This is a genomic window from Desulfoluna sp., assembly GCF_030145185.1.
In the GTDB taxonomy this organism is placed as follows: Bacteria; Desulfobacterota; Desulfobacteria; order Desulfobacterales; family Desulfolunaceae; genus Desulfoluna.
The window spans coordinates 1-50,766 of the sequence record NZ_JAQYWB010000045.1; the positions used below are offsets into that span (position 1 = coordinate 1).

45 protein-coding genes and 2 pseudogenes are annotated in these 50,766 nt (G+C 52.5%); 17 read left to right on the forward strand and 30 right to left on the reverse strand.

Annotated elements, in window-relative coordinates; all coding sequences use genetic code 11:
• The 4 genes and pseudogenes from eno to Q1Q75_RS14805 form a co-directional block, all read right to left on the reverse strand.
• Window positions 1-508: pseudogene (gene eno, locus Q1Q75_RS14790) on the reverse strand (phosphopyruvate hydratase); the annotation flags it as partial.
• A 330-nt stretch (window positions 509-838) separates the two neighbouring features.
• A complete protein-coding gene (locus Q1Q75_RS14795) occupies window positions 839-1,513 on the reverse strand; it encodes a CoA pyrophosphatase (protein WP_300672190.1) in 675 nt (224 codons plus the stop codon).
• Window positions 1,514-1,954: 441 nt separating this feature from the next.
• The gene (purB, locus tag Q1Q75_RS14800) at window positions 1,955-3,322 is read right to left on the reverse strand and encodes an adenylosuccinate lyase (RefSeq protein ID WP_300672192.1); all 1,368 of its coding nucleotides are present in this window, start codon (window positions 3,320-3,322) and stop codon (window positions 1,955-1,957) included.
• A 223-nt stretch (window positions 3,323-3,545) separates the two neighbouring features.
• Window positions 3,546-3,869, reverse strand: coding sequence for a hypothetical protein (locus tag Q1Q75_RS14805; protein WP_300672194.1), 324 nt, complete (start codon window positions 3,867-3,869; stop codon window positions 3,546-3,548).
• A 298-nt stretch (window positions 3,870-4,167) separates the two neighbouring features.
• On the opposite strand from Q1Q75_RS14805, the gene Q1Q75_RS14810 reads away from it, so the two are divergent.
• Window positions 4,168-4,944, forward strand: a complete 777-nt coding sequence (locus Q1Q75_RS14810) for an ABC transporter substrate-binding protein (RefSeq protein ID WP_300672196.1) — start codon at window positions 4,168-4,170, stop codon at window positions 4,942-4,944.
• 219 nt (window positions 4,945-5,163) lie between these two features.
• On the forward strand, window positions 5,164-6,570 hold the full coding sequence (locus Q1Q75_RS14815; RefSeq protein WP_300672200.1) for an ABC transporter substrate-binding protein: 1,407 nt from the start codon (window positions 5,164-5,166) through the stop codon (window positions 6,568-6,570).
• Between the two features lie 129 nt (window positions 6,571-6,699).
• On the opposite strand, the gene Q1Q75_RS14820 is transcribed toward Q1Q75_RS14815, so the two are convergent.
• From Q1Q75_RS14820 to Q1Q75_RS14840, 5 genes are all read right to left on the reverse strand, one after another.
• Window positions 6,700-7,104: a response regulator gene (locus Q1Q75_RS14820; protein WP_300672202.1), complete on the reverse strand. Its 405-nt coding sequence runs from the start codon at window positions 7,102-7,104 to the stop codon at window positions 6,700-6,702.
• A 177-nt stretch (window positions 7,105-7,281) separates the two neighbouring features.
• Complete coding sequence (locus tag Q1Q75_RS14825; protein ID WP_300672204.1) at window positions 7,282-7,926, reverse strand: histidinol phosphate phosphatase domain-containing protein; 645 nt, start codon at window positions 7,924-7,926, stop codon at window positions 7,282-7,284.
• Window positions 7,927-8,064: 138 nt separating this feature from the next.
• A complete protein-coding gene (locus Q1Q75_RS14830; protein WP_300672206.1) occupies window positions 8,065-8,562 on the reverse strand; it encodes a bifunctional nuclease family protein in 498 nt (165 codons plus the stop codon).
• A gap of 119 nt (window positions 8,563-8,681) precedes the next feature.
• Window positions 8,682-10,019, reverse strand: coding sequence for a tRNA (N6-isopentenyl adenosine(37)-C2)-methylthiotransferase MiaB (miaB, locus tag Q1Q75_RS14835; RefSeq protein ID WP_300672208.1), 1,338 nt, complete (start codon window positions 10,017-10,019; stop codon window positions 8,682-8,684).
• 147 nt (window positions 10,020-10,166) lie between these two features.
• The gene (locus Q1Q75_RS14840) at window positions 10,167-10,421 is read right to left on the reverse strand and encodes a DUF4911 domain-containing protein (RefSeq protein ID WP_300672210.1); all 255 of its coding nucleotides are present in this window, start codon (window positions 10,419-10,421) and stop codon (window positions 10,167-10,169) included.
• A gap of 242 nt (window positions 10,422-10,663) precedes the next feature.
• On the opposite strand from Q1Q75_RS14840, the gene recJ reads away from it, so the two are divergent.
• Window positions 10,664-12,385, forward strand: a complete 1,722-nt coding sequence (gene recJ / locus Q1Q75_RS14845; RefSeq protein ID WP_300672211.1) for a single-stranded-DNA-specific exonuclease RecJ — start codon at window positions 10,664-10,666, stop codon at window positions 12,383-12,385.
• A gap of 150 nt (window positions 12,386-12,535) precedes the next feature.
• On the opposite strand, the gene Q1Q75_RS14850 is transcribed toward recJ, so the two are convergent.
• Window positions 12,536-12,682 carry a hypothetical protein gene (locus tag Q1Q75_RS14850; RefSeq protein ID WP_300672212.1) on the reverse strand — a complete coding sequence of 49 codons (147 nt, stop codon included), beginning with the start codon at window positions 12,680-12,682 and terminating at the stop codon, window positions 12,536-12,538.
• Window positions 12,683-12,852: 170 nt separating this feature from the next.
• On the opposite strand from Q1Q75_RS14850, the gene Q1Q75_RS14855 reads away from it, so the two are divergent.
• Entirely contained in the window at window positions 12,853-13,281 is a 429-nt protein-coding gene (locus Q1Q75_RS14855; protein WP_300672213.1) for a hypothetical protein, read from the forward strand.
• A gap of 207 nt (window positions 13,282-13,488) precedes the next feature.
• Here the strand turns inward: Q1Q75_RS14855 and Q1Q75_RS14860 are convergent, their stop codons facing one another.
• The 9 genes from Q1Q75_RS14860 to Q1Q75_RS14900 all read right to left on the reverse strand — a co-directional run bounded on the left by Q1Q75_RS14860 (window position 13,489) and on the right by Q1Q75_RS14900 (window position 22,631).
• Window positions 13,489-14,796 (reverse strand): lysine 2,3-aminomutase, encoded by a 1,308-nt coding sequence (locus Q1Q75_RS14860; RefSeq protein WP_300672214.1) that lies wholly within the window; start codon window positions 14,794-14,796, stop codon window positions 13,489-13,491.
• Between the two features lie 570 nt (window positions 14,797-15,366).
• Complete coding sequence (gene rlmD / locus Q1Q75_RS14865; RefSeq protein WP_300672215.1) at window positions 15,367-16,761, reverse strand: 23S rRNA (uracil(1939)-C(5))-methyltransferase RlmD; 1,395 nt, start codon at window positions 16,759-16,761, stop codon at window positions 15,367-15,369.
• Window positions 16,762-16,992: 231 nt separating this feature from the next.
• The gene (thiD, locus tag Q1Q75_RS14870; protein ID WP_300672216.1) at window positions 16,993-17,799 is read right to left on the reverse strand and encodes a bifunctional hydroxymethylpyrimidine kinase/phosphomethylpyrimidine kinase; all 807 of its coding nucleotides are present in this window, start codon (window positions 17,797-17,799) and stop codon (window positions 16,993-16,995) included.
• Window positions 17,796-18,185, reverse strand: a complete 390-nt coding sequence (locus Q1Q75_RS14875; protein WP_300672217.1) for a hypothetical protein — start codon at window positions 18,183-18,185, stop codon at window positions 17,796-17,798. Before Q1Q75_RS14875 ends, thiD begins: the two co-directional genes overlap by 4 nt.
• Before the next feature lie 87 nt (window positions 18,186-18,272).
• Window positions 18,273-19,124, reverse strand: a complete 852-nt coding sequence (gene hisG, locus Q1Q75_RS14880) for an ATP phosphoribosyltransferase (RefSeq protein ID WP_300672218.1) — start codon at window positions 19,122-19,124, stop codon at window positions 18,273-18,275.
• 119 nt (window positions 19,125-19,243) lie between these two features.
• On the reverse strand, window positions 19,244-19,534 hold the full coding sequence (locus Q1Q75_RS14885; protein ID WP_366945226.1) for a phosphoribosyl-ATP diphosphatase: 291 nt from the start codon (window positions 19,532-19,534) through the stop codon (window positions 19,244-19,246).
• A gap of 551 nt (window positions 19,535-20,085) precedes the next feature.
• On the reverse strand, window positions 20,086-20,610 hold the full coding sequence (locus Q1Q75_RS14890; RefSeq protein ID WP_300672221.1) for a 3-isopropylmalate dehydratase small subunit: 525 nt from the start codon (window positions 20,608-20,610) through the stop codon (window positions 20,086-20,088).
• Between the two features lie 3 nt (window positions 20,611-20,613).
• Window positions 20,614-21,906 (reverse strand): 3-isopropylmalate dehydratase large subunit, encoded by a 1,293-nt coding sequence (locus Q1Q75_RS14895; protein ID WP_300672222.1) that lies wholly within the window; start codon window positions 21,904-21,906, stop codon window positions 20,614-20,616.
• Between the two features lie 140 nt (window positions 21,907-22,046).
• Window positions 22,047-22,631, reverse strand: a complete 585-nt coding sequence (locus tag Q1Q75_RS14900) for a helix-turn-helix domain-containing protein (RefSeq protein WP_300672224.1) — start codon at window positions 22,629-22,631, stop codon at window positions 22,047-22,049.
• 220 nt (window positions 22,632-22,851) lie between these two features.
• Here Q1Q75_RS14900 and Q1Q75_RS14905 point away from each other — a divergent pair, with 220 nt between their 5' ends.
• Complete coding sequence (locus tag Q1Q75_RS14905) at window positions 22,852-23,469, forward strand: FmdE family protein (protein ID WP_300672226.1); 618 nt, start codon at window positions 22,852-22,854, stop codon at window positions 23,467-23,469.
• 207 nt (window positions 23,470-23,676) lie between these two features.
• Entirely contained in the window at window positions 23,677-24,528 is an 852-nt protein-coding gene (locus Q1Q75_RS14910; protein ID WP_300672228.1) for a hypothetical protein, read from the forward strand.
• Between the two features lie 59 nt (window positions 24,529-24,587).
• On the opposite strand, the gene Q1Q75_RS14915 is transcribed toward Q1Q75_RS14910, so the two are convergent.
• Window positions 24,588-25,475, reverse strand: coding sequence for a hypothetical protein (locus Q1Q75_RS14915; protein ID WP_300672230.1), 888 nt, complete (start codon window positions 25,473-25,475; stop codon window positions 24,588-24,590).
• 565 nt (window positions 25,476-26,040) lie between these two features.
• Here Q1Q75_RS14915 and Q1Q75_RS14920 point away from each other — a divergent pair.
• Window positions 26,041-26,763, forward strand: coding sequence for a transglutaminase family protein (locus tag Q1Q75_RS14920; RefSeq protein ID WP_300672232.1), 723 nt, complete (start codon window positions 26,041-26,043; stop codon window positions 26,761-26,763).
• A gap of 239 nt (window positions 26,764-27,002) precedes the next feature.
• Here the strand turns inward: Q1Q75_RS14920 and Q1Q75_RS14925 are convergent, their stop codons facing one another.
• Window positions 27,003-28,457, reverse strand: a complete 1,455-nt coding sequence (locus Q1Q75_RS14925) for a hypothetical protein (RefSeq protein ID WP_300672234.1) — start codon at window positions 28,455-28,457, stop codon at window positions 27,003-27,005.
• Between the two features lie 451 nt (window positions 28,458-28,908).
• Between Q1Q75_RS14925 and Q1Q75_RS14930 the strand changes: the two genes are divergently transcribed.
• The 6 genes from Q1Q75_RS14930 to Q1Q75_RS14955 all read left to right on the forward strand — a co-directional run bounded on the left by Q1Q75_RS14930 (window position 28,909) and on the right by Q1Q75_RS14955 (window position 35,364).
• Window positions 28,909-29,718, forward strand: a complete 810-nt coding sequence (locus Q1Q75_RS14930; protein ID WP_300672236.1) for an MYG1 family protein — start codon at window positions 28,909-28,911, stop codon at window positions 29,716-29,718.
• A gap of 563 nt (window positions 29,719-30,281) precedes the next feature.
• Complete coding sequence (nikA, locus tag Q1Q75_RS14935) at window positions 30,282-31,877, forward strand: nickel ABC transporter substrate-binding protein (protein ID WP_300672238.1); 1,596 nt, start codon at window positions 30,282-30,284, stop codon at window positions 31,875-31,877.
• Window positions 31,878-31,886: 9 nt separating this feature from the next.
• On the forward strand, window positions 31,887-32,831 hold the full coding sequence (gene nikB / locus Q1Q75_RS14940; RefSeq protein ID WP_300672240.1) for a nickel ABC transporter permease subunit NikB: 945 nt from the start codon (window positions 31,887-31,889) through the stop codon (window positions 32,829-32,831).
• Window positions 32,828-33,664 carry a nickel ABC transporter permease subunit NikC gene (gene nikC, locus Q1Q75_RS14945; protein ID WP_300672242.1) on the forward strand — a complete coding sequence of 279 codons (837 nt, stop codon included), beginning with the start codon at window positions 32,828-32,830 and terminating at the stop codon, window positions 33,662-33,664. The genes nikB and nikC overlap by 4 nt, the downstream gene beginning before the upstream one ends.
• A gap of 1 nt (window position 33,665) precedes the next feature.
• Window positions 33,666-34,562, forward strand: a complete 897-nt coding sequence (locus Q1Q75_RS14950; RefSeq protein ID WP_300672244.1) for an ABC transporter ATP-binding protein — start codon at window positions 33,666-33,668, stop codon at window positions 34,560-34,562.
• The gene (locus Q1Q75_RS14955) at window positions 34,534-35,364 is read left to right on the forward strand and encodes an ATP-binding cassette domain-containing protein (RefSeq protein WP_300672246.1); all 831 of its coding nucleotides are present in this window, start codon (window positions 34,534-34,536) and stop codon (window positions 35,362-35,364) included. The genes Q1Q75_RS14950 and Q1Q75_RS14955 overlap by 29 nt, the downstream gene beginning before the upstream one ends.
• A gap of 271 nt (window positions 35,365-35,635) precedes the next feature.
• Here the strand turns inward: Q1Q75_RS14955 and Q1Q75_RS14960 are convergent, their stop codons facing one another.
• A complete protein-coding gene (locus Q1Q75_RS14960; RefSeq protein WP_300672248.1) occupies window positions 35,636-36,073 on the reverse strand; it encodes a GNAT family acetyltransferase in 438 nt (145 codons plus the stop codon).
• A gap of 407 nt (window positions 36,074-36,480) precedes the next feature.
• Here Q1Q75_RS14960 and Q1Q75_RS14965 point away from each other — a divergent pair, with 407 nt between their 5' ends.
• Window positions 36,481-38,796, forward strand: coding sequence for a choice-of-anchor D domain-containing protein (locus tag Q1Q75_RS14965; protein WP_300672249.1), 2,316 nt, complete (start codon window positions 36,481-36,483; stop codon window positions 38,794-38,796).
• A 364-nt stretch (window positions 38,797-39,160) separates the two neighbouring features.
• Here the strand turns inward: Q1Q75_RS14965 and Q1Q75_RS14970 are convergent, their stop codons facing one another.
• Both Q1Q75_RS14970 and Q1Q75_RS22640 read right to left on the reverse strand, forming a co-directional pair.
• Window positions 39,161-39,838, reverse strand: coding sequence for an SUMF1/EgtB/PvdO family nonheme iron enzyme (locus Q1Q75_RS14970; protein ID WP_300672250.1), 678 nt, complete (start codon window positions 39,836-39,838; stop codon window positions 39,161-39,163).
• A gap of 144 nt (window positions 39,839-39,982) precedes the next feature.
• Window positions 39,983-40,111 (reverse strand): annotated as a pseudogene (locus Q1Q75_RS22640) (zinc ribbon domain-containing protein); the annotation flags it as partial.
• A 1,406-nt stretch (window positions 40,112-41,517) separates the two neighbouring features.
• Between Q1Q75_RS22640 and Q1Q75_RS14975 the strand changes: the two are divergent.
• Window positions 41,518-43,950 (forward strand): HEAT repeat domain-containing protein, encoded by a 2,433-nt coding sequence (locus Q1Q75_RS14975; protein ID WP_300672251.1) that lies wholly within the window; start codon window positions 41,518-41,520, stop codon window positions 43,948-43,950.
• Between the two features lie 277 nt (window positions 43,951-44,227).
• Window positions 44,228-45,289: a hypothetical protein gene (locus Q1Q75_RS14980; RefSeq protein ID WP_300672252.1), complete on the forward strand. Its 1,062-nt coding sequence runs from the start codon at window positions 44,228-44,230 to the stop codon at window positions 45,287-45,289.
• 299 nt (window positions 45,290-45,588) lie between these two features.
• Here Q1Q75_RS14980 and Q1Q75_RS14985 read toward each other — a convergent pair whose 3' ends face one another.
• Entirely contained in the window at window positions 45,589-46,038 is a 450-nt protein-coding gene (locus Q1Q75_RS14985; protein ID WP_300672253.1) for a DUF3795 domain-containing protein, read from the reverse strand.
• Window positions 46,039-46,348: 310 nt separating this feature from the next.
• Between Q1Q75_RS14985 and Q1Q75_RS14990 the strand changes: the two genes are divergently transcribed.
• On the forward strand, window positions 46,349-46,846 hold the full coding sequence (locus Q1Q75_RS14990; protein ID WP_300672254.1) for a type 4 pilus major pilin: 498 nt from the start codon (window positions 46,349-46,351) through the stop codon (window positions 46,844-46,846).
• A gap of 257 nt (window positions 46,847-47,103) precedes the next feature.
• Here the strand turns inward: Q1Q75_RS14990 and Q1Q75_RS14995 are convergent, their stop codons facing one another.
• The 5 genes from Q1Q75_RS14995 to Q1Q75_RS15015 form a co-directional block, all read right to left on the reverse strand.
• Window positions 47,104-47,460, reverse strand: a complete 357-nt coding sequence (locus Q1Q75_RS14995; protein ID WP_300672256.1) for a carboxymuconolactone decarboxylase family protein — start codon at window positions 47,458-47,460, stop codon at window positions 47,104-47,106.
• A 343-nt stretch (window positions 47,461-47,803) separates the two neighbouring features.
• Entirely contained in the window at window positions 47,804-48,616 is an 813-nt protein-coding gene (locus Q1Q75_RS15000; protein WP_300672258.1) for a DUF4261 domain-containing protein, read from the reverse strand.
• 169 nt (window positions 48,617-48,785) lie between these two features.
• Window positions 48,786-49,463, reverse strand: a complete 678-nt coding sequence (locus Q1Q75_RS15005; RefSeq protein ID WP_300672260.1) for a class I SAM-dependent methyltransferase — start codon at window positions 49,461-49,463, stop codon at window positions 48,786-48,788.
• A 395-nt stretch (window positions 49,464-49,858) separates the two neighbouring features.
• Window positions 49,859-50,164 (reverse strand): hypothetical protein, encoded by a 306-nt coding sequence (locus Q1Q75_RS15010; protein ID WP_300672262.1) that lies wholly within the window; start codon window positions 50,162-50,164, stop codon window positions 49,859-49,861.
• 141 nt (window positions 50,165-50,305) lie between these two features.
• Window positions 50,306-50,647: a hypothetical protein gene (locus Q1Q75_RS15015; RefSeq protein ID WP_300672264.1), complete on the reverse strand. Its 342-nt coding sequence runs from the start codon at window positions 50,645-50,647 to the stop codon at window positions 50,306-50,308.
• Window positions 50,648-50,766: the final 119 nt, after the last annotated feature.

Below are 50,766 nucleotides of genomic sequence, written 5' to 3' on the forward strand. Positions count from 1 at the left end.
CAGGAATGATCATGAATTCCTGAATGTCGAGGTTGTTGGTGGCATGGGAGCCACCATTGATGATGTTCATCATGGGAACCGGCATGTTGCGGGCATTCACCCCTCCCAGGTACTTGTACAGGGGAAGGCTGAAGGCGTTGGCTGCGGCGCGCGCAGCGGCCATAGAGACGCCAAGCATGGCGTTGGCGCCCAGGGCTGACTTGTTGTCTGTGCCGTCGACTTCGATCATGTGGCGGTCAAGGCCCGCCTGATCGGCGGCGTCCATTCCCATGACCTCGGGGGAGATCTTTTCCATGATATTGGAGACAGCCTGGGTCACCCCTTTGCCAAGGTAACGCGCCTTGTCTCCATCCCGGAGTTCCAGGGCTTCACGGGTGCCGGTGGAGGCTCCCGATGGAACGGCGGCACGCCCCGTGGCGCCGCAAGCCAGGGTTACATCCACTTCCACGGTGGGGTTGCCACGTGAATCCAGAATCTCTCGTGCCTTAACATCAACGATAGCGGTCATCTTTTCCTCCAGAAATTGCCCCTTCATCCATGGGAAGGAGCAGATAAACCTTGAAGGCATACCCGGTTATCGAGCATACCGATTTGTGAAACACCTTAGTTATAATAGCCCCGCAAAAAGCCGATCACACGACACAGGCCAACACGATGTGATGTCGCCATATTGTCGTCTCATAACACAAAAGACTGTTGTGAGGAGCGTGGGCGCCGACTGTTTACGAATGCATCTTGATTACGGGTGATAATCTCCCGGCGGGACATGATGATGGGTCCGTTCACTTCATAAGGCCAGAACGAACCAAAAATAACCTACAACTCCCCCGTGGCTCTGTCAAGTTGTCTCGGCCGACGTCTTTCGGGTTCGCCGGATCAATTCCCACACCAGCTCTGCCGTGATCCCCCAAAGAATACCGTGGGGGGTTTTCCACAGGTAGACCTCACGGGTCAACCCACCCCAGGGCTTGTGATACCGCCTGGGCAAACCCAACTCTTCGGCCGGAAGCAGGGTCACTCGACCTTTTTTCGGATGGTCATAATGGGGCTCGACCATCAGCCGCACATGGTGAACCTCGGGGTCTGTTTTTTCAAAATAGGAGAGGGGCAAGGTAAACCAGGCCGCCACTTCGTCCTTATTAATGGTCATGGTCTCCAGCGCCCCGTCGTCCAGGAGCCCCAGATAGCAGGAGACCGTCACCCCCACAGAGGTAATCATGGTATCCAGCTGCCCGATGATTTTCACCTGCTCGGGGGCAATCCCCATCTCTTCGCTGCACTCTCGCAAGGCCGTGGCCTGGAGATCGGAATCTTTGCCCGGATCAAATCCACCGCCGGGAAATGAAATCTCCCCACCCTGACGGATCCCCTCGGTGCGTGTTTGAAAAAGGAGATGAAGGTCTCCGTCTACCCACACCACCGGAGCCAGAACCGAGGAGTGAATAAATCGATCCCACCCCAAAATACCGGGGCGACCGGAAAAAGTCTGTTTCAACTGTTCAACGGCGTCCATGATCTGATACCTTTCCATGCCTGAATTAGAAGATCGTCCACCTGCCTTTTGATGCCTACGTCCTCGCCCTTGGCTCTGTCAACACAAAACCCACGGCATCCCGGGCAGGTCGTTCCCCGGAGCCTCCCTTTATCCGTCTTGCCCACTTGGAAAAATCAAGATTTTATTGATGCAAAAAACATCTCGTAACGAGTCAGTTAAACCTTTAAAAGACCTGTCTTTCATGACTTACCAGCACACGAGCACCCTTCCGGCTCCGGCAAAAACAGGCGAACACCCTCCCCGTTTGTCCTTTTTTTAAACAAATGACAGACGAAGAGGCCAGACGAAAGAATGACCGCCCACCCGAGCCGTCCCTTGACGTGTTGTGTTCCCAAACGCAAAAAAGCCCCCGCATCCAAGGATACGGGGGCTTTTTCAAACACTGGGGTCATGCACGAATCACTGGTTGTTCGCGAAGTAGTGATCCACCTGCTCTGCCGCAAGGCCCACATAACGGGCTGGGGTCAGGGCCTTCATGCGCGCCTTGGCATCGGCGGGGACCTTTTCAAGGGCGTCGATAAACGTGGACAACTCATCGGCCGTAATCCGCACACCGCGCGTCAGGGATTTCAGCTTCTCGTAAGGATTTTCTTCCCCGTAGACGCGCATCACGGTCTGAATGGGTTCGGCCAGAAGCTCCTGGTTCCCATCAAGATCGGCGAGCATGGCCGCTTCGTTGAGCTCCATTTTACCCATGCCCTTGATGGTGTTTTTGAGACCAATGATGACGTATCCGAAGAGCGCCCCCATGTTTCTGAGCACGGTGCTGTCGGTCAGATCTCTCTGAAACCTGGAGTTGAGAAGCTTCACGGCGAGGTGATCCATCATGGAAATGGCCAGCCCCAAGTTCCCTTCGCTATTTTCAAAATCAATAGGATTCACTTTATGGGGCATGGTGGACGAGCCCACCTCACCGGCAATGGTCCTCTGCTTGAAGTACCCCAGGGAGACGTAACCCCACATATCGCGGTCCAGATCGATCACGATGGAAGCAGCCCGCACCATGGAGTGCAGGGCTTCGGCGATATAGCTGTTGGGGTTGATCTGGGTGGTGTAATACAAGGGGCTGATTTTCAGATAGTCGCGCACAAAGCGCTCCCCGGCAGCGATCCAATCCACCTCGGGAAAAGCCGCGGTGTGGGCATTGTAGCCACCGGTGGCCCCGTTCATCTTGGCACCGATGTCCACAGACTTTAAGTGGCCCATCTCACGCCGAATACGCCAGGCAAAGTTCACCATCTCCTTGCCCACGGTGGTGGGGGTGGCGGGCTGACCATGGGTGCGGGACATCATGGGCTTGGCGCGCCAGCTCCTGGCCTTGGTCTCCACGTCGGAAAGAAGAGCGTCCATGACAGCCAGCACCTCGGTACGTCCTTTTTCAATCATCAAGGCGTAAGCGGTGTTGTTGATGTCATCAGACGTGCAGGCGAAATGGGTCCACTCACGAATGTCGGAGTGGCCCTTTTCCTCAAGCTTCTCCTTGATATAATACTCCACCGCTTTCACGTCGTGGTTGGTGGTGCGCTCAATCTCTTTGATGCGCAAGGCCCCTTCCTCATCGAAGGTATCGGAGATCTCTCGAACGGCGGCCTTCCACCCCTCTTCGGGTACGGCAAATCCGAGGTCATCGATGATGAATTCCAGCCACCGGGCCTCCACCAGCACGCGATGACGAATCAATCCGTACTCCGAAAAAATGTCCCGAAGCGATTCGGTGAGCCTTCTATACCTGCCGTCAAGAACGGTTAATGCCTTCACTTGATCCATGGTCTGTTGTCCTGTTGTGGTTTGGTTATTTATTCATATTCGATCAAATCACCGCGACGATGGGGCGGCCCGCCCATGGGTGATTTCAGCGTTGACGGGAGCATCTTCATTTTTTCGAGTCTGTAACTATGCCTCTTTTTAAGCCTGAACCCAAGGGATTACGCGGGCAGTCCTATCACATCCTGCCGGGAGGAGACAACCGCTTTCCCATAAGCCGGGTGACTCAAAGGGGGTCCACATCATGGCAGCTTTTTTTCAAGTGCCTCCAGAAACGCCGACATCGCAGGGCCAATTCCTCCTTGTCCCGGCAAAGGTGGGGCAACCCCAGCTCCACGGTAATCGATTGTTCCACGCTTAAGGAGAGGTCCACTTTAAAGACGAGCTCCCCGTTATGGGCAGCCAGGGTGACGTCATCCACCGCAAAGGAGGTCAGAGACCGATCCCGGGCCAGCAAGCTCTGAAGAGCCTCACAGTCCAAGCCATCCCGAACCCGCTCCACCATGGCCTCTTCACCAATTTTTATCTCAGCAGGATCTGCTGCGATCATGGGTCCTCCCTGGGGATCGTCCGTCCTTCGGCCATGGCCGACAAAGCGTTCCGATCAAATCATCTGAAAAATTGAGAGGTTTGCCTGGTTCCGCGGAACGTTTTCTTTCCATCGGAAGTCCCTCATGCTCTGTTAGGATGCCCTTCACAAGACCACACTTGAAAAAAGAGATCAACTCTGTTAACCCCTTTTCAGTGAAATGCCCGGTATGCAAGGCCATTCGATTCTTCCACCGTCGATGCATGCGAAGAGTGAAGGCATGCCCTACACACAGACTTCTTAACATAAGGCGGAGACAGTGCACCCCATCGGATTTCTCAACCTGTCATCCCACACGGCTCTTCTTGAGCTGTGCCAAACAGACCCCTTCCTCTCCGCCCATCTTCAGCCAATCCAATCGGGCAGCACGCGGCGTATCGCACGGGGTATCCTCAGAGGATGGCTCGACGGTGGCCTGCTCCCCCTCCCCTTTGCCCATGTGCTGGCCCGATGGCAAAAAGGGATTTGTGTCCTCGCCGCCGTTCAAAATACAGGAAGCGCCCTCGTCACCCCCGGCACCTCTCCGCTTTCCGACTTCCGGGACCTCACCGGCAAGCGGATCCTTTTTTCCTGTATCGGCTCCATGGAGTACCTTCTGATCCACCGACTCTTCCGGGAGTGCGGCCTTGACTTAAGCCCCGAGGCCAGCCCTCATGGGGTCCTGGCCGAACAGATGGCCCCGGACCTCATCCCCGATGCCCTGCGATACAACCCGGACGGATCCATTGGAGCCGCCGTCATAGAGGAACCGGCCCTTTCCGCGATACTCGCCGAAGGAAAGTCCACTCAACTTGTCCACTGCCACGACCTCTGGCCGGAATACACCGGAGCCGTACTCGTGGTCCGCAGCACCGACGCCCCGGAAAACCGGGACCATTTGACCAAACTGGCCCAGGCCCTTCTCAATGCCGGGGCCGCCACCTCGCCTCCCCCCGGAGCGCCCACGCTGTCTCCCCCCTGCCGCGCGGACTTTCTCACCACGGGCCGTTATCTGGACAGTGAACAACTCTCCCCCATGATCGCCTCTTTCCTGTAATCCGGACCTCCCGGCGCCTCTCCTTTTCCCCAGGGAACTCTCCACGCAGCATAAACAAGATACAGCAGGACTTTATAAGGGAAAGCCATGCGCTTAACGCCCCCTTCCCCAGCAAGGAAAGTTCACAATTTCCTCACCCCCTAAAAAAAAGGGTTAAACATTCTGTGCAAAGTGACGATGGTATATAAAAAATGGTTTGGTCGGAATAAGGAGCGATAAATGTCTATTAACATGGATATGAACATATTGGCAGTGGATGACTCTGGAACCATGCGTGTGATGTTCCGGCAGTATCTCGAAAAAGCAGGCTTTAAACACATCGGCTTGGCGATAAACGGGTTGGACGCCCTGGAAAAACTGAAGACCGAGGGCCCCTATGACCTCATCATCAGTGACTGGAACATGCCGACGATGGACGGGCTGGAGTTCCTCAAAGAGGTCCGAAAACGTAGCGACCTGAAGGACATCCCCTTCATCATGGCAACGGCCCAGGGGGACAAAACTCAGCAGGAAATCGCCCGAAATGCGGGAAGCAACGGGCACGTTCCCAAGCCCTTCGATGAGGTGGAACTGAAGACCGCCATCGAAAAAGCATTTAACACCTATCAGGAAGCCCCCACCACCGAAAGTCACACCCCTGAAATCCGAGATGGCAAGGTGGTGATCCGTCTGGGCCACATCCAGATCACCGATCATCTGGCCCTGGGCATTCTCCAGCACTGGATCAGCCAGGGAGTGGTCACACCCAAACAATTTATCTTGGAAACCGACTGCCTTCCCGGATGGAACCCCGTCCAGGAAAAACTTGAAAACGGAACGGTCTCGGGTGCCATGGTACTGGCTCCCATCGCCATGGACCTGTTCGCCTACAATGTCCCCATCCGCCTCGTTCTCCTGGCCCATAAAAACGGCAGCGGGTTTGTCCGCAGTTCCCGATATGAAGAGGGGCCCTACAGCGACAAGGCCGATTTTTATAAATACAAGGTGGTCAACATCCCCCACAAGATGTCGATCCACAACATGCTGGCGCACAAATACCTCACTGGACTCGGCCTCAAGCCCGGTGTTCCAGGCCAAAAGGCTATCAATGTTCGATTTGAGGTGGTCCCGCCGGTCAAGATGCCTCCCATCATGAAAGAAGATGAATCCGTCGGCGGCTTCATCGTGGCCGAACCCATCTGTACCCGCGCCGCCTCCTCGGGCCTCGGCTCCATGGAGTTTGTCTCAGGTGGCATGTGGCCCGATCACCCCTGCTGCGTCCTGGCCCTGCGCCAGGAGCTCATCAACGCAGAACCCGATGCCGTGCAGGAGCTGACAGACCTCCTGGTCAAAGCCGGACGTTATGTCTCTGAGAATCGCAAAGGCGCGGCTGAAATCGCCCTGAAATTCCTCGATCCCGAAGGGAAAATGGGTCTCTCTCTCCCCGTTCTCCTCCAGGTCCTCAGCCAGAAGAACGGCATCACCATGGACGATCTGTATCCCTCCATCGAAGATTTAGACAAAATTCAGACCTACATGTACCACGACATGGGAATCGGCAAGCTCATCGACCTGAACAGTTTTGCAGACCTGCGCTTTGCGGCCAAGGCCACAGGGCGAGACGAAGCCGCTTGCGGCGCTGCCTGATTCATCGCTGGCACGCCCGAAAATAAAAAATAATAAGGCCTCGCATCTGTCATGCGAGGCCTTCTCATCGATTCACCCTCAAGAACGGGACATCAGCCGTGGATGCACACCACGGAAGACGTCCCGTTTTTATGTCTGGATCGTTCCACACCCTGCGCCACCCTCACGCCCCCCTCGCCCTTTCGAGGGCCACCCGGCCAGAAGCCGCACGCTGGCAACCAGGTCTTTCATGGAGACCGGTTTCTCCATTACGGCGTCAAAATGTCGATCATGGGCCCGCCAGGGCGTTCCCGAAACTCCAATCACAGGAACCATCCCCTTGGGGGATCGGCGAATGTACTCGGCCACCCCATTGCCATCCATCCCGCCCATCACCAGATCGGTAATCACCAGAGCATAATCGCCGTTATCAAACATGCGAATCCCTTTTTCGCCACTGTCCGCCGTATGAACCCTATATCCCTGACGTTTCAACATCTGACGATAAAGATCCAGAAGGATCTGATCATCATCAATCACGAGAAGCGATACCATGCTCACCCCTTGTATAAAACCACTTTAGACAGACGTTTTCTCCATAAACATACCACCGGCGAATTGATCATTGTTCACGCGTACAGTCCAAATATCCCACAGAACCCCCTTAAAAATCAAAGAAAATTTCGCCAATCAGCGAAATAAAAGGGGGCGTGGACGGGTCTCAAAAAGGATTTACGATTTTAAAAGAAATGCCGTGGCATGGGTCTGCATGATCTCAAAGGCCGATTCAGGAAGTCCGGCACCCACAACCACCTTACGGGCAAAATCGCTGTCAATCAGATCTTCAGGCTCATGGGAATCGGTATTCAGAACCATGGAAGCACCGGCTGCCAGGGCTGCCCGAGCCACATGCCCGTTGGTGAGGCTGTGACCTCCCCGGGCGGTAATCTCCAGGAACACCCCCCTGGCGGCGGCCAGGGCGGCTTCCTCATCGGTAATCAAGCCGGGATGTGCCAGGACATCCACACCCGCTTCGATGGCCGCCCGATTGGTTCCCGGGGCCACAGGTTCCACAATGGTCTCCCCATGCACAATCACAATCCGAGCCCCTAAACGACGCGCCAGAGCCACCCCTTCTGCAATATGAGCCGGTGGCATGTGGGTCAGTTCAATGCCGGGGACCACTTCAAGGGTCATCACCTCATTGAGCTTCTCCGCCACCGCCACAATGCGGGGAACAATAAAATCAAGATTGGAAAGGTCTCCGTGATCGGTGAGACCCAGCGCGCGAAGCCCTTTGGCTTCAGCCCGTCTGGCAAGCTCCGAGGGCACAAGAGCCCCATCGCTGAAGAAGGTGTGTGAGTGAAGATCAATCATGGTCGCAAAACTCCTTTCATGGATAATGGTTCGCCCCGGCCATACCGCAGGCAGGCACACGGGATACCCATACCACGTAAGAAACGCCAAGACATGGAAAAAACGGCCTTCAGCTGTCACCCTTTTGAATGGGCTTTTTCAGACTTTGTATTTCCCGAAGTCTTCGGGTGCCAGCCCCTCCAGATAGTCCGCCCAGCGCTTGCCCTCATGGCTTTCATCGACCACTTCCACGGATTCCGTCCCCTTTTGCGATTGGTCCAGCACGCGGTCCTCCACAAAAATAGGGGCCTGAAACCGAACCGCCATGGCGATGGCGTCACTGGGACGTGAATCCAATTCAAACCGGGACTCACCCGCGGCAAAAACAATACGGGCGTGGTAGGTATTATCGACCAAGTCACACACCACCACCCGTTCAACGGTGGTGGCGGTCTGGGCGAGGTACTGGGAGAAAAGGTCGTGGGTGAGAGGGCGTTCGATGGGGGTATTCTGAAGGCCGAACACGATGGAAGAAGCCTCCAGAATGCCAATCCAAATGGGAAGAAGTCGTCCATCTTTCTCGGACTTGAGCACCAGGACCGGGGTCCGGGTACTCTGATCCATCGAGATGGAGGCAATGGTCATTTCATGTGTCATGGTTCACCTCCCTTAAGCGAAGCGCGTTACCACGCGTCACCCTGGATGCCGCCCGAAGAAAGGCGACGGGGGTTGGCCCCGTCAAAGGCCATGAAATGTAAACCGCACATGTCACGCATCTACCTCAGCACCCCCCTTAATGAGTGCGGCAGTCCTGTTTCAATATAAACCGGAACCACTTTCCCCACAAGGTTTCCATCGGTCGGCTTGCCAGCCTCGGTGAAGTTCACCACGCGGTTGCAGGAAGAACGACCCGTCCACTGAAACACACCCTTGACCTCTTTGTGCCCATCCACAAGCACCTCGACGGTTGTCCCTGCATAGGAGATGTTGCGTTTCTCCGAAAGCTCCGTTTCAAGATCCAAAAGCTTGGCCAGGCGACGGGTCTTGTCCTCTTCCGAAACCTTGCCTTCGAACTTGGCCGCTGGCGCATGGGGACGATCGGAATATTTAAAGGCAAAGATGCCGGAAAAGCCCACCTCACGAACCAAATCCAGGGTCGCGTCAAAATCGGCCTCCGTCTCTCCGGGGAACCCCACGATCATATCCGAGGTGAGGGCAATATCCGGACGCACCGCCTTCAGGTTCTCAATGCGCTGCATGTAATCTTCCCGGGTATACTTACGTTTCATCTTCTTGAGCACCGCGTTGGAGCCGGACTGCACGGGAAGGTGAATATGGTTGCAGAGCTTGGGCAGATCCCGATACGCCGCCACCAATCCCGGAGAGAGATCTTTGGGGTGAGAGGTCGCAAAACGGATACGGGCCAGCCCCTCGACCTCACTGACACGGCGGAGAAGCTCAGGAAAATCGCAGAGCCCCTCTTTTTTCCCGTACGAGTTGACATTCTGGCCCAACAGCGTCACTTCCCGGGCGCCCCTCTCCACGAGATCTCTCACCTCCTGGACAATAGCATCGGGATCACGGCTCTCCTCGCGTCCACGAACGTAAGGGACGATGCAATACGAGCAAAAGTTATCGCAACCCCGCATGATGGTCACAAACCGGGAAACCTCTACCTCGGCGTCGAGCTCAGGAATCGGGGTCGCATCGGTGATGCCCATGGTCATTTCGACATCCACGACAGGAATGCGATCGTATTCGAATTTCTCCACCATGGCCGCAAGGCGTGCATAGGCCCGCGTTCCGAAGACCAGATCCACGTAAGGCATGCGCCTGAGAATAGCGGACCCCTCCTGCTGGGCCACACAGCCCCCGATGGCCACGATAAGCTCCGGGTTCTTCTTTTTCAGCGCCCGCATCCGGCCCAGGAAACTAAAGGCCTTCTCCTCGGCTTTCTTTCGAACGGTACAGGTATTGACGATCACCAGATCGGCATCCTCCACCTCATCCACGGGGATGTACCCCAGGGGTCGCAGAACCTTCTTGAACATCTCTGAATCATAGACATTCATCTGGCATCCAATAGTGTATATGTATACGCACTTCTTATTCATCAGGTTTACTTTACCTTTTATAAAAGATGGCCCCACAAAAAATCGAACACGCGCGATACGATTGCAAAACCATGTCAACGGTGACTTCTTTACGAACGCATCCTAAAATGCCCCTGCGGGGCCTCTTCAATACATCGCCTCGCCGGCTCAAACGAGGCCGTCAATCTCCGGGGCCACGATCTCTTCCATGGAAACCGTCCCCTCAAGACTCTCGAGCACTCTATCTACCTCTTCCTCGCACCCCGGCGCAATCCGAAGCACAATAATGTCACGATCCCTGTTGACGGTGGTCACCACCAACAGGTTATCCAACGCTTCAAAGGTGTACTTTACAAAGACGATATCCTCACGCCTGAGTTTGAAAAATCTTTCAATGCACCCCACACACGCTCCTTGTTTCATGTCGGACTCCTTACAGCCAGGCCCCGACCAGGGAGCCAAACAAAACCATTGGAAAACGTTCATCTTTACCATATCGTTCCCACCAGCACCACCCCTTTTGTCCCCACCGTCCACTTCAGGAAAGCCTTTGAACCGCCCCCCGCGATGGTGTATGGTCTCCCCACAAGACGAGAGAAGACAGCCCCCGCACCAGGTGATAAAACGCGTTTCAGACACTCTTAGACTCATTAGAGATACGATTTATGCATGCAAATTGGACCACAACCGACATTGACGAGCCTCAAGTAAACGCCCTGGCAGCAGCCCTTGGCATCTCCCCTGTCACGGCCACCCTCCTGGTGGCCAGGGGGCACGGCACCCCGGAGGCCGCACGCACCTTCCTCTCTCCGTCCCTTGCCGGGCTTCGCCCTCCCCACCGGCTCTTCGGCATGGACACCGCCGTGGAGAGACTGATTCGAGCCATCACCCACGACGAAATGATCTTCATCTGCGGTGACTACGACGCCGACGGGATCACCTCGACCGCCCTTCTTGTCACCTTTCTTCAAAGCACCGGCGCCAAGGTGGGCTGGCACCTCCCCCACCGCGTCTCCGACGGGTATGGATTTCATGCCAGCCAGGTCACCGAGCACGCACACCCGGCCGGGGCAAAGGTCATCATCACCGTGGACTGCGGCTCCACCTCCTTTGAGGCCGTGGAAGCTGCCAAATCCTGCGGCATCGATGTCATCATCACCGACCACCACACCACAGGAGACACCCTGCCGGAGGCCCTGGCCATCATCAACCCCAAGCAACCAGCCTGCGAATCGGGGATGCAGGATCTGGCCGGCGTGGGGGTCGCCTTTTACCTGGCCGTGGCCTTGCGCAAGGGACTCCGTGATATCAACCACTGGGGGAAAAAGGGTGAACCCAATCTGAAAGCCCTTTGCGACATGGTCGCCCTGGGCACCATCGCCGATATCGTCCCCCTCACCGGAGAAAACCGCATCCTCACCCGCGCTGGCCTCGACATGATCAACCAGAAGACCAGACCCGGAATCGTATCCCTTCTCACCGCATCGAAGGTAACCGCCCAGGAGGTGGGTGCCGAAGATATCGCCTTTCGCCTGGCCCCTCGCATTAATGCGGCCGGGCGAATGGACAACGCCCAGGTAGGGCTCGACCTGATGCTGGCGACCAGCCAGAAACAGGCCGCACCCATCGCCAAAGAGCTCTGCCGCCTGAACACCCAGAGACAGGACACCGAAGCCCAAATTTTCGAGGAAATCGTCGACTACATTAACGAGAGCCCCGGCCTCCTCGACAGAAAATCCTTTGTTCTGGCCAAAAATGGCTGGCACCCTGGAGTCTTGGGTATTGTTGCCTCCCGGGTGGTCCGGGAATACGGCAAACCGGCCTTTGTCATCTCCGTCGACGCAAGAGGCCTCGGCAAAGGGTCCGGCCGGAGCATCCCCGGCGTGGACCTGTACCAGGCCCTCAAATCCACCGCCGACACCCTCGAACGCTTCGGAGGTCACCGCCAGGCCGCAGGCCTTCAGCTGCAGGCAAGCCGCATCGTCGAGTTCCACAGACGCCTGGAAGCCCACCTGTCCGAGAGCACCACAGACGACGACTACATCACCACCCTCCCCGCCGATGCCCGCCTCCCTCTTTCCGAGATCACCCCGGCCCTCATCGACGAATTGGAGACCCTGGCCCCCTTTGGAGAGGGAAACCGTGAGCCCCTGTTCATCGCAGAAAATATCCCCGTACTCTCCTCCTCGGAGGTCGGGCGGGGGCACCGGCGGTATCTTCTGGACACCTCCGGAAACAGCCACCTCAACAAATGCATGGCCATCCGCTTTAATCACCCCGGTGGCCCCCCGGAAAAGCGAATCTCCCGTTGTCTCTATACTCTCCGCTGGAACCGGTGGAATGGCAGCAAGAGCCCCCAACTCCAAATTCACGACATGGAAGTCTAACCTCCACATTTCACAGGGAACAAGAGCCTGAAAGCGGGGGCGGATCGCAGGCAAAGCGAGGCCCAGGCCCCCACCCCAAGCGAGCGTTCTCACCCGGCCGACGGACAGGCAGATTTCCTCCGTCCCTAACCGCCTGAAGCCGCACTGTTTTCAGGCTTTGCGCGCCTTTGCCGCCATTGAAAACAGCCCGACAATTTCCTTGATTTCTTCAGGGAGGAAAGCTATGATCCTTTTGCCGAATCCAGAGACGCTGAAGCCTTTCGCGCCCTTGGACCAAGCCCGCCTGGATGTCTTCATGGCTGGCTGCGATCAACACGCGTCGTCGCCGGGAGGGCCTTTTAAAAGTCTCACAGGCCCTGGACATCTGTAACAACGTAACTTTATGATGGTTCCGCGCCCGGGCCGCTCTGTCGTCGCCCGCGACGTCAATGCCATACCGGATCCATCAACTATAGACAGGAGGGTGAATGGGAAAAATATTTCGTCCAAACAATAAGGAGTCCATACTCCTTTCGCGCATAGAGTCATCCAAGGAAAAAGAACGCCGTATCTGTGTTGAAACGGCCCGAGACAATCTGGAACCCATGAGTAACGCCGTGTCCCAGAAACTCATAGAAAACAACCTCGTTGAGACCACCAGTAAAAACTCTCTGCAGGAACAAATCGAAAAAAAGCTTGAATCGCTTGGCAAACTTGACGATTTTGAAATTGATTACCAGGTGGCCCCTTTCCGCGAGCTGGTGCCCAATCCCAACGTCATCAGCCTGGTCATTACGGCCTTTGTTCTGGAAACCCTTATCAACCACAAAGACACCATTGATATCTACGGTTCTGATGATGATATCTATCACTGCATCAACACCCAGGTGCAGAAGTTCATGCCTGCCAACTTTTAGGCACTGAGCCCACGACCAACCCCTTGGCCCTGGTCTCTCAAATGCATGCAACGCCCCCATAGCGTTTTGCCCCAAAACAACAAAAAGCCGGCCCCCATATTAAAAAATGGGGGTCGGCTTTTTATTTTTTTGCCGGCGGCAGGCAACCCTGCCTTCAGATCCGGAAACACGACGGGCCACTGAATGTGAGGAAGCAACCCTCGACGTCTACTTTTCGAAGAAAAACCGTTTTTCTCCAAAAGCGGGCTTGAGCCCATCCAACCAGACAGCCTTCTCGTCGTACTCAGCAAAAAAGAGGCGGTTGACCCATTCTGAATTCCGGGCCTGGATAAACTTCAGCGCGAAGAGCTTATGCCCCTCCACGTCCACAATCCCATCCACCAGCACCTTGCCGGGCGTGGCACTCATCGACGGCCCACGAACGGTCCGGGCGAGCCCTGAGACCTTGCTGTAGGCCTGGGTGAAAATATGCCAGGCTTCGGCCAGAGGAACGCTGAAATAGTCCTTGGGACCGGTATCCCGCTCCACAAACATATAGTAGGGAATAGCTCCCAAAGAGACCTGTTTCTCCCACATGGAACGCCACACCTCGGGATCGTCGTTAATGTGACGGATAAGCGGTGCCTGGCACCGGATATTGGCCCCGGTTGCGAGAATGCGAGACATGGCTGCCTGAACGGCGTCCGTCCCCAACTCACGAGGGTGACTGAAATGACTCATGATGGCCAGGTGAAAACCAGCAGCCACAATTTCATCAAAGAGCCCCATCAAATCGTCCGCATCCTTATCCGTCAGAAATCGGTAAGGCCAGTAGGCAAGAACCTTGGTTCCAAAGCGTATGGAACGAATATTGCCGGGCCGTTCCCTGAGAAGAGGTTCCACATAACGACGCAAAATTTTGCTCGTCATGATCATCGGATCCCCCCCGGTAAAGAGGACATCCGTGACCTCGGGGTGCGCCTCCAGATAGGAGACAAGGGCCTGGGGATCGCCACAGGCAAATTTCAAGTCGTCAACGCCTACAAACTGAGCCCACCGAAAACAATAGGTGCAGTACGCATGACACACCTGCCCCTGGGTAGGAAAGAAGAGAACCGTCTCGTTGTATTTGTGCTGTATCCCGTTAATGGACTGGCCCCGTTGGCACTTGGGAACATTGAGCTCCATCTGCCCTGCGGGATGCGGATTCATCTTCTGCTGAATATTTCGCGCCTCGGCCTGAAGAGCGGCTTCGGGCTCACCGGCACGAATTTTCGTTTCGAGAGCCTGATAATCTTCAGGACTCATCATCCCCTTCTGTGGGAAAATCAGTTTGAAGATCGGATCGGATTCCGGGCGACTCCAGTCAATCAGCTCATCAACGACATAGTTATTGGCCCGGAAGGGCATCACGCGTGAAACAATCTGGACGGCGTCGTGAATCTCGGTAGGAAGTGCTTCAAATTGCTGGATTGACTGAATATTACGATTCGTAAACGCTTTGTAGTTTTTGGGTTGGATGTTACATTTACTCAAATAGACCCCCTTTTGCCTTCTCAATTCCTGCGGAAGTACGGAAGTTTACCCCCCTTTTTCTGTATGTTAACGGAAATTAAACATAGTCTCCAAATGACTACACCCCGTCACTCCGCAAATCATTTTATATTTTCTCTTAAACAGCGTAATATAATATATTTTGAGGAATTTGTCAATTCCTCGGATAGTTGCGCCTCAACATATCTCCTTCTTTTTCTCCCCACTGGGCGCCCTGCCATACACAGCATGGCTTCCTCCCATACCCCGACACAGCACCGCGAAACCTTCCATCAAAAAAAGAGTGAGCGCAACCCCTCATCGTCTCCTTCGTTCAGAAAACGCATTTTCAGCTTTCATGACTCGTTAAAAGTCAAAATCTATGAAATCGACGCCGTGAACTCAGACAAGCCACGAACCCGGCATTTACCGATCTCATCCTGATTTTTATGATCTTGGTTTTACGAAAAGCGAGGACACAGAACATAACAAGGAGGGCATGGGCCGGAACGGCCCATGCCCGAAAAAGAAGAAACCTCTCGTAAAGGGCAGAAAAAGATTTCGACTGCCGTTTTAATCCCGGCGTCTTTCCAGGCGTGCCACCGCCTCAATATGGAAGGTGTGGGGAAACATATCCACAGGCTGCACTTCACATATTTCGTAGTGCGCCTTAAGCATCTCAAGGTCCCGAGCCAGGGTGGCCGGATTGCATGAGACATAAACGATGCGTTCCGGATTCAGCTCCGCAACCCGCGCAACGACCTCTTTGTGCATGCCCGCACGGGGAGGATCGATCACCATCACATCGGGCTTCACGTCGACTCCGGGAAGCGCCTCCCGGATATCGCCCAGGACAAACCGGCAGTTGTCCACCCCGTTTCGACGGCAGTTTTCATTGGCGTCGGCGATGGCGCTTGGAACAATCTCAAGACCTGTAATCTCCGACGCTCCCCTGGACAACCAGATGGGAATCGTACCCGTCCCACTGTAAAGGTCAATCACCCGCTCCGTTCCCGTCAGTCTGGCAAATTTCTCCACCGTGGCATAAAGCGCTTCGGCACCGGGGGTGTTGGTCTGGAAGAATGAATTGGCCGAAATATGGAAGGTGTGCTCACCCAATCGATCGGTGATAAAGGGATCGCCCCCCAAGAGTTTTTCCGTCTCGCCCACAGCCACCCCGGCCTTACGGCTGGTGATGTTATTGACCACGGATGCCACTTCGGGAAAAGTCGCCATCAGATCATCGGCAAGGGGCTGAACCACCTCCGGACGATCCTCCGCCGTGACGATATTCACCATCCAGCGGTCTTCATGGTAGGAGTGGCGGAGCATCACGAACCGCCAGAAGCCTTCGTGACTTCTCAGGCCATAGACAGGCAGATCCGACGACTTGATGTACTGTCGCACTCGCTCCAGAAGACGGTTCCCCATCTCTGGCTGAATATGGCACTGCCTGATGTCGATCACCTTGCTGAAGGTTCCGGGGACATGCAGGCCGATGCCCAACCCTTTTTCAATATCGGGGTCATTGAGCTCATGGGGCAAAAGCCAGCGACTGTCTGAACACGAAAACTCCATCTTGTTCCGGTACCCAAAAAGATGCTCAGACGGCAACGTCGGGTGCACTGTGACCCCGTGAATGTTGCCGATATGTTCGAGGGACTCGGTCACATGACGACGCTTGTACTCCAGCTGGACCTCATAATCAAGAAACTGCCACTTGCACCCGCCACACCACGAGGCATACTCGCAAACAGGTGCCTTACGGTTTTCTGACGGCTCAAGGATCTCCAGGGTGCGCGCCTCGGCAAAACTCTTCTTCTTTTTAAACACACGAGCACGAACCTTATCGCCAGCCACCGCCCCATCAATAAATAGAGCCATGCCATCCACCTTTGCCAGGCCACGCCCGCCAAAGGCCATATCGGTCACCGCGACATCGATCACCTCACCTTTTTTTACCGCCATAATACGAAACTACCCCTTTGACTTACAAAACCGCCATAATGATTCCGGTACTCAGACAGGCCCTTTTCGACGACCTGGACCCATGTCACCCCTTTTGTACCGAGTGCAGAGCAGAACAACCTATCCGATTTCACCAAATGATAGCAAGTTTTTTTTAATTTGAAGAATACCGAGCAGGGAACACCAGGGAAGGCCGGGAACGACTCCCCGCCCGATTCGAAAAAAGAGATATCACGGCCGCCAACAAGAGAAGTGGTCCAGAGGCCCATGGCCTTTACCCAGCCGCTGCTCCACCGCACCCTTTAAGGCGCCGGTAATATATGCCTTTGCCTGATCCACCGCCTCTGGAAGAGAGGCCCCCCGGGCAAGATAGGCAGCCAGGGCCGAACCCAGGGTACACCCGGTGCCATGGTTGTTTCGGGTCTCTATACGAGGGGCTGTGAAGCGAGTTACCCGACCGGTGGCCCCTTCCAAGAGAAGATCGGGACACAGAGCCCCTTCGTGATGCCCCCCTTTAAGAAGAACATTGGCGCACCCCATGTCAACCAACCGTCGTGCGGCCGCTTCCATCCCATCTATGGAGGAGACGGTTAAGCCAGTCAGCCTCTCCGCCTCAGGCATATTCGGTGTCATCAGGGTAACCCCCGGCATCAAATAACGCACCAGAGCATCGGCCGTGCATGCAGCATTCAGCCCATCCCCTCCCTGGGCAGCCATCACCGGATCCAGGACCGTGGGAACCTCGCCCAAAGAGGCCAGAAACGATCCCACCTCCTGGGCATTTTCCGGGGTCGCCAGCATACCGATCTTAATCGCGTCTACCCCGATATCAGAAACCACCGCGTCGATCTGCGCCCTGAGCATCTCGGGAGGCACAGGCATCACCCGGCACACACCCAGGGTATTTTGAGCCGTCACCGCGGTCACGGCGGTCATGCCATAACACCCCAGCGCAGCAAGAGTCTTCAAATCCGCTTGAATCCCTGCCCCGCCGGAGCTGTCAGAGCCTGCAATACTGAGAACCCGAGGCATGCTCATGGCAATCTGTTCCCCGCGGCTTCGATGACGCGCGCCTGCTTCTCATTTTCACGACGCAACCGGTCGATCACTTTATCGCTTTCCGTCACCTGGTGCATATATCCATTGGTCTTCTCTTCCAACTCCCGCACCTGGCGATCCAGGGTGTCGATCTCACGGGTCAGGGATTCGCAGCGATCTTCCAAGAGCTTCTCCCGATCTTTCTTCTTATCCAGGAGAGCCATGTAACGGGATTTTGTGTTCTCTTCGGCCGTTCTGACCACCCGGGCAGAGACCACAAGGTTCACCACTTCCATCGTAATACCGAGAACAAACCCGTAAATCAGACCTTGCCGTCCAAAGTTGGACGCCATGAGGAGGGCCAGCATTGTCGAGATAAAGACCATGGCTCACGTCCTGTTTGCATAATCATGGGAATCGTGTCCAGCCCCCACCCACCCATGAGCGACATCCACGAAGTATGTGGCCTGCATTTACAGCCTGCAGGTCCGGATATCCGTCACAATAACCCCTTTAGCGCCCACATCCACCAGACGATCCATGATGGTGTTCAGCTCCTTCTTGGGGGCCATGGCCTTCACAGCAAACCACCCCTCACGACGCAGGGGCGCCACGGTGGGTGCTTCAATCCCTGGCGTCACAGCGCAGGCGGTTTCCAGAAATTCACCATCCACGTCATATTCCACCATGACGTACTGCCGAGCCACCACAATACCCTTGAGGCGTTCAATAAACACCTGCTCCTGGGCGGTCAGATGCTCCCCGCGACCCTTGCGGGTGGCCAGAACGGCCTCAGAGACCATCACGGGTTCCCCGCTGATCCGCAGGCCGGCCTCCAGCATGGTACGTCCTGTCTGCACCACGTCGGCGATGGCATCGGCCACCCCGAGGTTGATGGAGATTTCAATGGCGCCGTCGAGCTTAATGATTTTCGCATCAATGTTTCGACGCTTCAAATCCTGGCTCACAATGCCGGGATAGGAGGTCGCAATCCGCTTACCATTAAATCCTTCCGGGGTCAGCAGGCTCTCTTCAGGGACCGCATAACAAAAGCGGGAATGCCCGAAGCCCAGAGAAAGCAACTCATCCAGCTCGGACTCACTGTCCATGGCCAGATCACGCCCGGTCACGCCCAGATCAATAATCCCGCTTTGCACATACACCGCGATGTCACGGGGCCGGAGAAAGATGAACTCTACCTGATTTTTTACGTCAGTCACTTTCAGCTCACGGCTGTAACGTTTGCAGTTGTATCCAGCTTCAGAAATAAGAGTCCGCGCCTCTTCAGAGAGGGACCCCTTGTTGGGAAGTGCTATTTTCAACATCTAACGGTTTTCCTTATCCTACGGGGTGATGCGCCCCACGGGACCTTACAGGTGGAACTCTTTAAGCACCACAACGGCCTTCTTGAGGCCCTCGTATGATGGTCCCATCCGTGAAGACATCACAGGTATTTATAAACATCGTCCAATTCCAGATCACAGGCAATCATCATCACCTGCAGATGATAGAGAAGCTGAGAGATCTCTTCAGCGGTCTTCTCTTTGCCTTCGTATTCCGCAGCCATCCAGACCTCACCGGCCTCTTCGATTACCTTTTTACCGATGGCGTGCTTTCCTGCGCGAAATTCCTTGACGGTCCCGGAATTCGGGTCATTCGCAGCCACCTTCTTCTTCAGCTCATCAAAGAGCTCTTCAAATCGTTTCATGGAATGCTTCTCGTGGTCTGTTATCATGATCATGCGCTTTCTAAATAGCCGGAAAGGATCCCGCACAGCGCATGGAAACGGGGGCAATACAGTTTATTATATCCACCCCACAAGGGCGTTTTCAGCTCATCAAAAGCTAAATTCCGGCAAATTCGAACCCTATCACCTTTCTTCTGCAAACAAAAGGGGCCGCCGCCCTGCAGACAGCCGCCCCCTCTTAATTTATCTCTGACCCGCCATCTTCCTACGCCAGGAATACCGCGCCAGGCAATCGACCTCGATCATCGTCTCGGCCATTCAAAAGAACCCGGCCCTTTTATGACGATCAATTTATAGAGGACCCCATACGCGAAAACGCCCCCCGATCTTCAGCCGTCAGCCGTCAGCCTTCAGCCTTCAGCCCTTAGCCCTTAGCCCTTAGCCCTTAGCCCTTAGCCCTTAGCCCTTAGCCCTTAGCCTATTGCCTTTAGCCTTCAGCCCTTAGCCTATTGCCTTTAGCCTTCAGCCCTTAGCCTATTGCCTTTAGCCTATTGCCTTTAGCCTTTAGCCTATCGCCTTTCGCCTTCAGCCTATCTCCTTTAGTAATGCTGATCCGCGTACCCCACCCAGCCACCGGCTTCCACCAGGGCGCGATCGAAATCAGAAATTTCAAAGGGAACCTCAAGGGCCTCCCCTGCCGCCGTAAAATGAAAGACACCCGCCTCAAGATCCGTCACCAGCTCGGTCTCTTTACCGGCAAACCGGGTCATGAGATCGTCCAGGACGTCCCGGGAAAGCTCCACGGCCATCATCCCGCAGTTAAACATATTCTGTTTAAAAATTCGGGCAAAACTCTCCCCGATGACAATGTTGATGTCGTTCACTTCCAAGGCCCAGGGAGCATGCTCCCGCGAAGAGCCACAGCCGAAGTTGGCCCGGGTTATCACCGCGCCTGAGGGCGCAACATCCCTTTCAGGAGCGAACCCCGTCATCTCCAGGTCTTCCAGCAGATAGGGTTTCAAGGCTTCCTTGGTGATCTCCGTTAAATACCGTGCCGGAATGATCTCATCGGTATTGATATCGGACCGATCCAAAAACAGGATTTTTCCATTAAATGATTTCATGGTTTACTCCCCGCCCGTATAGATGTGTGAGTTGGTAATAGCGCCGGTAAGGGCCGTGGCAGCTGCAGAGGCCGGGCTCATAAGATGCACCATCCCCCCTTTGCCCATGCGGCCATTGAAATTGCGATTGGTGGTGGAGGCACACACCTCCCCTTCCGCCAGGACCCCATTGCTCATCCCGAGGCAGGCTCCACAGGTGGGGTTGGTCACGCAAAAGCCCGCGTCCATAAAAATTTCGATCAGCCCCTCTTTCAGGGCGGCTTTGTAGACGGCCGGAGTCGCCGGTGAGAGCACCCCACGCACGCCCTTGTGGATATGCCTTCCTTTAAGCACCTCAGCGGCCACGCGCAAATCCTCAATGCGCCCGTTGGTGCAAGACCCGATATACACCTGATCCACCTTTTCACCCACCATCTCAGCGATGGGTTTCACCTGATCGGGCTTGTAGCCAAAGGTGGCCATAGGCACGAGATCCCCAACGTGGAAGACGATCTCTTCGGCGTACACGGCGTCGGAATCGGCGGTGAAGGCACCATAAGCCTCGAGGGCCGCCTCCGGGCTGTCAAATTCATCCTGAATAAACGGCCAGAGATAGGTCACGGTGGTCATGTCCGGAGCACAGATACCCGAGGTTCCCCCCGCCTCGATGGCCATGTTACACAGGGTCATCCGGGCTTCCATGCTCATGGCGTCCACCACTGGGCCACCAAACTCAATGACACGGTTGGTGGCACCGTTCACCCCGAGTTTGCCGATCACGGCCAGGATGACATCTTTGGCATAAACACCGGCCGCAAGTTCCCCGGTGATCGAGACCTTCATGGTTTGAGGGGCATGAAAAGCACACACCCCTTTGAGCATCCCCACCTCCAGGTCCGTGGTCCCCACGCCGGCGGCAAAGGCGCCAAAGGCCCCATGGGTGCAGGTATGAGAGTCGCCCATGATGATGGTGTAACCGGGGCGCACGAAGCCTTTTTCAGGGAACAGGGCATGACAGACGCCGTTGTCCCCGATGTCAAAAAAGTCGATGATTCCATGGCGAAGCGCCCACTCACGAAGGATCTTGCCCTGCATGGCTGTCTTGGAATCCTTGGCCGGTGTCACATGGTCGATGACCGCCTTAATCCTGGCCGGATCAAAGACGCGGTCCATGCCTCGGGCTTCCAGGTCGGTGATGGCCACCGGGGTGGTGATCTCGTGACAGAAAACCGCGTCCAGACGAATCACCTGGATGTCGCCGGACGGATTGTCCACAAGATGTGATGCAAAAATTTTTTCTGCGATTGTCTTTCCCATATTTCCTCCAGAAGATGTCTGGTTCCTGTGTGATGCCTCACAAAAACCCGAAACAAATCATGATGACTGGTCTGCGGAACCCTCACCGTGCAAGAGCATCATCTTGCGAGGCGCTGTCAATGCCTGCATGGGCCATCGCATCATGTGTGCGATGCCTGTCGGGGCGGTGAAACAATCCAGACCGCTTTCAAGGTCGAATGGCCTCTATTTTTCAAAATGTGGGGGATTCGCGATGCAAAGGAGACCGTGTCTCCCTTGGAGATGTCGTAGGAGTCGTCCCCGTAGAGGAGCTCTGCCACCCCATCAAGAACAATCCCAAACTCACGACCGGCGTGTCCGTATTCCAGATCACCTGTCTGACCTCCCGGTGCGACCTCCAGCATAAAAACTTCGACTGTGTACTCTCCGGGAAGCTCCTCCCGTAAGGAAAGACGACTCGTGGTCACCAGACCATCACGGGTGACGCTGCGCTCTTCGGCCCGGATGATCTCCACTTTCCCATTTTTGCGGTAATCGCTGAAGAGATATTCGTAATCAATCCCCAGCACGTCGGCAATGGAAAGAAGGGTATCGACGGATGGAGAGACCTTGTTGCGTTCGATCTGAGAGACAAGGCTTTCGCTCACCCCAGCCTTTCCAGCCACCCGCTTCAGGGTAATCCCCCGGCGCTCACGCACCGCCCGCAACTTACTTCCAAACTGATGTCTTGATTCAGGCTTTATCAATACTGCACCTCCTGAAGCATTTATAAAGTTTCTCTCCATCCCTGTCAACCCAATTTCCAGCGCCATCAGGTGAAATCACCCTGTTGTGGCGGCCTGTAAGGCATTCGGAACTGCCTGCTTTGACATATCCCACCCGCCTCTATTATAGTGCCAGTTGAGAACCATCACCGCAACCCAGCAGCCGCGTGCGCCATTCACCTTAACTATGCAGCGAGGTCCTATGAACCACACCCACTACGCCCACCTTCCCCTTCCCGCGTCATTAAATCCCTGTATCGACTTCCACGGTCACCTCTGCCCCGGCCTCGTCTACGGCTACCTCGTGGCCATGGAATCGCTTCGCCGCCTCAAGGAAATCCGAAGCGACGACGAAGAGCTGGTGGCCATCAGCGAAAATGATGCCTGCTCCGTGGATGCCCTGCAGGTGCTCCTGGGAACCACCGCCGGCAAGGGCAACCTCACCATCCAAAACATCGGCAAAAACGTCTACACCGTCTACTCGCGCAAAGCCGGCAAGGGATTTCGATTTTCTCGAAAAAACACCTACGTGTACAGCGGTGAAACCCCGGAACTCTTTGACGACCTGGAAAAAAAGGTAACCCTGGGGACCGCCACAGTGGCCGAACAAAAACAGCAGAAAATCCTGAAAACCCTGGATCTGCTCACCAAACCCGTCGACGAAGTGTTTGCCATCACCGACGCCGCCATCCCCGAACCCGCCTTCGCCGAGTTGGCCCCTTCGGTCGCCTGCGCGGCCTGCGGTGAACTCACCATGAAGACAAAAATGGTCACCAGGGACGACAGCCTCTTATGCCAGCCCTGCGCCTCGGTGGAATAAAAAAAGGGGTCGGACCAGCCCCCAAAAAGCCTTCAGAAATCCGACACCCTGGCGCTGCCACCCCATTTGGGGGGCTGCGCCAATTTTCCCTTGCCGACCCCCTGACATCCATATTAAAATAAAGAATCTAAACACACCAATCCCAATCGATCGCCTTTTCCCCCACCCAACCGAGTCCTCTCACCCCCCCCAACCAAGGGACCACCCATGACCCCTGTCCCCCTACTGACAAAACTATCCCGGGCCGCCGCATTAGAATCCGAGGCCGCCCCAGCCATGCTTCCCCTCCTCCTTGAGGTTCTCTTTGACGATGCATTCCTCAGCCTCCGCCAGAGACTCAGCCCACCCATGAGCGATCTTGTTGAAAAACGACATATCCTGCGACAACGGTCCGAACTCGAGGGACCTCTGGCTGCCATTCGAGACCTGCTGAGAGACAGCAGAGCCCTTGACAGCGAAGAGCTCTCAGTCAGGCTCCAAGAGGCCTGTCACGTGATTGAGGCACACCGCGCCCTCTTCTTTCTCCCGGAGGCCACAGCCGAGAAGCGTTGTGCCCGACTGCCCCTGTTTACCCCCATGGCAGTGATCCACCTCTCCATCCTCAGACTTCTCCCCTCCCCAGCCTTTGCCGAGGCCGCCCACACCTATCTCGCCTATGCACATCAGGCCGTGGCCGATGCCCTGGCCTGGAGGACCGATCAACTCAAGATCACCTGCACCCCCATGAGAAGCGCCATCCATGGCGGACCCAACCTCCAGATCGTCTGCGTGGACACCCGGACAGGGCAAACCATTGTAGACGAAATGTGCAGCGCCTATCCGGGCACCCTGAACCCCCTGCTGCAGAGCACAGTAGACAGGATCCGCTTCTATGAAGAGCGACTCCACTGGAAAAGTTTTCTGTTTTGGGAGCACGAAGTATTGGAGGTCTTGTCCGAATGGAAGGAGGACGAAAAAAAGGAGGAGAAACCGGCCCCGATAGACCGCATGGCTGAACACCTGGACGATGCCCTGTACCTGATCATGCAGGATATCGGCAACACCATGACAGGCTTGTAGACGCAGGCGCAAACCCCGCGCTGGTTGGCCCGCCACCGAGGGGGCGGGCCGACGGCGTCTCAGGAACCGGCCTCAGGCAAATCCATGGGCTCCTGGGCAAACTCATTGACAAAATTTTCCACACCACTCCGGGTTGTTGTCACCACAACGCGGACGACCTTCACCTCCTGGAGGTGCCCCACCAGATAGGCCTCGAGAATACGCTTGAGGTCTGTCGTCACCGAATTCAAAAGATTCAAACTGCGCACATCCCGATACCTGAGACGACTCAGATGAAGCACAATCGCCTCCTGAAGGCTTGGATGAATCCGGTAGCTGCCGGAGGGTTCGCCGGTGGGGAGACGATTGGCCTCGACGCAGTTCACCGCTTCGACATCGCTGATGACGAGGTCCAACTGAACACAGAGATAACGGCTCTCTTCATTGAGGCGAACCTTGTTGAGCCCTACCACCAGAGGCCCGACACCCACATGGGCCATGGGAATACCGCCCGTTTCTTCCGGAGCTTTGGTGCCCCTCAACCGATCCCAGGCAATACGCCCCCCCTCGGAAGAGCGCATCAGCAAGTGGTTTTGACTCACGCGTTCGATGATATAGGTCACCGGAACCGCCGCCACCCAGGGGGTTTCTCCCTCCACCACCTCCGGCATCATGATGAGAAGCAAGGGATCCCCTTCCATTTCGGGCGGAACAAGCTTCCATTTGCCTTCGACCTTTACCCTTTCCGCGGTCTCGTCAATCTTGGAGAGCTGCCCCTCCGCAAGACGAAGAATGCCGAACGACCCATTGGAGCGGAAGGAAATGATGGTATGAAAACTGGCGATGGTTTCCTTCCACGGCCCCACAATAAGCGCACGTTCAGGACGTTCTTTTTCACAGGCCACCAAAAAAAAAGCCAAAAGGACCACCATCCCCGGCCACACCCAATACGTTAACCTGTTTTTCATACCCATTCCCTCACCGTTTCCCGTTCGATTTTCTCACCCTTCGGGTTTGCCCGCAGGCTATCAACCTCATTTCCTTTACTATCGCCCATCCCAGACAAAACTTTAACGACAGGGTTTTCAATCACACAGCCCCTAATCGCGCATCCTTTCACAGGTACCATAACGCCTGACAGATTCCTCAGGGAGCAACACCGGGCATACCAGGCAAACCCGAGCCCAAACCAAAGCATCCTACGAATCCGGGGCAGACAGGCCCTCAAGGCACCCGATTAATAGCGAATATAACCACACCAAAGCATGTTTATTCCCTTTCAGAATATCTCCCGCATAAAAATTGCCATACCCCCGGCCGGACAGATTGTGAAATACTTACAAGACGATGGGCGCTTACCACACCCATATGAATCACCACGATAAAATGCAGACCCTGCTATTCACCCGGCCCATGACGACACCCGAACGGCTCCAAACCACGGAGACACGCCCGATTTTACAATATTAAGGGGACCGTGCTGATGTCTACCCATGGGACTTCACCCACAGAAAGACTGGATACATGGTGACCATGATGAAACTTTCAGACGAAGAACGTACCCGCTACCTGAATCCCACGCCATACATTGACTCCGATTCAGAACCCGTCGTCAGCTACGTCAACCACATCACCTGCGGGCTCTCATCCGACAAAGAGAAGGCCATGGCCATTTTTAACGCCGTACGCGATGACATCCTCTATGATCCGTATTATTACGACCTGGGTCCAAATGGCATGCGAGCCAGCTCCGTCCTGAAAAAAGGCCGGGGGTATTGCGTGGCCAAAGCCCTCGTGTTTACAGCTGTCGCCCGAGCCGCCGGGATTCCGGCACGTCTCGGATTCGCCGACGTTAAAAACCATCTCAGCACCCGACGCCTGCGGGAGCTTATGGGAACCGACCTCTTTGTCTACCACGGCTACTCAGAAATCTTCCTGAACGCTCACTGGATTAAGGTCACCCCCACATTCAACGCCACCCTCTGCGAAAAATTCGGGGTCCACCCCCTGGAATTCGACGGAGAAAACGACTGCCTCTTTCACCCCTTTGACACCCAGGGCCGAAAGCATATGGAGTACGTCCTGGATCGTGGCCCCTACGATGATGTCCCCATGGAGGAGATCATCAACGCATCCCTGGCCGCTTATCCCACACTTTTCAAAAACCTGGACAGCCTGGGCGGGGACGGAAAAATCGGTGATTTTTCCAGAGAAGCCGAACTGGAAACCTTGTCCCATACAGAAAACCAAAAATAAAGCCCCTTGATAAACAAAGGGTGACCGACACAAAAACGCCCTGCCGGAGGGTTCCGACAGGGCATTTTTTATCACCTGTGACACGTGGCTAAGCAGTCTCGGATGGCGGCATCTCTTTTTTAACCGCCGTCTCAATGGTGCTGTAAATCTGTTTGAACGATTCATCAAAACTGGTGGGAGAGACGCGTCCCATTTCAATAAATTTCACAACAATCTCCTTCGCTGCACGAAGGACCTGCTCATCCGTCGATGCCATTTTCATCGGCATTTCCCCCTGGTGTGATTGTATTGGTATCGTGAGAGGCTCCGAGCACTGCCCCTGAGCCCTGCCCGACAGACACCGCCGGGAGCCCGTCCTCATATATCACGGACGCTGTGGTCCCGTCCGGGTTACGTGAAATCATCATCCCATCAGGACGACCGGCCACCCAACGCCCCTGGAGCTCGGTTCCGTCTGCCAGACGCTGCGTCCCCTCTCCATGGAAAAGCCCGTTTTCAAAGCCCCCTGAATAACGACCGCCATCGGGCTGAGTCAGGGTACCGACCCCTTGGGGCTTCAGATCACCCACGGCTCCAGAATAGCGTGCTCCGTCGGGATATAAAACATCGACCACGCCCCGAAGCAAGCCTTCGTGAAACGACCCCTTAAACTGCACACCATCCGAATCGGTGAGCACGCCTTTCCCTTCAAAAAGGTTCTCATGAAATCGACCTTCGTAGCGGGTCCCGTCCGGGGCGATATAAATGCCCTTGCCCTCCATGACCCGGCCATCCTTCATGTAGCCAAAGAACTGAGCACCGTCTGCAAAGACCCAGTCGCCTTTTCCAGCAATCTTATCTTCGATGAAGGGGCCGGTAAAAGAAGCACCGTCCGGGTAGGTCACGGTCCCCTTTCCATGAAATCGATTGTTCTCAAACACCCCATCATAAAGCGTGCCGTCGGGCTCTATGAGCACCCCTTTGCCCTGCATCTTTTCATCAACGATGCTTCCTTTGTACAGCGTGCCCCCAGGAAAGGCGATCTCCCCATCCCCGGCAAGGCGACCTGCCACAAACAGCCCTTTCAGGGTGCTGCCATCTGGCGCCGTCAAAATACCGTACCCGTCCATCGTATCGTCTTTAAAGGAACCGATATAAACATGTCCGTCGGTATACGTGAGAGTCCCCTCACCCTCCATGTGCCCCTTGCTGAATCGGCCGGAATAGACAGCCCCCTCTTTAAAAAGAAGCACCGCCTGCCCTTCGGGCACGCCTGCCTTAAAATGTCCAGTCAGGCGCTTGCCGTCCTTGAAGAAAAGAGTCCCATGGCCACTGGGACGGCCCTTTGAAAAGGACCCGGTGAACCGTCGTCCGTCTCCGTAGACCACGGTCCCCTGCCCGGTCTGCACCCCGGCGTCAAAGCCCCCCATGTACCGGGTGCCGTCAGGATAAATCATCTCCCCCACGCCCTCGGGAGTGCCCTGCTTCAGCTGCCCCACATACCGAGTGCCGTCGGCAAACACACGGACACCGCTCCCCGAGACAGCACCGCCATTGAAGGCGCCCTCGTAGCTGCCCCCATCCGCATAGCGATAAACACCATGCCCTCCTTCACAATCCCCACTTTCACAGGTTCCAGAAAGATCGGCGTATGCAACAGAAGAACCGGCCACAAAACAAAAGGCCAGAACGTTCACCATGATTCTTTTTATCATTATATATTTCACCTTTTTCAGGTTTGGCCTGACGTACGTCCCCGCCTTGACCATCAAACGTCTGGGCGACGGCCACCCCCCGGCGCATGGGCCAGGCACAAAGACAAATTTATTTTAATATCCCATCGGTCGAGGGTTTGTCAAACCAACCACAGGCACAGACGCACTATTTTTACAAAATGACCCCAGAATGCGTCACCCCGAAGAGAATTCTTCTATTGCCTTTATTTTGAATTGCTGGTAACCTTTATCATTTTAACTTTTACATTAGAAATGTACCCGGCTGAAAATGCCTTAGATTCATAACATTCTTTGGTGGTTTGAAAATGAACCGTCAGCGAAGCGGGCCGTACCGACGCCGAGTCATACCGCGCCAGACCCCTTCACACGTACACATCCAAACCCCATCCCAAACCGCCGAAGTGACCGATACGTAAAAAGGGAGTCCGTTTTGACCGAGTTGATTATCACCCACCCGGGTTCTTCACATTTTGATGAATTCTTCGCCATTTGCCTCCTCCTGGCAACACACCCCAACACCGATTTTACCATTGAAAGAAGGGAACCCACCCCTGAAGAAGTGGACGACCCCTCCATCTGGGTCCTGGATATCGGCGGGGAACATAATCCAAAAAAACGCAACTTCGACCATCACCAGGACATTGAGCTCTCCGCGAGCTTCGTACTGGTGGCCCAGGCCCTTGGCTATGAAGAATCCCTTTCCGCCCTGCCCTGGTGGAACTTTAAAGACCGCATTGACCGCTTTGGCCCCGCGAAGGTGGGCGCGGAGATTGGCACCACATCACTTCGCACCACTTACAGCCCCATGGAGGGCTGGATGCTTGATATGTTCGCCACAGCCCCCAACGCCCTGCCCACCATCATGCGTCAATTCGGACAGAAGGCCATAGAAAGCGGCCGCAAACTCACCGAACAGCTCGATCGCTGGGAAAAAGCCCGACGTGTCGAACTCAACGGTTACACCATCCTCATCTCCGAAAGCGATGAAGCCGAAGGTGCCCAGGAGTTCAATTTCAGGCAGGAAAAACCCGCCGCAGCCTGCGTGACCTGGGACAGCAGAGGTCAGGGCTGGAAACTGATGCGCTTCGACAACGCCCCTGAAATCAACTTCGCCAAACTCGAAGGACGCCCGGACATCCGGTTCACCCACAAAACAGGCTTTGTCGCCAAAACCCGCCGACGCATTCCCGTGGAAGAGGTCCTGGAGCTGGTCCGGATCGCCCTGCCGGAAGCACCATAGCCCGGCTCGCCGGAAGGGCGAGAAAATCAAACAGAATACCGTGGATTACATTTTGCATTTTTGAAACGGCTGAAAATATCACTGCAAAAAGCTGTAATTACGAATTATTCCTTAGCCCTGATTGTTTTCTCATGAAATATCCGGGATAGGCCAGAGAGCGGCGAGACCCACCCCACTGCCACGATACGTTTCGCGGCAGTGGGGGTGAAAGAGCCGTGGAATGAAGCCCTCACAATATGGAAAAACCGGCAGCCCTGCCTTGAAGCCCTCCGTTCCCAGCCTGGCTGGCTTTCCCCCTTCCCCAAAAAAGACGTCCCCTCGATAACCCTCACCCCAATCACTTGTCTTTAATCATGACTATATTTTCATGTAAATATTTGACATCCGATATAAAACGCTGTAGACATACAGGCAATTAAAAGTCAGAAGACTTAAAGGAAAACGAGTAGAAAAAATACATTTTATCTAAACCGGCCATGAAGGCGTAACCTCTATTGAAACAAGGAGGGAGAAGCATCATGGTTTTTTTGTCCAGCTTCTCTCCAGATTTTCAGGAGCATCCTATGAAGCTGTATCGACACCCATTATCTGTTTTATGCCTCTGCCTTGCCATCAGCCTCTTCACCCTGAGTCCTCAGGCTTTTGCTGAATCAGGGACCCTTGTCTACTCCTGGTCCTCCAATGTCGGACCGTTAAACCCCCACGCCTATTCTCCCAACCAGATGTTTGCCCAGGCCATGGTCTACGAGCCCCTGGTGCGTTATGGCATGGGCGGAAAAATCCTCCCCTGCCTGGCGGAATCCTGGGAAACAACACCCGACAGGCGAGAGTATACCTTCCACCTGCGAAAAGGCGTCCAGTTCTCTGACGGCACGCCCTTTGACGCAGAGGCGGTTAAAAAAAATCACGACACCCTGATTGCAAACGCAAAATCACATAACTGGCTCGAACTCGCCCGTCAGATTCAAGAGACGGTGGTCCTGGATGAGCACACGGTCAAAGTGGTTCTTAAAGAGTCCTACTACCCTTTTTTACAGGACCTTGCGCTGATTCGCCCGTTCCGATACCTGAGCCCGTCTGCTTTCCCCGAGAGCGGAAACACCAAAGAAGGGATCAAGGCAGCCATCGGAACCGGCCCCTGGGTCCTGACCCAGACCCGGCTCGGGCAAGATGATACCTTCGAAAGAAATGACCGTTACTGGGGGCCCCGTCCCGATCTGGCCAAAATTATCGTCAAGGTGCTTCCCGACCCCAACACGCGGGCCATGGCCTTTGAAACCGGTGAGATTGATCTGATCTACGGGGACGGACAAATAAGCCTGGACACCTTTAATCGATTCCGCAACAACCCCGCCTACACCACCCGCATGTCCCAGCCCCTGGCGTCGCGCTGTATCGTCCTGAACTCCGGACGTGGCCCCACAAGGGAGCTGGCGGTCCGAAAAGCCATTCAACATGCGGTAAACAAAGAGGCGCTGATACGAGGGGTCTTTTTAAACACAGAGATCAAGGCCGATACCCTTTACGCCTCGAACACACCATACTGCGACCTGAATTTGCCGCCCTATGAATACAGCCTGTCTAAGGCTAAAAAATTGCTGGACCTTGCCGGCTGGAAAACGACGGACAAAGCGTCGGTGAGAACCCGAGACGGAAAAGAGCTGACGATGGATCTCTGCTTTATCGGAAACAATGCGGTGATGAAATCAATCTCCGAAGTCTTCCAGGCCGATTTGCAAAAAATCGGGATCCGGGTGGTGTTAAAAGGAGAAGAGACCGACTCATATTATAAACGTCAGCATCAGGGTGAGTTTGATCTGATTTTTAATGATTCATGGGGACCTCCCTATGACCCCCACTCTTTTATGAGCTCCTGGCGTGCCCCCTCCCATGCGGACTACCAGGCCCAGTCCGGACTGCCCATGAAAAAGCAGATCGATGAGGCCATCGGCGAGGTGCTGGTAAGCCGGGATGAATTCAAACGCCAGGCCCTTTACAGAGAGATTCTCGGCACCCTGCACGCCCAGGCTGTTTACCTGCCCATCAGCTATACAACGGGCCTGATGGTTCACCGGGCCGATGTTTCAGAGATGGCCTACGGGGCGACCAAGTATGAAATCCCCTTCGAAACCATCGTTCAAAAGCAGCGTTCATATTAAGGAGTGGCAATGATCAAGTTTATAGCCCGACGGCTTCTGCTTTTAATCCCGCTGCTGTTCGTGATCTCCGTGCTCATTTTCGTCATCCTTCGGCTCGGTGAAAATGATCCGGCCATGTCCTACCTGCGGCTCTCCCAGATTCCGGCAACCGATGAAGCCCTGGCCCTGGCCCGGGAAGAACTCGGCTTGAACCGGCCTCTGGTGGTTCAGTATTCGGACTGGGCCTGGAAGGTTCTTCATCTTGATTTCGGGCGCTCCTATGTGACCGGAGCGCCGGTATCCGACCGACTGCTCTTTTACCTGCCCAACACCCTCTACTTAGGCACGGTCTCCCTGGGCATCGTCCTGGTTCTCAGCTTTCCCCTCGGCATTCTGTCCGCCCTGAAAAAGGACCGCTGGCCCGATCACCTGACTCGGGCGATCGCCTTTGCCGGTGTCTCCACCCCAAGTTTCTGGCTGGGGTTTCTTCTGGTCTATGTGTTTGCCGTGAAGCTGAAGTGGCTCCCGCCCATGGGCATGGGCGGCCCCCGGCATGTCATTATGCCGGCGTTCACCCTGGCCTTTATGTCCCTTTGCATCAACATGCGGTTGATCCGCTCCAGTATGCTGGAGCAAATGAACACCCGATCGGTCCTCTACGCCCGAAGCCGGGGGGTCAAAGAAAAATGGATCACCGGATATCATGTGCTTAAAAATTCCATGATCCCGGTGGTCACCGCCATGGGGATGCATATCGGAGAGATGCTGGGTGGTGCGGTGGTGGTTGAAATTATTTTTGCCTGGCCCGGCGTGGGGAGGTATGCCGTTTCGGCCATCTACAACCGGGACTTCCCGGTGATGCAGTGTTTCATCCTGATGATGACCCTCTTATTCGTTCTTTGCAATCTGGCGGTGGACATCCTCTATGCCTGGCTTGATCCACGTATTCGTTATGGAACAGGAGCTGAACAATGACATTCATTCAAAATATGGCAAAAAAAAAGCTGCTCTGGTTTGCCATCCCAACGATCATGATGCTCCTCGGCATGGCTCTTTTCGCCCCATGGGTCGCCCCCCACAACCCCAACGAGGTCAACCTGGAGCTCCGGCTGATGCCCTCTTCCTCCTCGCACCTGCTGGGCACCGATCACCTGGGCCGGGATACGCTGTCTCGATTGATCTGGGGAGCCCGCACCTCCCTGGGCTCTGTCTTTGTCATTGTCACCCTGGTGCTTGTGTTCAGCCTCTTCGTCGGCAGCATCGCCGGCTACCGGGGAGGTGCGCTGGACTCCTTCCTGATGCGGGTCTGTGAAATATTTTTAACCTTCCCCACCTTTATCCTGGCCATGTTTCTCATCGGCGTCCTGGGGATGGGCATGATCAACGTGATTCTGGCTATTTTCCTGACCCACTGGGCCTGGTACGCCAGAATCATCCGCGGGCTGGTCCTCAGCCTGAAAAACAGGGACTATATCCTGGCGTCAAAGGTCTGCGGGACCCCGGCATGGAAAATCATTTTCCGGCACCTGACGCCCCCTGTATTGGCCCAGATTATCGTTCTGGCGACCCTGGATATCGGCCACATGATGCTGCATGTTTCCGGGCTCTCTTTTCTGGGCCTGGGCATTCAGGCCCCCACCCCGGAGTGGGGCGTCATGATCAGCGATGCCCGCCAGTATATCTGGACCCAGCCGGAGTTGATTCTCTACCCGGGGCTCATGATTTTTATCGGGGTCCTGGCATTTAATATTCCGGGGGATATGATTCGGGACAGCCTGGATCCAACCCTTGTGGAAGGAGACCTCTGAGATGCCATCCAATGAAATCCTCTCTGTTCACGACCTCTCCCTGGCGCTCTGCCGGAATCAATCCGTCATCCCCCTGGTGAGCAACCTCAGTTTTTCCCTTCGACCCAACCGGGTGATGGGTCTGATTGGGGAAAGCGGGTGCGGAAAATCACTCACCTGCCTTGCCATCATGGGGTTGCTGCCAGAAAATATTCAACCCTCCGGCGGAGAGATCCGGGTCAACGGCAGGCAACTGACGGACATGACCCCTTCGGAGAAAACAGACTTCCGGGGCAAAACAGCCGCGATCATCCTGCAGAATCCCATGAGTTGTTTTGATTCCGTGTTTAAGATTCGCCACCATTTTTATGAAACCCTCACGTCCCACGGAGAGAAGAACCCGGCGAGACGGCTTGACGTCTCCCGCCATGCGCTCCTGGACGTGGGATTTGAACACCCCGATGAGATTCTGGATCTCTATCCGTTTCAGATGAGCGGGGGCATGCTTCAGAGAATCATGATCGCCATGGCCGTCATGATGAACGTCTCCCTTCTCATCGCAGACGAACCCACCACAGACCTGGATGTGGTGTCCCAGGCCAGAATCCTGGACCTGCTGGCACAGATGCGGGACAGACACGGCATGGCCATCTTACTGGTCACCCATGATCTAAGTGTGGTGGCAAGGCTGGCTGATGACCTGACGGTGATGAAAGAGGGCCGCGTGGTGGAATCCGGCCCCCTGGCCACACTCTTCCATGCCGGCCAACACCCGTATACCCGAGCCCTCATCACCGCCCATTTAAGCATGTACGATGACCGCCTGCAGCAGCTGCTGGGCCCAGCCGCCCCCAAAAACGCCGCCCAAGCCATCCGGCAAGGAGAAACGCATGAATGTGTTGGAACTGAAGAAAATTGACAAATCCTATCGACGTGGGGGCTTCTGGGGAACCCAAGAAAAAAGGGAGGTGTTGAAAGGTGTGGACCTTGCCCTGCAGATGGGCACCTGCGTCGGGCTTCTCGGTCGGAGCGGGTCGGGCAAGAGCACACTGGGAAGAATCGCACTGAACTTAGAGCCCCCCAATGCCGGGGAAGTCTTGTATCATGGCCAGGCGGTTCGCTCTTTAAGCCCGAAACACTATAAAGATTTTCGCCGCAATGTGCAGGTGGTCTTCCAGAATCCCCTGGGCTCGGTGAACCCGAGGTTTACAGCCCAACAGATTGTGGCCGAGCCCCTTGAAAATTTTGAATCCCTGTCCGCTGCCCAGACCAAAACCCGGGTAAACGACCTCCTGGAGCGTGTGGGGTTGTCCGCCTCCGACCTGTGCAAATATCCCCACCAGTTCAGCGGAGGAGAGCTGCAACGGGTGTGCATTGCCCGGGCCATTGCCCTGAACCCCAAGCTGATCATCCTGGATGAGGCGGTCAGCAGCCTGGACATGCTGGTCCAATTAAAAATTTTAGATCTGCTGGCTCAGCTGAAAAACGAGCTGGGCACCACCTATCTCTTCATCTCCCACGATATCCGGGTGCTGCTGAAAATAGCGGACCGGCTGCTGGTGATGCATGAAGGACAGCTGGTGGAACAGGCAGACAGCATGGACCATTTAAACGCGTTCACCCATGCAGCCTTTTTGGAGTTGATCCATTCCGTCCTCCCGCCCCTACCCATGGCGATACCGGATCCCCAGGATATAACCAGACGCGTCGATGCCAATTAATGGAGACGCGCCGGAATCTGCTCACGACGCCAGAAACGCCTTCTATGGTTAAAGTTCGGGGCAAAAACGTGCCTCCGGCGGCAAGGTGTGCCACCTTGAAAGCGTGTTGCCCTATCGCTTCCATCCCTTGACACGCCGGAGGCTTTTGCACAGACGGGTTCCCCGGATCAGATTTCAGCTGAATTTACGGGTCTGATTTATCCGGGAAGACTCTTTCAAGACCAAGGGCTCTCTCCAGAGATTCAGGTAAGATTTTTTTGCGAGTCCTGAATCAATCTGCATCCTGATCCGGAACATCTGAAACAAGCCGCTTGCCCATGCTCACCACCGGATCCTGGGTATACCCCACCCCTTTATAAAACTGGATCACCGCTTCATGGGTGGATCGAATCTGAAGGTTGATCTTGGAACAACCGACCTGACGCATCAGATCCTCTGCACGTCTCATCATCACCGCGCCCAACCCTGAGCCCTGAAGCTCCGGGTGGACGGCAAGGTAGTTGATCCACCCCCGGTGCCCCTCATAGCCCACCATGCACGTCGAGACGATTCGCCCTCCCTCTTCTCCCACCAGAAACCACTCCGGATTGACCTTCAATTTTCGTTCGATGTCCTTTTCCGGGTTGTTTTGCGGCACGGCCAGCCCGCACAAACCCCACAACCGAATCACCGCCTCACTGTCTGAAGAATGATAAGAGCGAATATCCATAGACCGCTTTTCCTTAATTTTCACGAATTTGCAATTGACTGATAAAAGGATTCGATATAATTAATTTATATTGAGAAATATGTGCTAAGTTAAATTCAATCAAGCCATAAGCCCTTTAAATATTGGCTCATACCACAAAGCACCAAAATAAGTCATTCGTCTCTCCGCACGGCGAGCCACTTATTTCAACAACCGTTTCATCAATAACTTTTCAAATTCATTCAATTTAATAAATCAGCTTTTTACCACCCCTTACAAGCCAAAAGCAAACAGAAACAGATGAAAAAATACTTATTTTGGAAAGATGCCTGTACTGAAACATTCAGCCATAGTCATTGTTTTATCGAACATTTCGTTTATTTTTGTCCGAGCCCTGACACAACAAAATAAATATGGAGTATTTTGTCATGAGACACCACTCAATCAAAGCAATGGTTCTTCTGCTTGGTCTAACGATAACCGTATCTGCCCATGCCTTTACCAATGGCCAGGAAGCAACGTATGTGCTCGGGCAGCCGGATTTTGTCAGCAATTCGGAGGGCACAACATCCACCACCTTTAATAATGTAAGAGATATAGCGCTCGATCTGGTCCACAAGAAGCTTTATGTCGCCGATAAAGACAATCATCGCGTGCTTCGATTCGCTTACCCCATCACAGCCAATCAACCCGCAGCAGAATGTGTTTTCGGCCAGCCCGATTTTGTATCTGGAATTCCACCCACGGAGCCACGAAAAAATACATTTTTAAATCCTTTTGGGATTACCGTGGATTCAAGTGGACGCCTCTGGGTTTCCTCGGGTGACCATCGCGTGGTGTGGTTCAACAACGCTCACCTGATCAGCAGCAACCAGCCCGATGCGGACGGGGTGTTGGGCCAGCCTGACTTCACATCAAACGCAGGCGGCCTCACGCAAAAAACGATGAACAGCCCCATGGGTATCGACATCGATATAAATGGAACACTCTATGTCTCGGAAGCGGATAACAACCGCGTCCTGCGATTTGACCATGCCGCGTCAAAAGCCAATGGCGCAGGGGCTGACGGTGTGCTGGGGCAGCCGGACTTCACCACCAACACAGCAGCCACGGATCAGTCGACCCTGAGCCGCCCTATTGGCGTGCGGGTGTACGGGACCACTCTGTTTGTCGGAGATCGAAGCAACGGGCGTATTTTACGTTTTGACCATGCCGCCTCCAAAGCCAATGGGGCAGAGGCTGACGGCGTGCTGGGACAAGCTGACTTCACGACCAATGCCGGAACCATCACCCAAAACACCCTGCACGCGGCCGGCAAAATGGCCATCGGAGGGACCGGACAACTCATGGTTGCCGATGGATTCGACGCGGACCGGGTCATTATTTTCAACGATGTCCTCTCCAAAGCAAACGGAGCGGATGCCGATGGGGTTCTTGGCCAGCCGGACTTCACCTCGTCCGGGACCGGACTTGCCCAAAACCGACTGAACATGGATTCCCATGGGGGCGGGCTTACCATAGACAGCAGCACCAACACGCTGTTTGTGTGTGACGACAACAACAACCGGGTCATGGTTTTCGTGGGCACTCTTTCCGGGCCCGAGTTCAACCTGAAAAAGGGTGCCCACTATCTTCCCGAAGGCAGCCGGGTGGATTTTGGGTCAGCGCAATCGGAGGCCACCTTCACCATAGAAAACCCAGGGGACACAAATCTTTCATTTGAGGAAACCCCCATCATTACCCTCACTGGAACCGATGCCGATCAGTTTTCGGTGCTGACACAACCGACATCCCCCGTGCCCCCTTTAAGCAGCACGACCTTTAGCGTACGATTCCGCCCCACGACCCTGGGTGACAAGACCGCCAATATAAGCATCACCAGCAATGATTCCGATGAAAACCCATTCAGAATCACCCTGACAGCCAGCGTGCCCACCGTTCCAACCTATTCATTGACGGTTAAAAAAAGCGGAACGGGTACGGGGACCGTCTCATCCTCACCTGCCGGCATCGACTGCGGAACCGATTGCGATCACTTCTTCGATATCGACACCTCCGTCGCCTTAACGACGTCCCCGGCAACCGGGTCTGCCTTTGACGGCTGGTCCGGTGAAGGGATCACCGGAACAAACTCATACCAGATGATCACAACGGATCTGAACCGCACGGTGACCGCAACCTTTAATGTAGACACCGACATCGACGGCATCAGCAATACCGTTGAAGATGCCGGTCCGAACCAGGGCGACGGAAATAACAATGGAACCCTTGATTCAGTCGAGGATCATGTCGCAACATTTCTCAACACAGAATCCGAGTATGTGACCCTGGTATCCACCACCGGCACGAATTTATCCGGAGTATCGGCCCAGGAAAATCCTTCGGAAGACGATGAGCCAAATGTCACCTTCCCCTCCAGCTTTTATGAATTTTCAATTGTTGGGTTAACGGCGGGATCGGCCCACACCGTCACGCTCTATCTGCCCTTGGACCCCACGTTAGACACCTACTACAAGTACGGTCCGGAACCTGGAATCACCTCGGCCCACTGGTATAAATTCGAATACAATGGAACAACCGGTGCCAAGATTGAGCATACGAAAACCCAAACCGTCATCACCCTTCATTTTGTAGACGGCCAGAGAGGGGATGATGACCTGAGCGCAAACGGAATTGTCGTTGATATCGGGGCACCGGCTTCGAAAAACCAGGGTTCAGGAGGATGCTTCATTAATAGCCTTTAATGGCTGGCGTCTTTTCAGGCAGGGTACAAAAAATAAAGGCAAAAAAAAAGCCTCCGGCGGCCCTGCCGGGGGCTAAACTTTCGAAAAGTTTAACAAACAAGTTCTGTAACTATTCAGCTATCCATTTTTTCTTTATGACCCCGGTCTGACAGCACCCTACGCTTTTCATCTTCCCCGCGCAGGCGGGGATCCATGGTGATTGTGAGAAAGCGTATGCGTTGCGTCTTTTTATGGTGACGTCACCCGAGCATGGATCCCCGGTCATCCGGTTGTTCCTGCGTTGCAGGGTGTTTCAGGTTGCGGTCAGGCCGTATGCAACGACTCCCCGGAGAGCCGGGGAAGACGATTACATGAAATATCCGGGCTAAGAGCCAGCAACCCGTTCTACCACAAGCCTGAATCCCAGCCCACTGCCGGAAGAATCCTTTGCAAAAGGGAATCGACGCGTGCAGCGAACACTCCAGGCATCCAAGTTATAGCTGCCACCGCGCGCAACCAGATCAGGAGAGTCTCCCTCTGTTACCGGATTTTTCCTGTCATGACGTTTATAGGCATCCTCGCTATATGTATCCCGGCACCATTCCCAGACATTCCCACTCATATCAAAGAGCCCAAAACCATTGGGTTTTTTAGTACAGACCGCCTGGGTTCGACCACTGTTGTTTTCGCCATACCAGGCCACCGAATCCGGCTCACTGCTTCCGGAATAGATATCCTCGTTTCCGCCGCTTCGTGCCGCATATTCCCACTCCGCTTCGCTGGGAAGACAAAAGGTAAAAGCCCCTTTATTTTTTTCTTCAAGAGCCTCAATAAACATACAAATATCACCAAATGAAATCTGCTCAACGGGGTGATTGGAACCCGATTTAAAGCACGACGGATTGTCACCCATCACGGCTTCCCAGTCGCCCTGAGTGACGAGAGTTTTTCCAAGGTAAAACCCATCAAGTTCGACCTCATGAACCGGAGCTTCGTTGTCTACACCATCACCGGTTGCATCACCCATCAAAAACGTTCCACCTGGAATAAAAATAAATTCCATGCCAGCTACAGATTCCCTAAGTTCATGTAAAGGCTCAGTCCTGTCCGCAGGTGACGGATTATTTCCCAGGTGACACCCATTCTTATGTTCCGGAAGCCGGCAAAGACATTCGGAACACAGAATTCTCGTATGACATTCAGGACACAATCGCCAGTTTGACTTTATTTCAATCCCGCACCCTGAGCAGACAAACCCGCTGAGGTTCACTTCACACCCCGGGCAAATGGTCCAATGTGCTTTCAAGTGTTCGCCACAAAATTTACAAATATCCATATTATTCCAGTATTTATTATATATATTTTTGTACAGTTTGCTCAAAAAGCAATGCCTCCGGCGGCAAGGTGAGCCACCTTGAAAGCAGGTTGCTAATGCGTTGCCCCCTTGTCACGGCATTGCCTACCGATACCGGTTAAATGGTCCGCCACAGACGCAGGCGGACTTGTCACGCCGGAGGCTTTTGCGTAGGCGGATTCCCCGGATCAAATCACATTCGCCTTTGAAAGGAAATTTAATCAAGAATAATTTTAAAACCTGTTTGTTAAACCCGTCTTTATAAAATCAGGCAAACGCTTAACCACCGGCAGGACCGTCGGAGGCATAAGCTGAATAGTTACCAAAAACTTTAAATATTTTTTGAACCACGAAAAGCACGAAAGACACGAAAAAAAGAACCATTGGCATAAAATAAAATTTGATTACCTTCTATTCACAGCCCTACCCAGGGAATATACCCCACTTGCAACATGTTGAAATAGTAGGGCTATAGACCCACTGCGGCTGTCAGAGCTATGGAGTCCATGAAGGCTTACGACGTCAGCCACCCACTCATGGCTTTTTTATAATTGATGGAGCGCAGCGACTCCTCGAACGAAGAACCAAGAACCAAGCACGAAGAACGCTTTTAACAAACCACCCTGTTGGAAACATCAATGTCCTTGATGGTGGCTGAGAATGGGTGGTAATCAGAAAATAAAATCTCTTTGGGGGCGGCTGAATGCTCCCCTGTTCGTGTTTTTCGTGTGGTTCGTGGTTAAACTGCCCTTTGCTTGATAGCCAAACCATCGGCACAAACTATAAGCGGACGCATAATGCAAAAAGACAAGCGCATGGCGTCTGTCCCCTGGTCCCCCTGATCCCTGTCCATAGACCCTTTTCTAATAATTTCAAGAACAATGCATCATTCCCACAAGGGATAGAACACATAAACTTGTTGATAATTACAACCCAATTTCGTAAGATTTCAGATCTGTGAAGATACATGTGTTGCCCTCTGACCGAAGTCGCCAGATAGGTGATGCCCACCACGACACCTGATGGGGTCCCGTTGCGACTTAAGATTTGGCAGGCTTTTAAACAGATAACCTTCCACTCTGCAATCTACTCTGAATAAAGGCCTTTCTTACGGCAAGACTCCAATGGTTCGGTTTCATTCAGTGCAGCCGTCTCCAGCACGGCGGTTAGCCTCTCTTCCGAACTCCATGTGTTGGGATATTGCCTGGCCCAGGCACAGCTACCTCCTGAGATAAAACCTGTTTTCGCCATATGCACAACGTTCCACACACAATCCCTCAGTCATTTACAAGTAAAATAACCGACAGGCAGAAATAATGGTGATTATGACCGTTATGTCATGTACCCGGATTTTTGAAATCATCCATTCATATTGAGGTGGTTAGAGTATGAATATCTCAGATCGCAGACCCAATCTAAAGCTCGAGAGAAAAACAAGATGTCACAACGGGTTGCATGGGGCAGGTGGTAACTCGACCCATTCATGGTCAACCTCGGCATGGCTCGGCAGGTGTTGCCCCGTACGACAGCCCATGAAATGGAGCCGCTTCGTACCTTCGAGTTCCTTGCCTCTTCTTTTCATTATTTTCACTGCCATGCTTTATATGACATCGGGTTGCACGGGTGGAAGCAACGCCTCGCTTCTTGTTCCCGGTGAATTCGGGGTATCACAAACAGAGAGGTCGGCGCTTTTCCAGCAACTCGACCGCTTTGAGCCTGGAGAACGAAAACGCGCGGCCAAGAAACTGGGCAAAGTCGGCCCCGTAACGAATCGCTATATATCATCGCTTTTACATGTCATTGAAAGCAGCAGCCATTCCGAACGAGTGGCAGCCGTGAATAAAATTGGCGAATGCGGAACTCATATGGCAGAGACAACAGATGTCTTGTGCCGTTCACTTCAGGATACGAACCCAAAGGTTCGTGCCGCTTCTGCCCGCTCTCTCAAGCAGATTGCCAAAAAACTATCCCCTGCGGTTCAGCCCCTGGAACAGATAAAAGCGACGCCAGGTGGGGACAAAGACACTGACCATCAGAAACTCATCACCTCAGCCGAAAAGGCCAGCGGTGTTCTTCTTACCCAGATAACAAAAATAGAACGGGCGCTTGCCATTTTTTCCGGAAAGAGTTCCCCGCTGATCGCACAAGGCATTGCCGATGAGAAAAAAACAGAAGAGATGGTTTCCCTGGCTGAAAACCCGATCCAGACAGAAGAGTCACACCCTGATTCTGAGATAGATGCCGGCGGTGTCGGGATACCTCTCAACCCGTACTATCACTCTTCTCTCTCCCCTGAGTTGCGCAGGGAAATAGATGAGCTGGACGGCTTCTCAACCCGAAAAAGGAGGGGCGCCGCTCATACCATTGAACGGATGTGCTTAGAACATCTCAGGCCCATACCGGATCATGTCAGCTTACTTAAAAATCAGCGTTCTGAGACTCCAATTGAAACACTTGCCTTTGACATGGAGGTGGCTGTCTCAGCCCTTTGTCGCTCAATGCAGGATGTCGATTATGAGGTTAGAATCCATTCCGCAACCACCCTTGGAACGATTGCCGGTGCTTTTGCTGTCACCGTTGCGCCCCTTGAGACAGCCATAGAAGAGGTGGAACAGAAATTAAAAAGTCAGGAGGATATGCCGGATCGTATGTGGAATGGGTTGCTTCTCAAAACCTTTAAGCAATCATGTGAAAATGCGCTGAAACATGTTCACTGGATCCTAGGAAAAAGCGTCACGGTCCTGGTAGGACAGCGAGATATTCCATCCTATGAGGTAAGAAATGCGGCTGCAGAGGCGATAAAAAAAATAAACTCTGGATTGATCGCTTCAGGCGCGACACCTGAAAAAACAAAAAAGAAAAAACCGACTGAAGCGTTGGAAGCCCCCGAGGTAGAGGCTGCATCACTGGCTTATTATGAAAAAGAGAGAAAAATGTTTCTCCTGATGCATGATCTTGAACATCCCTATGTAAGCATTGGACGGAAAGCAGCCAGAGAATTGGGGGCGATGGGACCTGAGGCAACAGCCGCGGTACCTGCACTGATTAAGGCGATCAAAAACAAGTCCAACTGGTACCCCGAATATCACTATGTGATTGAGGAATCAATCAGAGCTCTCGGTAAAATAGGTCCTTCCGCCGAAGGGGCCATTCCGGTTCTTATGGAATTACTGGATGAGCATCATAATACCGCCATACGGGGAGGAGCGGCAATTTCCCTGGGACTTATCAGCAAAGATACGGAAACAGTGGTTCCCAAGCTGATAGACCTCCTCAACCATGCGCATGCGACACCGGTTAAGGCGGCAGTATCCGAGGCATTGGGATCTTTTCCATCCGGGCCACATTCCGGGATATGTTACCGGGAGCTACTCAAAGTACTCGAAAAATCATCCGGTACCGTCAGCTTAAATGCGTTCAAGTCTCTTTCACTCTACGAAGCCAAAAACAGGGGAATCGGTCTTGTCACATGGGCCCCCCTGGAGGGGTATGTGTGTGGCTACCAGGTACTCCTGAAGACGAAAACGGGAGATTTCGTCACCTTCATTGATACCGGAATGGAAACCGTCATCAATCTTGGACAATTTCCCCAGTATCAGGAGGATACACATCAGATCAAAGTCATGGCCCGCAGAGGGATCGCTGTCGTTGATATTCCATGGTCCCACGTGGACGTGCAAAAGATTTTAACCGTGGCCGCCGCCAGTGAAAAGGACCCGGAGGTAAAAACAGGGAAGGACAAGGCCCTGGCGCTTCTGAAAGCTGGGGAGTTACTCCAGGACAGAGTGAACGAAGCGACCCCCGACATCATGGTTCCATAATGCGGGAGACTGCGTCGTTTCAAATGATCCCTTGCTTTGCAAGATGGCTCCCGGCGGGGTGCCGGATGATACGTGAATGCATATAGCCCGGATATTTCATGAGAAAACGATTTTTCTGCAGCAATAAGGATTATTACAGGCTGTTCCTTTGAAAAATTTGGATATTTGTAAAATACAAAATGTAATTCACGTTTTCTACTCGATGTTCTCACCCTTCGGGAAATAATCGGGATAGTGTACAACACTTAAATAAAATTGTGATTTTTGGAGGCAAAACATGAAACTAAGTTCTTTTTTATTATGCTTCATCATCTTTGCATCCCTCATTTTCTTTGCTCTCCCGGCAGCAAGCGAGCCGGTTGGAGGGTACAACTCATATATCGAGCTCCTTCCGGGTGGAAGGCCGAAACAACTGGCAAACGAAGACATTATCACTGGGGCTCAGGCTGAGATCATCAGGACCGAGGCGATCAAACGTAAACGGAAAATAAAATTTCTCTGCCCCATAGATATTGTGAGGCTTAACTCAACCTATTCCATGATTTCGTTTAAGGTCTCCCACACAGTGAAAAACAGCTCACGGTTCTCCATAAATCCAGCTGTCTATTCCCTGCTGTTTGAAGGAAATGGCCCCTCGGGCCTGAAGCGGTACGCAAAGAATTATATCAAGTGGTTTGGCCCCAGTGATATTGAACAGTACAAGACAAGCACCACGTCTCAATTCTGCGAATTTTTTATAAGATCCGGTGTGGAAGACTGCCTTTTCGAGACAAAGAAAATCGCTGAAAAGAAAAATGATCGGACACAACGCCTCATTGCAAAAATAAGAGAACTCGAAAAAAGTGTAACCCGGCAATCCCTGCATGCCCAACAACTCGAAGAGACCATTGCACAATACCACCTGCAGGCCCAACAATTCGAAGAGACCACGGAACAACAGCGCCTGCAGGCTCAAAATCTCCAGAAGACAATGGCACACCAGCGCCTTCAGACTCAAAAACTCGAAACCAGAGTCAATGCCTTGCATGCACTTCTGGAAGGGGTGTCACGGGGTAAAAACGAAATCCTCTTCAGTGGAATCAATCTTCATATCGTGAATGGAACAGGCAGCACCCACGACAAGGTCAATGGAACCGGCAATCTGATTGTCGGATATAACGAAAAAAAACAGGGCGAAAACCTTCAGATGGAGTCACACGAAATTATCTCACCGCCTAAAACCCATTCTGTAAAACATAAAACAATCACAGAAAAGAAACCAACCCCAACGGTCAAGTTGGCCGAAGACATCGACTCAGAACTAAGCGGTGTCTGCTTTATAGATACCGCCCGATTCTAAAGTATGTTTCCTGCAATGAAGGTAACTATTCAGCTTGTGCCTCCGGCGGCCCTGCCGAGGTCTAAACTTTTAAAAAGTTGAAGAAATAGGTTCAAGCCAATCTCAATCAAAGGCGCATTAGCAAAACCGCTTTCGAGGTGGCACCTCGCCGCCGGAGGCCGCTTTTCATGAGCTGAATAATGACCCATGAAGAAGGCAATCATACTATTTGTCCGATAAGCATGCCGGCAGAAATACGTATAGCCAACCGTATCAAGGGTATACGCCACATGCGCTCGACGCAGGTTTAGTCTGCTTATTTATGCGCGCATGCTTAATGTCCATGGCGTTGTAAAGTAGGTTTCACGAACGTCAGAGGCCTTTGATGCTGCCCAATGTTCCAGGCCCATTCTCTTTATTAAGCACAAATTGAAGACCTTCATGTTATGTGGGAGCTCTGTCGCTCTATCTGCATAAGGGTGTAAGTTGTCGCACGGAAAGTCGTCACAATCCCCACAAAAATCATGCCCCTTATTTTTAGAACATTCATAGGCAGCACAGCGATGCGACTCGCCAAAGAGATGCTTTTGCAACGGTATTTTGCCATCGTGATCGCGGCATCCGTTGCACAGCATTATGTCAACAGGCACCTTATATTCTTCGGACATTTTTTCAACAGCCGCTCTTGCCTCTTTGTTTTCATGGGCCAAATAAAAAGGGCAGTTAAAACAGTCAAGGCCGCAGGGAGCCGTCAATCGAAAGTAATCCATCGTTAATTCTCCTCATAATTTTAAATTAATTTGAACAAGAAAGACTATATCCCGGATATTTCACGAGTCGAGTGCACGATCTCGTACTCTCCATTCAACTCTCGTGACCTTGCCACCAATCCAACACACATTATCAGCTATTTCATTTCATCAAAGAAGGCAGGCCAAACCTCTCATCTCTTGCCTTGACAAAAGCTGTCTTCCTATTCTATGGCTATGATTTATGTCTAAAAGTATCAATATAGTGAAATATAGTTTCACTATAGAAATGAGCAATTCCACATCCATACATTCAAACAGGATAAATAACATGAGAATAGGCCGCAATTTTTTTCTTCTGGTGACCGTAGCACTCGTTATGATAACCCTTACAGGATGCCGCAGCACTATTGCAAAAAAAGAAGTTGGGAAACTTCATGAACTAATCGAGGCAATTCGGATGGAATACCACGGCGCACCGAGTTATTTAGGCCTTGAAATGAAATGGGCTCAGTTTGTCCCCTCTTCGTTTGAGAAAACGGACGATTATTTGCTTAGTGGGTGGAAAGAAAAGATTGAACTGTCACATATTGGTGTTGAAGGATTCAAAATAATTTACCGTAACGTCCCTGCGGGCAAAGAATGCGAAGAATTTATGTTAGGAATCACCAGTTTAAAAAGCTACTTTCTTATCGAGGAAATTCAGGTAAATAATGTAACGATTAAAGGCCCGACATTCAATTACAACAAAAAGAAACTTGCTTCGATTTGCCCCCTCGACAGCAATCCAGAGCATAAAACGTATGATATCGTGATGATTTTAGAATAGCCCCAACCCGGATATTTCATGAGGAAACGACCCAGCCAAAACAATCATATTGTTATTAGAGCCGTTTATTGAGAAAGCTATAGGCATTTCAAAAATGCAAAATGTAATCCGGCGTTTTTAAGTCGCTTTTCTCACCCTTCATGAAATATCCGGGTTAGCACATTTGATCAAAAATTCTCTTTTATGGCATCGATGCGTGCGGTATTATTTTATGTGGATTTTTACTAAAATAATCACGTACGCATATAGTTTCCCGTTCATTTTTTGTCAGCATCGATCATACCCATTTCTTTCAATAGTTCCATAACAATTGAAATCTGGGACCCTGCCATGGTCCCACCAAGAGAAAGCATAACAGAGCAGGTTTCCATGATCTCACTTCGTGTTGCTCCTGCATCAATAGCCTTTTGTGTTTGTCCTAAAATACACCCCTTACATCCCATAACTATAGCTGCCCCCATGGCCATCAGACGTTTGGTCTTAGTGTCCAGAACGCCAGACTCATAGGTTTTCTTGTAATGGGCCTGGTATAATTCTCCCTGTTCCTCTTGCCAATCGATCAACTCCCAGAAATTATCACTTATCTGGTTGTACTCTTCTCTTAAATTTTTCATTATATATTTCCCTTTTAAGGTTTCAATGCTTGAGCTATAAAGCGACTTTGCATAAAGTCCTAACCCACCGATGAGTGAGGGGTCACCTACACATTTGACACAAGCTTTCTTTGACATTTTTTTGCATGTAAGATTCTGCCAAAAGCAAAAGTTGGCGATTCAGGAGAAGGGCCCAAACTTCTTGAAAAATGGCATCAAACCTATCACATACCGGGTATGCGATGCGCATTAAGCACCAATATAACAATAAATATTATGATTAATTTCATTTTGTCAGATGTAGTTTAATCAGGCTCTAATCATATTATTTAAAACAGGTACTACGGCCCGACCCCATATTCTATTACCTGTTTCCGACCGCATACTCAGTTCCAGGGTTTAAATCGAGAATATTTCGATGAGGCGCAACCAGTGAATTTTCGTATTGCACGCTCCAGTTTTGCCCATTAACGCCTGCAACTGTATGCCCGTTATCAAACTCGGGTTCTTCATTAAAAATGTAATATGCAATATTGTATAACTGAGATGAAACCTCATTTGGATCAAGGTCAACAAAGTGGCATTGTATGTCATAAAAACCAAGAGCGGCTAAACCGAGTGAATCCATTAAAAGCCCCTGATCTCCTGCATTAAAAAACCTAATATTTATAAATCCCAATAATGGGTCAGAACTCGATATGATTTCAGATGAATCAATAATTTGTTGAGTTCGTTTATTTGCAACACCTATGCTATTTGAGAATTTGATAAAAACACTTATAGCATTTGAAAGAATAAAGTGTCTTTCTTTTGGCTCTAAGCCTGACGCCATGATATCGGTGAGCAGTACCTTATATTTTGTACGACTAACGATTTCTGATGCATTTGGAGTTCGCCAACTCTGCTGGACTACTTCATATAGCGAGTCTTTATCTTTTTTTGGATCGGCATGCACAAGAATGAGCTGGCTTGGAACTTGTTTTTCACCCTCATAGGTGACTTGGTGATCCATTAAAAAAAACATGTTTTGATCGCCACTTTCTTTATGGTCGATTGCTCCAATACGTTCTTCAAGTTCCGCTACCGCTGCACTAACATCTATTTTAGGCTCGGCCTCAAAAAGTAATTCGACTCCGTAAGTCCTTGCGAAACCATCTTCATCATTTGTATCTGACATGAATTCTCCTTAAGTTAACGCTATAGTTGCTGCAGTCTGCGCGCAGGGAGGTCCCCCCTGAGGCGAAGCTGTCTATCTTCAAAAAATTGTTGAACAGGCCCGCGCCACGTCGCCGCACAGGTTTCAGAACCTGTTATGAAATTTCAATGAAAAACACTGCACGGCGGGGCTACCAATCCCGCTCATGCTCAGCGTCACAACGCAATCTTTTTTTTGCAATGATTTGAAATATTTTCGCTTTGTTTCCATTCATCGTTGATACTTCAATCTTGTCTTCCATCAGAATGTCGAATTGAAATAATAACTCGTAAACCCAAGACATGGCATGATGCCGAAATATGCCCCCTTCAGGAAGCCGGAAGACCCCAAAATTGCCATATTCATTTTCAAATTGACGATATCTCTGATTGTTTCGGATGTCTTGCTGTAAAGGATAGTCGCTTATGTAGAGAATTCCATTAGAATTCAAAACTCTGTACAACTCGTTGATAACTTCCTTTTGTCCCGTATCTGTTGGTATGCATGTTAAAACTGCCAATAATGTACATGCAGAAAATGTATTATCCTTAAAAGGTAATATACCATAGTCCACATGCATTAAGTTCAGGGTTGGATGTAGAGATAGGCCCCGATTGATCATTTCTGATGAAATATCGACTCCAACCACATCACTGTAACCGTTTTCTATAAGTTCAGCGCAAGTTCGGCCATAGCCGCATCCATAATCAAGTATCTTGCTCTGTGATAGGGTCAATTTTCGTAATTGATCTAATTGAATAGGATGAGAAAACGTTTTTTTTGTAGCGACACTATCCCAATATGTATTCTGAAAATCGAGATTATCCATGGTCTCCTTTGCCTACGCGTGCTTCACCCGACGGGTGCCGAAGCACGACAGAGCTTGATACTTGACAACACTCGGGCGTCGAAGTCGACTGAGAGAACCGCCCTTGCACCCGGTGGGATACAAGCAATTCTTGCTCAAAAGCAGGGACTTAGCCCGAATATTTCACGAGTCGAGTGCGCTCATATTCAAGGCATCAGAGCTGCAGATGTAGCGGTTTACCTCAAAGCTCTGATAACGCAGAAAATGGGTGCACTCGGCTCGCCCGAAGGGTGAGAAATCAAGCAGAAAACGTGAATTACATTTTGTATTTTACAAATACCTGAATTTTTCAAAATAACAGCCTGCAATAACTTCTTATTGCTGCAGCAGAATCGTTTTCTCATTAAATATCCGGGTTAGATATAAAAAACCTCTTTTAGCCATTGAGCATCCGAGGTACACGGACCATGGACTAATTTGTAAGCCCCTTTACTTGACACTTTTCTATTCATATCTCGTAAAAGCCAATCAACGTATACACATTTATCTTCATTATCGATATCTTTGATAATTTCGATAGCACGTATTTCAATATCAGGTGATCCTTGTCCCAACATTTTTTTTATTGCAATACGATCGCCAGGAACCATTTGATCCCGTAAACTCGCTTGTGCTGGCTGCTGTTTTTCAGACCAACCTAAATACCAATACCCTCTATTCACAAATTTATCGTATTGCTAGCGAACGCTTCGCATCACCCGACGGGCGGGCATCACGAAATTTTTAATATTATTGTTAAATTACAAATTTCTAAAACGTTTAAACAAACGCCGACGTAGCCCGGTCGGCTGTGGATGCGTTTGTTATGCATTTGCGCTATTCAGCTTAGTAAAGTATTCCTTTAACTTGTGTTTACCATATTCAGGGGCAAGCATATCCATTGCCATGACTGTCATGAAAAATTCAACTGGTCCATAAACCTTGCTTCCAGTAAGTAACCTGATCAGTTTGAGGATAGCAATCCTTACCCAATCTGGAATATGAGTTATTTTCGGTTTATTACCCAAAATTTCAAAGGCGATTGATGCAATCTCATTTTGAGTGAGTGTTTCGGGGCCGCCTATTTCAACTTCTTTATCTGGCTTGTCGATAGCATCTACACAAAAAGTTGCCAAGTCTTTGTCAGCGGCGTCTTTAATCTGCATGCTCACTGGCGGTACGAAAGTGTAGTCAATTTTCTTCCTTTCTTTTTTTCTTCAGTTCCCACATTTTAAAATTATTTTCTTCATCTTCTTTATTTTCTTCATAATTTCCTTTCCCACAG

Bases quoted from the DNA above. Each gene is read 5' to 3' on its own strand.
- Q1Q75_RS14795 (WP_300672190.1), bottom strand. From the start codon at position 1,513: ATGGACGCCGTTGAACAGTTGAAACAGACTTTTTCCGGTCGCCCCGGT.
- purB (WP_300672192.1), bottom strand. From the start codon at position 3,322: ATGGATCAAGTGAAGGCATTAACCGTTCTTGACGGCAGGTATAGAAGG.
- Q1Q75_RS14805 (WP_300672194.1), bottom strand. From the start codon at position 3,869: ATGATCGCAGCAGATCCTGCTGAGATAAAAATTGGTGAAGAGGCCATG.
- Q1Q75_RS14815 (WP_300672200.1), top strand. From the start codon at position 5,164: ATGTCTATTAACATGGATATGAACATATTGGCAGTGGATGACTCTGGA.
- Q1Q75_RS14820 (WP_300672202.1), bottom strand. From the start codon at position 7,104: ATGGTATCGCTTCTCGTGATTGATGATGATCAGATCCTTCTGGATCTT.
- Q1Q75_RS14825 (WP_300672204.1), bottom strand. From the start codon at position 7,926: ATGATTGATCTTCACTCACACACCTTCTTCAGCGATGGGGCTCTTGTG.
- Q1Q75_RS14830 (WP_300672206.1), bottom strand. From the start codon at position 8,562: ATGACACATGAAATGACCATTGCCTCCATCTCGATGGATCAGAGTACC.
- miaB (WP_300672208.1), bottom strand. From the start codon at position 10,019: ATGAATAAGAAGTGCGTATACATATACACTATTGGATGCCAGATGAAT.
- Q1Q75_RS14840 (WP_300672210.1), bottom strand. From the start codon at position 10,421: ATGAAACAAGGAGCGTGTGTGGGGTGCATTGAAAGATTTTTCAAACTC.
- recJ (WP_300672211.1), top strand. From the start codon at position 10,664: ATGCATGCAAATTGGACCACAACCGACATTGACGAGCCTCAAGTAAAC.
- Q1Q75_RS14850 (WP_300672212.1), bottom strand. From the start codon at position 12,682: ATGAAGACATCCAGGCGGGCTTGGTCCAAGGGCGCGAAAGGCTTCAGC.
- Q1Q75_RS14855 (WP_300672213.1), top strand. From the start codon at position 12,853: ATGGGAAAAATATTTCGTCCAAACAATAAGGAGTCCATACTCCTTTCG.
- rlmD (WP_300672215.1), bottom strand. From the start codon at position 16,761: ATGGCGGTAAAAAAAGGTGAGGTGATCGATGTCGCGGTGACCGATATG.
- thiD (WP_300672216.1), bottom strand. From the start codon at position 17,799: ATGAGCATGCCTCGGGTTCTCAGTATTGCAGGCTCTGACAGCTCCGGC.
- Q1Q75_RS14875 (WP_300672217.1), bottom strand. From the start codon at position 18,185: ATGGTCTTTATCTCGACAATGCTGGCCCTCCTCATGGCGTCCAACTTT.
- hisG (WP_300672218.1), bottom strand. From the start codon at position 19,124: ATGTTGAAAATAGCACTTCCCAACAAGGGGTCCCTCTCTGAAGAGGCG.
- Q1Q75_RS14885 (WP_366945226.1), bottom strand. From the start codon at position 19,534: ATGATAACAGACCACGAGAAGCATTCCATGAAACGATTTGAAGAGCTC.
- Q1Q75_RS14890 (WP_300672221.1), bottom strand. From the start codon at position 20,610: ATGAAATCATTTAATGGAAAAATCCTGTTTTTGGATCGGTCCGATATC.
- Q1Q75_RS14895 (WP_300672222.1), bottom strand. From the start codon at position 21,906: ATGGGAAAGACAATCGCAGAAAAAATTTTTGCATCACATCTTGTGGAC.
- Q1Q75_RS14905 (WP_300672226.1), top strand. From the start codon at position 22,852: ATGAACCACACCCACTACGCCCACCTTCCCCTTCCCGCGTCATTAAAT.
- Q1Q75_RS14910 (WP_300672228.1), top strand. From the start codon at position 23,677: ATGACCCCTGTCCCCCTACTGACAAAACTATCCCGGGCCGCCGCATTA.
- Q1Q75_RS14915 (WP_300672230.1), bottom strand. From the start codon at position 25,475: ATGAAAAACAGGTTAACGTATTGGGTGTGGCCGGGGATGGTGGTCCTT.
- Q1Q75_RS14920 (WP_300672232.1), top strand. From the start codon at position 26,041: ATGATGAAACTTTCAGACGAAGAACGTACCCGCTACCTGAATCCCACG.
- Q1Q75_RS14925 (WP_300672234.1), bottom strand. From the start codon at position 28,457: ATGATAAAAAGAATCATGGTGAACGTTCTGGCCTTTTGTTTTGTGGCC.
- nikA (WP_300672238.1), top strand. From the start codon at position 30,282: ATGAAGCTGTATCGACACCCATTATCTGTTTTATGCCTCTGCCTTGCC.
- nikB (WP_300672240.1), top strand. From the start codon at position 31,887: ATGATCAAGTTTATAGCCCGACGGCTTCTGCTTTTAATCCCGCTGCTG.
- nikC (WP_300672242.1), top strand. From the start codon at position 32,828: ATGACATTCATTCAAAATATGGCAAAAAAAAAGCTGCTCTGGTTTGCC.
- Q1Q75_RS14950 (WP_300672244.1), top strand. From the start codon at position 33,666: ATGCCATCCAATGAAATCCTCTCTGTTCACGACCTCTCCCTGGCGCTC.
- Q1Q75_RS14955 (WP_300672246.1), top strand. From the start codon at position 34,534: ATGAATGTGTTGGAACTGAAGAAAATTGACAAATCCTATCGACGTGGG.
- Q1Q75_RS14960 (WP_300672248.1), bottom strand. From the start codon at position 36,073: ATGGATATTCGCTCTTATCATTCTTCAGACAGTGAGGCGGTGATTCGG.
- Q1Q75_RS14965 (WP_300672249.1), top strand. From the start codon at position 36,481: ATGAGACACCACTCAATCAAAGCAATGGTTCTTCTGCTTGGTCTAACG.
- Q1Q75_RS14970 (WP_300672250.1), bottom strand. From the start codon at position 39,838: ATGGAATTTATTTTTATTCCAGGTGGAACGTTTTTGATGGGTGATGCA.
- Q1Q75_RS14975 (WP_300672251.1), top strand. From the start codon at position 41,518: ATGAATATCTCAGATCGCAGACCCAATCTAAAGCTCGAGAGAAAAACA.
- Q1Q75_RS14980 (WP_300672252.1), top strand. From the start codon at position 44,228: ATGAAACTAAGTTCTTTTTTATTATGCTTCATCATCTTTGCATCCCTC.
- Q1Q75_RS14985 (WP_300672253.1), bottom strand. From the start codon at position 46,038: ATGGATTACTTTCGATTGACGGCTCCCTGCGGCCTTGACTGTTTTAAC.
- Q1Q75_RS14990 (WP_300672254.1), top strand. From the start codon at position 46,349: ATGAGAATAGGCCGCAATTTTTTTCTTCTGGTGACCGTAGCACTCGTT.
- Q1Q75_RS14995 (WP_300672256.1), bottom strand. From the start codon at position 47,460: ATGAAAAATTTAAGAGAAGAGTACAACCAGATAAGTGATAATTTCTGG.
- Q1Q75_RS15000 (WP_300672258.1), bottom strand. From the start codon at position 48,616: ATGTCAGATACAAATGATGAAGATGGTTTCGCAAGGACTTACGGAGTC.
- Q1Q75_RS15005 (WP_300672260.1), bottom strand. From the start codon at position 49,463: ATGGATAATCTCGATTTTCAGAATACATATTGGGATAGTGTCGCTACA.
- Q1Q75_RS15015 (WP_300672264.1), bottom strand. From the start codon at position 50,647: ATGCAGATTAAAGACGCCGCTGACAAAGACTTGGCAACTTTTTGTGTA.